Annotated in this window: 63 protein-coding genes, 4 tRNA genes and 1 pseudogene (2 of these 68 running past the window's edge); 55 read left to right on the top strand and 13 right to left on the bottom strand. The window is 62.2% G+C overall.

Annotated features, from left to right (window positions below):
• From IPM80_11700 to IPM80_11470, 47 genes are all read left to right on the top strand, one after another.
• Positions 1 to 519 carry the 3' portion of an L-threonylcarbamoyladenylate synthase gene (locus IPM80_11700; protein ID MBK8959071.1) on the top strand. Its footprint begins 33 nt before the window's first position, so 519 of the gene's 552 nt are visible here — the last part of the coding sequence; its start codon lies beyond the left edge, outside the window; the stop codon is at positions 517 to 519.
• 59 nt (positions 520 to 578) lie between these two features.
• Positions 579 to 663 (top strand) — tRNA-Tyr (locus tag IPM80_11695).
• Positions 664 to 703: 40 nt separating this feature from the next.
• Positions 704 to 777, top strand: a tRNA-Gly gene (locus IPM80_11690).
• Positions 778 to 860: 83 nt separating this feature from the next.
• Positions 861 to 936, top strand: a tRNA-Thr gene (locus tag IPM80_11685).
• A 69-nt stretch (positions 937 to 1005) separates the two neighbouring features.
• Positions 1006 to 2196 (top strand): elongation factor Tu, encoded by a 1191-nt coding sequence (gene tuf, locus IPM80_11680; GenBank protein ID MBK8959070.1) that lies wholly within the window; start codon positions 1006 to 1008, stop codon positions 2194 to 2196.
• Between the two features lie 58 nt (positions 2197 to 2254).
• A tRNA-Trp gene (locus IPM80_11675) sits at positions 2255 to 2330 on the top strand.
• A gap of 133 nt (positions 2331 to 2463) precedes the next feature.
• Positions 2464 to 2841, top strand: a complete 378-nt coding sequence (gene secE / locus IPM80_11670; GenBank protein ID MBK8959069.1) for a preprotein translocase subunit SecE — start codon at positions 2464 to 2466, stop codon at positions 2839 to 2841.
• 5 nt (positions 2842 to 2846) lie between these two features.
• Entirely contained in the window at positions 2847 to 3380 is a 534-nt protein-coding gene (nusG, locus tag IPM80_11665; GenBank protein ID MBK8959068.1) for a transcription termination/antitermination protein NusG, read from the top strand.
• A 101-nt stretch (positions 3381 to 3481) separates the two neighbouring features.
• Positions 3482 to 3910, top strand: a complete 429-nt coding sequence (gene rplK, locus IPM80_11660; GenBank protein ID MBK8959067.1) for a 50S ribosomal protein L11 — start codon at positions 3482 to 3484, stop codon at positions 3908 to 3910.
• 3 nt (positions 3911 to 3913) lie between these two features.
• Entirely contained in the window at positions 3914 to 4615 is a 702-nt protein-coding gene (gene rplA / locus IPM80_11655; GenBank protein MBK8959066.1) for a 50S ribosomal protein L1, read from the top strand.
• A 249-nt stretch (positions 4616 to 4864) separates the two neighbouring features.
• The gene (rplJ, locus tag IPM80_11650) at positions 4865 to 5392 is read left to right on the top strand and encodes a 50S ribosomal protein L10 (protein MBK8959065.1); all 528 of its coding nucleotides are present in this window, start codon (positions 4865 to 4867) and stop codon (positions 5390 to 5392) included.
• Positions 5393 to 5428: 36 nt separating this feature from the next.
• Positions 5429 to 5806 carry a 50S ribosomal protein L7/L12 gene (gene rplL, locus IPM80_11645; protein ID MBK8959064.1) on the top strand — a complete coding sequence of 126 codons (378 nt, stop codon included), beginning with the start codon at positions 5429 to 5431 and terminating at the stop codon, positions 5804 to 5806.
• A 166-nt stretch (positions 5807 to 5972) separates the two neighbouring features.
• Positions 5973 to 10049: a DNA-directed RNA polymerase subunit beta gene (rpoB, locus tag IPM80_11640; protein MBK8959063.1), complete on the top strand. Its 4077-nt coding sequence runs from the start codon at positions 5973 to 5975 to the stop codon at positions 10047 to 10049.
• A gap of 49 nt (positions 10050 to 10098) precedes the next feature.
• The gene (rpoC, locus tag IPM80_11635) at positions 10099 to 14331 is read left to right on the top strand and encodes a DNA-directed RNA polymerase subunit beta' (protein ID MBK8959062.1); all 4233 of its coding nucleotides are present in this window, start codon (positions 10099 to 10101) and stop codon (positions 14329 to 14331) included.
• Between the two features lie 220 nt (positions 14332 to 14551).
• Positions 14552 to 14926, top strand: coding sequence for a 30S ribosomal protein S12 (rpsL, locus tag IPM80_11630; protein MBK8959061.1), 375 nt, complete (start codon positions 14552 to 14554; stop codon positions 14924 to 14926).
• A gap of 35 nt (positions 14927 to 14961) precedes the next feature.
• Positions 14962 to 15432, top strand: a complete 471-nt coding sequence (gene rpsG, locus IPM80_11625) for a 30S ribosomal protein S7 (GenBank protein ID MBK8959060.1) — start codon at positions 14962 to 14964, stop codon at positions 15430 to 15432.
• A gap of 26 nt (positions 15433 to 15458) precedes the next feature.
• Entirely contained in the window at positions 15459 to 17555 is a 2097-nt protein-coding gene (fusA, locus tag IPM80_11620) for an elongation factor G (GenBank protein ID MBK8959059.1), read from the top strand.
• A 55-nt stretch (positions 17556 to 17610) separates the two neighbouring features.
• Positions 17611 to 18801 carry an elongation factor Tu gene (gene tuf / locus IPM80_11615; GenBank protein ID MBK8959058.1) on the top strand — a complete coding sequence of 397 codons (1191 nt, stop codon included), beginning with the start codon at positions 17611 to 17613 and terminating at the stop codon, positions 18799 to 18801.
• A 64-nt stretch (positions 18802 to 18865) separates the two neighbouring features.
• Positions 18866 to 19177 carry a 30S ribosomal protein S10 gene (gene rpsJ, locus IPM80_11610; GenBank protein ID MBK8959057.1) on the top strand — a complete coding sequence of 104 codons (312 nt, stop codon included), beginning with the start codon at positions 18866 to 18868 and terminating at the stop codon, positions 19175 to 19177.
• A gap of 17 nt (positions 19178 to 19194) precedes the next feature.
• Positions 19195 to 19833, top strand: a complete 639-nt coding sequence (gene rplC / locus IPM80_11605) for a 50S ribosomal protein L3 (protein ID MBK8959056.1) — start codon at positions 19195 to 19197, stop codon at positions 19831 to 19833.
• Positions 19834 to 19848: 15 nt separating this feature from the next.
• Positions 19849 to 20469: a 50S ribosomal protein L4 gene (gene rplD, locus IPM80_11600; protein MBK8959055.1), complete on the top strand. Its 621-nt coding sequence runs from the start codon at positions 19849 to 19851 to the stop codon at positions 20467 to 20469.
• Positions 20466 to 20762 carry a 50S ribosomal protein L23 gene (gene rplW / locus IPM80_11595; protein MBK8959054.1) on the top strand — a complete coding sequence of 99 codons (297 nt, stop codon included), beginning with the start codon at positions 20466 to 20468 and terminating at the stop codon, positions 20760 to 20762. Before rplD ends, rplW begins: the two co-directional genes overlap by 4 nt.
• A 17-nt stretch (positions 20763 to 20779) precedes the next feature.
• Entirely contained in the window at positions 20780 to 21607 is an 828-nt protein-coding gene (gene rplB, locus IPM80_11590) for a 50S ribosomal protein L2 (GenBank protein ID MBK8959053.1), read from the top strand.
• 14 nt (positions 21608 to 21621) lie between these two features.
• The gene (rpsS, locus tag IPM80_11585) at positions 21622 to 21894 is read left to right on the top strand and encodes a 30S ribosomal protein S19 (protein MBK8959052.1); all 273 of its coding nucleotides are present in this window, start codon (positions 21622 to 21624) and stop codon (positions 21892 to 21894) included.
• Between the two features lie 13 nt (positions 21895 to 21907).
• The gene (rplV, locus tag IPM80_11580; GenBank protein ID MBK8959051.1) at positions 21908 to 22246 is read left to right on the top strand and encodes a 50S ribosomal protein L22; all 339 of its coding nucleotides are present in this window, start codon (positions 21908 to 21910) and stop codon (positions 22244 to 22246) included.
• A gap of 4 nt (positions 22247 to 22250) precedes the next feature.
• A complete protein-coding gene (gene rpsC / locus IPM80_11575; protein ID MBK8959050.1) occupies positions 22251 to 22925 on the top strand; it encodes a 30S ribosomal protein S3 in 675 nt (224 codons plus the stop codon).
• A 30-nt stretch (positions 22926 to 22955) separates the two neighbouring features.
• Entirely contained in the window at positions 22956 to 23369 is a 414-nt protein-coding gene (gene rplP, locus IPM80_11570; GenBank protein ID MBK8959049.1) for a 50S ribosomal protein L16, read from the top strand.
• A complete protein-coding gene (gene rpmC, locus IPM80_11565; protein MBK8959048.1) occupies positions 23369 to 23578 on the top strand; it encodes a 50S ribosomal protein L29 in 210 nt (69 codons plus the stop codon). Before rplP ends, rpmC begins: the two co-directional genes overlap by 1 nt.
• A complete protein-coding gene (rpsQ, locus tag IPM80_11560; GenBank protein ID MBK8959047.1) occupies positions 23575 to 23841 on the top strand; it encodes a 30S ribosomal protein S17 in 267 nt (88 codons plus the stop codon). The genes rpmC and rpsQ overlap by 4 nt, the downstream gene beginning before the upstream one ends.
• Before the next feature lie 36 nt (positions 23842 to 23877).
• Positions 23878 to 24246: a 50S ribosomal protein L14 gene (gene rplN / locus IPM80_11555; protein ID MBK8959046.1), complete on the top strand. Its 369-nt coding sequence runs from the start codon at positions 23878 to 23880 to the stop codon at positions 24244 to 24246.
• Between the two features lie 23 nt (positions 24247 to 24269).
• Positions 24270 to 24587 carry a 50S ribosomal protein L24 gene (gene rplX / locus IPM80_11550; GenBank protein MBK8959045.1) on the top strand — a complete coding sequence of 106 codons (318 nt, stop codon included), beginning with the start codon at positions 24270 to 24272 and terminating at the stop codon, positions 24585 to 24587.
• A gap of 15 nt (positions 24588 to 24602) precedes the next feature.
• Positions 24603 to 25142 carry a 50S ribosomal protein L5 gene (rplE, locus tag IPM80_11545; GenBank protein MBK8959044.1) on the top strand — a complete coding sequence of 180 codons (540 nt, stop codon included), beginning with the start codon at positions 24603 to 24605 and terminating at the stop codon, positions 25140 to 25142.
• A gap of 9 nt (positions 25143 to 25151) precedes the next feature.
• Positions 25152 to 25457 carry a 30S ribosomal protein S14 gene (gene rpsN / locus IPM80_11540; protein MBK8959043.1) on the top strand — a complete coding sequence of 102 codons (306 nt, stop codon included), beginning with the start codon at positions 25152 to 25154 and terminating at the stop codon, positions 25455 to 25457.
• A 21-nt stretch (positions 25458 to 25478) separates the two neighbouring features.
• A complete protein-coding gene (gene rpsH / locus IPM80_11535; GenBank protein ID MBK8959042.1) occupies positions 25479 to 25874 on the top strand; it encodes a 30S ribosomal protein S8 in 396 nt (131 codons plus the stop codon).
• A 12-nt stretch (positions 25875 to 25886) separates the two neighbouring features.
• Entirely contained in the window at positions 25887 to 26420 is a 534-nt protein-coding gene (rplF, locus tag IPM80_11530) for a 50S ribosomal protein L6 (GenBank protein MBK8959041.1), read from the top strand.
• Between the two features lie 3 nt (positions 26421 to 26423).
• Positions 26424 to 26783, top strand: coding sequence for a 50S ribosomal protein L18 (gene rplR / locus IPM80_11525; GenBank protein ID MBK8959040.1), 360 nt, complete (start codon positions 26424 to 26426; stop codon positions 26781 to 26783).
• 11 nt (positions 26784 to 26794) lie between these two features.
• Positions 26795 to 27310, top strand: a complete 516-nt coding sequence (rpsE, locus tag IPM80_11520) for a 30S ribosomal protein S5 (protein MBK8959039.1) — start codon at positions 26795 to 26797, stop codon at positions 27308 to 27310.
• 5 nt (positions 27311 to 27315) lie between these two features.
• A complete protein-coding gene (gene rpmD, locus IPM80_11515) occupies positions 27316 to 27498 on the top strand; it encodes a 50S ribosomal protein L30 (protein MBK8959038.1) in 183 nt (60 codons plus the stop codon).
• Positions 27499 to 27501: 3 nt separating this feature from the next.
• Positions 27502 to 27936: a 50S ribosomal protein L15 gene (gene rplO, locus IPM80_11510; protein ID MBK8959037.1), complete on the top strand. Its 435-nt coding sequence runs from the start codon at positions 27502 to 27504 to the stop codon at positions 27934 to 27936.
• A gap of 2 nt (positions 27937 to 27938) precedes the next feature.
• On the top strand, positions 27939 to 29282 hold the full coding sequence (secY, locus tag IPM80_11505) for a preprotein translocase subunit SecY (GenBank protein MBK8959036.1): 1344 nt from the start codon (positions 27939 to 27941) through the stop codon (positions 29280 to 29282).
• A gap of 24 nt (positions 29283 to 29306) precedes the next feature.
• Complete coding sequence (rpmJ, locus tag IPM80_11500; protein ID MBK8959035.1) at positions 29307 to 29420, top strand: 50S ribosomal protein L36; 114 nt, start codon at positions 29307 to 29309, stop codon at positions 29418 to 29420.
• 31 nt (positions 29421 to 29451) lie between these two features.
• Positions 29452 to 29808, top strand: coding sequence for a 30S ribosomal protein S13 (gene rpsM / locus IPM80_11495; GenBank protein ID MBK8959034.1), 357 nt, complete (start codon positions 29452 to 29454; stop codon positions 29806 to 29808).
• A 15-nt stretch (positions 29809 to 29823) separates the two neighbouring features.
• On the top strand, positions 29824 to 30216 hold the full coding sequence (gene rpsK, locus IPM80_11490; GenBank protein MBK8959033.1) for a 30S ribosomal protein S11: 393 nt from the start codon (positions 29824 to 29826) through the stop codon (positions 30214 to 30216).
• A 5-nt stretch (positions 30217 to 30221) separates the two neighbouring features.
• Entirely contained in the window at positions 30222 to 30845 is a 624-nt protein-coding gene (gene rpsD / locus IPM80_11485) for a 30S ribosomal protein S4 (GenBank protein ID MBK8959032.1), read from the top strand.
• A gap of 21 nt (positions 30846 to 30866) precedes the next feature.
• Positions 30867 to 31871, top strand: coding sequence for a DNA-directed RNA polymerase subunit alpha (rpoA, locus tag IPM80_11480; protein MBK8959031.1), 1005 nt, complete (start codon positions 30867 to 30869; stop codon positions 31869 to 31871).
• A gap of 28 nt (positions 31872 to 31899) precedes the next feature.
• The gene (rplQ, locus tag IPM80_11475) at positions 31900 to 32292 is read left to right on the top strand and encodes a 50S ribosomal protein L17 (protein ID MBK8959030.1); all 393 of its coding nucleotides are present in this window, start codon (positions 31900 to 31902) and stop codon (positions 32290 to 32292) included.
• A 297-nt stretch (positions 32293 to 32589) separates the two neighbouring features.
• The gene (locus IPM80_11470) at positions 32590 to 35046 is read left to right on the top strand and encodes a response regulator (GenBank protein MBK8959029.1); all 2457 of its coding nucleotides are present in this window, start codon (positions 32590 to 32592) and stop codon (positions 35044 to 35046) included.
• A gap of 244 nt (positions 35047 to 35290) precedes the next feature.
• Here the strand turns inward: IPM80_11470 and IPM80_11465 are convergent, their stop codons facing one another.
• Together IPM80_11465 and IPM80_11460 are read right to left on the bottom strand one after the other, a co-directional pair.
• Positions 35291 to 36229 carry a hydroxymethylglutaryl-CoA lyase gene (locus tag IPM80_11465; protein ID MBK8959028.1) on the bottom strand — a complete coding sequence of 313 codons (939 nt, stop codon included), beginning with the start codon at positions 36227 to 36229 and terminating at the stop codon, positions 35291 to 35293.
• A 20-nt stretch (positions 36230 to 36249) separates the two neighbouring features.
• Positions 36250 to 37044, bottom strand: a complete 795-nt coding sequence (locus tag IPM80_11460; GenBank protein ID MBK8959027.1) for an enoyl-CoA hydratase/isomerase family protein — start codon at positions 37042 to 37044, stop codon at positions 36250 to 36252.
• A 189-nt stretch (positions 37045 to 37233) separates the two neighbouring features.
• Between IPM80_11460 and IPM80_11455 the strand changes: the two genes are divergently transcribed.
• Both IPM80_11455 and IPM80_11450 read left to right on the top strand, forming a co-directional pair.
• Positions 37234 to 38325 carry a Zn-dependent alcohol dehydrogenase gene (locus IPM80_11455; protein ID MBK8959026.1) on the top strand — a complete coding sequence of 364 codons (1092 nt, stop codon included), beginning with the start codon at positions 37234 to 37236 and terminating at the stop codon, positions 38323 to 38325.
• 33 nt (positions 38326 to 38358) lie between these two features.
• Positions 38359 to 39150, top strand: coding sequence for an enoyl-CoA hydratase/isomerase family protein (locus IPM80_11450; GenBank protein MBK8959025.1), 792 nt, complete (start codon positions 38359 to 38361; stop codon positions 39148 to 39150).
• Between the two features lie 98 nt (positions 39151 to 39248).
• Here the strand turns inward: IPM80_11450 and IPM80_11445 are convergent, their stop codons facing one another.
• Positions 39249 to 40490, bottom strand: coding sequence for an LLM class flavin-dependent oxidoreductase (locus tag IPM80_11445; protein MBK8959024.1), 1242 nt, complete (start codon positions 40488 to 40490; stop codon positions 39249 to 39251).
• 152 nt (positions 40491 to 40642) lie between these two features.
• Here IPM80_11445 and IPM80_11440 point away from each other — a divergent pair, with 152 nt between their 5' ends.
• The 3 genes from IPM80_11440 (at position 40643) to IPM80_11430 (ending at position 44169) form a co-directional block, all read left to right on the top strand.
• The gene (locus IPM80_11440) at positions 40643 to 41731 is read left to right on the top strand and encodes an AraC family transcriptional regulator (GenBank protein MBK8959023.1); all 1089 of its coding nucleotides are present in this window, start codon (positions 40643 to 40645) and stop codon (positions 41729 to 41731) included.
• A gap of 74 nt (positions 41732 to 41805) precedes the next feature.
• Positions 41806 to 42825 (top strand): amidohydrolase family protein, encoded by a 1020-nt coding sequence (locus tag IPM80_11435; protein MBK8959022.1) that lies wholly within the window; start codon positions 41806 to 41808, stop codon positions 42823 to 42825.
• Between the two features lie 90 nt (positions 42826 to 42915).
• Positions 42916 to 44169: a thiolase family protein gene (locus IPM80_11430; GenBank protein ID MBK8959021.1), complete on the top strand. Its 1254-nt coding sequence runs from the start codon at positions 42916 to 42918 to the stop codon at positions 44167 to 44169.
• 9 nt (positions 44170 to 44178) lie between these two features.
• On the opposite strand, the gene IPM80_11425 is transcribed toward IPM80_11430, so the two are convergent.
• The 3 genes from IPM80_11425 to IPM80_11415 form a co-directional block, all read right to left on the bottom strand.
• Positions 44179 to 44457 (bottom strand): cytochrome C oxidase subunit IV family protein, encoded by a 279-nt coding sequence (locus tag IPM80_11425; GenBank protein ID MBK8959020.1) that lies wholly within the window; start codon positions 44455 to 44457, stop codon positions 44179 to 44181.
• Between the two features lie 10 nt (positions 44458 to 44467).
• Complete coding sequence (locus IPM80_11420) at positions 44468 to 45070, bottom strand: cytochrome c oxidase subunit 3 (protein MBK8959019.1); 603 nt, start codon at positions 45068 to 45070, stop codon at positions 44468 to 44470.
• 100 nt (positions 45071 to 45170) lie between these two features.
• Entirely contained in the window at positions 45171 to 45911 is a 741-nt protein-coding gene (locus IPM80_11415) for a hypothetical protein (GenBank protein ID MBK8959018.1), read from the bottom strand.
• Positions 45912 to 46128: 217 nt separating this feature from the next.
• Here IPM80_11415 and IPM80_11410 point away from each other — a divergent pair, with 217 nt between their 5' ends.
• A complete protein-coding gene (locus IPM80_11410; protein MBK8959017.1) occupies positions 46129 to 47757 on the top strand; it encodes an NAD(P)/FAD-dependent oxidoreductase in 1629 nt (542 codons plus the stop codon).
• Positions 47758 to 47851: 94 nt separating this feature from the next.
• The gene (locus tag IPM80_11405) at positions 47852 to 48445 is read left to right on the top strand and encodes a TetR/AcrR family transcriptional regulator (protein MBK8959016.1); all 594 of its coding nucleotides are present in this window, start codon (positions 47852 to 47854) and stop codon (positions 48443 to 48445) included.
• Here IPM80_11405 and IPM80_11400 read toward each other — a convergent pair.
• Together IPM80_11400 and IPM80_11395 are read right to left on the bottom strand one after the other, a co-directional pair.
• Positions 48435 to 49211: an ABC transporter permease gene (locus IPM80_11400; protein ID MBK8959015.1), complete on the bottom strand. Its 777-nt coding sequence runs from the start codon at positions 49209 to 49211 to the stop codon at positions 48435 to 48437. The genes IPM80_11405 and IPM80_11400 overlap by 11 nt on opposite strands.
• A complete protein-coding gene (locus IPM80_11395; protein ID MBK8959014.1) occupies positions 49208 to 50146 on the bottom strand; it encodes an ABC transporter ATP-binding protein in 939 nt (312 codons plus the stop codon). The genes IPM80_11400 and IPM80_11395 overlap by 4 nt, the downstream gene beginning before the upstream one ends.
• 94 nt (positions 50147 to 50240) lie before the next feature.
• Here IPM80_11395 and IPM80_11390 point away from each other — a divergent pair, with 94 nt between their 5' ends.
• Positions 50241 to 51041 (top strand): enoyl-CoA hydratase/isomerase family protein, encoded by an 801-nt coding sequence (locus IPM80_11390; GenBank protein MBK8959013.1) that lies wholly within the window; start codon positions 50241 to 50243, stop codon positions 51039 to 51041.
• Positions 51042 to 51097: 56 nt separating this feature from the next.
• Here IPM80_11390 and IPM80_11385 read toward each other — a convergent pair whose 3' ends face one another.
• The 5 genes and pseudogenes from IPM80_11385 to IPM80_11365 all read right to left on the bottom strand — a co-directional run.
• Entirely contained in the window at positions 51098 to 51913 is an 816-nt protein-coding gene (locus IPM80_11385) for a tRNA U-34 5-methylaminomethyl-2-thiouridine biosynthesis protein (protein ID MBK8959012.1), read from the bottom strand.
• Between the two features lie 26 nt (positions 51914 to 51939).
• Complete coding sequence (locus tag IPM80_11380) at positions 51940 to 52845, bottom strand: tRNA U-34 5-methylaminomethyl-2-thiouridine biosynthesis protein (protein ID MBK8959011.1); 906 nt, start codon at positions 52843 to 52845, stop codon at positions 51940 to 51942.
• 12 nt (positions 52846 to 52857) lie between these two features.
• Positions 52858 to 53277 (bottom strand): RidA family protein, encoded by a 420-nt coding sequence (locus IPM80_11375; GenBank protein ID MBK8959010.1) that lies wholly within the window; start codon positions 53275 to 53277, stop codon positions 52858 to 52860.
• 101 nt (positions 53278 to 53378) lie between these two features.
• Positions 53379 to 54489 (bottom strand): annotated as a pseudogene (locus IPM80_11370) (5-methyltetrahydropteroyltriglutamate--homocysteine S-methyltransferase).
• Positions 54486 to 54603 carry the 3' portion of a flavin-dependent oxidoreductase gene (locus tag IPM80_11365; GenBank protein MBK8959009.1) on the bottom strand. 1139 nt of this gene lie beyond the right edge of the window, so 118 of the gene's 1257 nt are visible here — the last part of the coding sequence; its start codon lies beyond the right edge, outside the window; it ends in the stop codon at positions 54486 to 54488. The pseudogene IPM80_11370 and the gene IPM80_11365 overlap by 4 nt, the downstream one beginning before the upstream one ends.

Raw genomic sequence — 54603 nt, 5'->3', positions numbered from 1 at the left:
GTGGTCCTGCGCCGGGGCGGCGTGGTCGCCAATGCCACCGAGGCGGTCATCGGCCTCGCCGCGCGCGCGGCCGACCGCGATGCAGGCCAGCGCATCCGGCAGCTCAAGCGTCGACCCCGGGCCAAACCCTTCATCGTGGTCGCCGCCGACCTCGCCCAGCTCGACAAGCTGGTCTCGCTCGAGACCCCCCAGCTCGATTGCATCCTGGCGAGCTGGCCCGGCCCGCACACCTGGGTACTGCCCGCGCGTCCGACGGCGCCGCGCTGGCTGGTGAGCAAGACGCACGATATTGCGGTGCGAGTGACCGCCCATCCCCAGATGGCGGCCCTGTGCCGGGTGGTCGGGCCTCTCGTTTCGACCAGTGCCAATCCAGCTGGCCGTCGCCCGGCGCGGACCCTGCTCGCCGCGCGTGGCTACTTTAGTGGCGACGTCGACCTCTACCTGCAAGGCGCGCTGGGCGCCTCGGCCCGGCCTACAACCATCCGCGATGGACGCAGCGGTGAGCTGATCAGGCTGTGAAGGCGATCTTTTTGTTGACACGCCAGCAAAAAATTTCGAAAATTTCCGGCTACCGTTTTGGAGGGGTACCCAAGCGGTCAACGGGAGCAGACTGTAAATCTGCCGGCTCTGCCTACGTAGGTTCGAATCCTACCCCCTCCACCATGCAGCTGAGCTTGGGACAGTCTTCGGACGTCCGAATCCGGCGGGTGTAGTTCAATGGTAGAACCTCAGCCTTCCAAGCTGATGGTGTGGGTTCGATTCCCATCACCCGCTCCAAAGCTGAGTTGAGGACGGGCAGGCGCATCGCGGGGTGGCGTGGCCATTCGGTGGTGGAGGCCGGTCCGCAGCATAGTTTCAGGGCCCATATAGCTCAGTCGGTAGAGCACTTCCTTGGTAAGGAAGAGGTCACCGGTTCAAATCCGGTTATGGGCTCCATCCAATTCAATGGCTGGCCAGCAAGGTGCCGCCAGTCGGACGCACGTGATTTTTTGAGGTAAGAGAGCCATGGCCAAAGAAAAATTTTCGAGAACGAAACCGCATGTGAATGTGGGGACCATCGGTCATGTGGATCACGGTAAGACGACCCTGACGGCAGCGCTGACGATCGTGTCGGCGGCAAAGTTCGGCGGTGACGTGAAGGCGTACGACCAGATTGACAACGCCCCGGAAGAGCGCGAGCGCGGTATCACGATCGCGACGGCGCACGTGGAATACGAGAGCGCGACGCGTCACTACGCGCACGTTGACTGCCCTGGTCACGCGGACTACGTGAAGAACATGATCACGGGCGCGGCGCAGATGGACGGCGCGATCCTGGTGTGCAGCGCGGCGGACGGCCCGATGCCGCAGACGCGCGAGCACATCCTGCTGGCGCGCCAGGTGGGCGTGCCGAAGATCGTGGTGTATTTGAACAAGGCGGACATGGTCGACGACGCCGAGTTGTTGGAGCTGGTGGAACTCGAAATTCGCGAGCTGCTCGATTCCTACCAGTTCCCGGGCGACGACACGCCGGTGATCATCGGCAGCGCGTTGAAGGCGGTGGAAGGTGACACCAGCGAAATAGGCACGCCGTCGATCGAGCGCCTGGTGCAGGCGCTGGACGATTACGTGCCGATCCCGGAGCGACCGGTGGACCGCCCGTTCCTGCTGCCGATCGAAGACGTGTTCTCGATCTCGGGCCGCGGCACGGTGGTGACGGGTCGAATCGAGCGCGGCATCGTGAAGGTGGGTGAAGAAGTGGAGATCGTGGGCATCAAGGCCACGACCAAGACCACCTGCACGGGCGTGGAAATGTTCCGCAAGCTGCTTGACGAAGGCCAGGCGGGCGACAACGTGGGCGTGCTGCTGCGCGGCACCAAGCGTGAAGACGTCGAGCGCGGCCAGGTGCTGTGCAAGCCGGGCTCTGTGAACCCGCATACGCATTTTGAAGCGGAAGTGTACGTGCTGTCGAAGGAAGAGGGTGGCCGTCACACGCCGTTCTTCAGCAACTACCGTCCGCAGTTTTATTTCCGCACGACGGACGTGACGGGCGCGGTGTCGCTGCCTGAAGGCGTCGAGATGGTGATGCCCGGCGACAACGTCAAGGTGACGGTGAAGCTGATCAACCCGATCGCGATGGAAGACGGTCTGCGCTTTGCAATCCGCGAAGGTGGCCGCACTGTCGGCGCCGGCGTGGTCAGCAAGATTCTCGAGTAGGAAAATGACGGCGGGTGAGGTCGAAACGACCCGCCCGCCCATGTGTTGAAAAGCGTCTAGGCCAGTAGCTCAATTGGCAGAGCGGCGGTCTCCAAAACCGCAGGTTGGGGGTTCGATTCCCTCCTGGCCTGCCATTCTAGACGATGCATTGCGTGCGAACAGGGCGGGACAAATGAGAACAGCAGGTGCGAGCGGCGCGGCAGCATCGGGCGCAGGCGTCCGTTGCGAAGAGCGCAAAGTGATCGGCAATCTGCCCGCCTTCCGCGTATGAACACCAAAGTCGTCGCCGAAACCAATTCGATGGACACCGTCAAGCTGGTCGTCGCGCTGGCGATGCTGCTGGCGGGCGTGGTGGCCTTCCAGTACTACGCGGACGCGCCGCGGCTCATGCGCATCGGCGGCATGATCCTGGACGTGGTGCTGGCCGTGGCGCTGGCAGCGCAGACCGACAAGGGGCGCATGGTCATCGGCTTCGTACGCGACGCGCAGATCGAAGTGCGCAAGGTCGTGTGGCCGACGCGCCAGGAAACCGTGCAGACCACCGTCGTCGTGATGATCGTGGTCGTGGTGTTCGCGTTCCTGTTGTGGGTGCTCGACATCTTCCTGGGGTGGGCGATGCAATCTGTCATTGGACATGGGGCGTAATCATCGTGGCAATGAACTGGTACGTGGTACATGCCTACTCCGGGTTTGAGAACCAGGTAAAGCGTTCGCTGGAAGAGCGCATCAAGCGCGGCAGCATGGAAGACAAGTTCGGCCAGATCCTGGTCCCGACTGAAGAAGTCGTGGAAATGAAGGACGGCCAGAAACGCAAGAGCGACCGCAAATTCTTCCCCGGCTACGTGCTGGTGGAAATGGAGATGGACAACGACTCCTGGCACTTGGTGAAGGACTGCCCGAAGGTCATGGGATTCATCGGCGGCAGCAGCGACAAGCCCGCGCCGATTTCGCCGCGCGAGGCGCAGGCCATTCTCGATCGCATCCAGGAAGGCGTGGAAAAGCCGCGGCCAAAGGTGCTGTTCGAAGTCGGCGAAGTGGTGCGCGTCATCGACGGCCCGTTCACCGATTTCAACGGCGTGGTCGAGGAAGTCAACTACGAGAAGAGCCGCTTGCGCGTGGCGGTATCGATTTTCGGCCGCTCGACGCCGGTGGAACTCGAGTTCGGGCAGGTCAGCAAGGATTGATGTCCGTGGCGGCGTGGCCGCCGCAGCGACGTAACAGCGCGGGCCTGAGCTCGCCAACAGCACGGGGAGCCGCGAGGCGCTTGCACCCGAGGAGACCTTAAGTGGCAAAGAAGATAGACGCTTACATCAAGCTGCAGGTGAAGGCCGGCCAGGCCAACCCCAGCCCGCCGGTCGGCCCGGCGCTCGGCCAGCGCGGCTTGAACATCATGGAATTCTGCAAGGCGTTCAACGCCCGCACCGCCAACCTCGAGCCCGGTCTGCCGACGCCCGTGGTGATCACCGCCTATAGCGACAAGAGCTTCACCTTCGTGACCAAGACCACGCCGGCACCGGTGTTGTTGATGAAGGCTGCCGGCGTCGCCAAGGGCAGTGGCACTCCGAACTCCGCGAAGGTTGGCAAAGTGACCCGCGCGCAGCTCGAAGAAATCGCCAAGACCAAGGCTGCCGACATGACGGCCGCCAGCGTCGAGGCCGCGGTCCGCTGCATCGCCGGTACGGCGCGCAGCATGGGCCTGGACGTGGAGGGTTAAGCAATGGCGACTCAAGGTAAGCGTTTACGCGCCCTGCGCGAAAAAATTGGCAACCCGCGCCAGCCGCGCGCCATCGACGAAGTGCTGGCGCTGGTCAAGACCATTGCCTCGGCCAAGTTCGACGAAACCGTCGACGTCGCTGTGAATCTCGGCGTCGATCCGCGCAAATCCGATCAGGTCGTGCGTGGTTCCACCGTGCTGCCCCACGGCACCGGCAAGTCGGTGCGCGTTGCGCTGTTCGCTGACGGCGCCGACGCCGAAGCGGGCCGCGCCGCCGGCGCCGACGTGATCGGCCTCGACGATCTCGCCACCGAGGTCAAAGCCGGCAATATCAATTTCGACATCGCCATTGCGACGCCCGCTTCCATGCGTGTCGTCGGTCAGCTCGGCCAGATCCTTGGTCCGCGCGGTCTGATGCCGAACCCCAAGGTCGGTACTGTCACCACCGACGTCACCACCGCAGTGCGTAATGCCAAGGCTGGCCAGGTGCAGTTCCGCACCGACAAGGCCGGCATCATCCATTGCCCGATTGGCAAAGCCTCGTTCGCTCCCGAAGCGCTCAAGGCAAACCTCGAAGCGATCCTCGCCGATCTGCGCAAGGCCAAGCCCAGCTCGGCCAAGGGCATCTACATGCAGGCAATTTCGATCTCGACCACCATGGGCCCCGGCCTGGCGGTGGACAAGTCGAGCCTGGATGTCGTTTGAGCGCGCTCGTCGTCAAGGATTTCACGAACTTTGGGTTGTCGGCGTCAGCCGGCAGCCGTCAAAGACCGCGGGTCCGCACCGTGAGGTGTGGTTAATCGGCTTCGGCCCGCGCAGACGGTGTTCCCCAAGGGCAGATTGATGCCCGGTTAGGACGCCGTAAACCTTGCCATCGCCGCTTCATCGTGGTGCTGGCAGCAAATGGTGCGATTACTGCCCCGAGGGGCGGAATCTAACCGGGAGAAATGACCAATGAGTTTGACCCTACAGCAAAAACAAGCGGTTGTTTCGGAAGTGAAAGAAGTGGCGGCCACGGCGCAAGCCGCGGTTGCCGCCGAGTATATCGGCTTGACCGTCTCCCAGATGACCCAGCTGCGCACCAAGGCGCGCAGCACCGGTGTCTACCTGCGCGTGGTCAAGAACACGCTCGCACGTCGCGCGGTCGACGGCACGAGCTTCGAATGTCTGAAGGATTCCCTCACGGGTCCGCTGCTGCTGGTGTTTTCCATGGAAGACCCCGGTGCAGGCGCGCGACTGGTGCGTGATTTCGCCAAGGACAACGCGAAGCTGGTGACCAAGGCCGTGGCTTTCGCCGGTGAGTTGAGACCCGCTTCGGATCTCGAACTGCTGGCCAGCCTGCCGACGCTCGACGAGGCGCGTTCCAAGCTTCTTTCGGTCTTCCTGGCCCCGCAGACGAAACTGGTTCGGACCCTCGCGGAGCCGGCCGGTCAGTTTGTGCGTGTGCTTGCGGCTCGCAAAGAGTCGCTTCAGTCCGCTTGAATGGTTTGCACAATCTGTTTTTAGGAGAGCATTAAAATGGCAGTTTCAAAAGAAGAACTGGTCGAAACCCTTAGCGGTATGACCATCCTCGAGGTGACCGAACTGGTCTCCATGCTCGAGGAGAAGTGGGGCGTGTCCGCCGCCGCCGCGGTTGCGACCGTGGCCGTCGCGGCTGATGCCGGTGGCGCCAAGGAAGAGGTCAAGGACGAATTCGACGTCGTCATGACCAGCTTCGGCGAAAACAAGGTCAACGTCATCAAGACCGTCCGCGCAATCACGGGCCTCGGCCTGAAGGAAGCCAAGGACATGGTCGAAGGCGTGCCGTCCGTCGTCAAGGAAGGCGCAAACAAGGCCGAAGCCGACAGCATCAAGAAGCAGCTCGAAGAAGCTGGCGCGGCGGTGGAACTCAAGTAGTTCCTCGCCTTGCAGTCAGTCCGCAAGTTGAAGATTGGGAACCGGTCACGCGCTCGTCGCGAGCGCGTGACCGTGTTCCATTTCCCGCGTCACGGCACCGACGTCGTCGCGCACGGTCCCATTGTCGTGCAGACACGCAATCTGGTTTAACAGGACGGTAATCACCATGGCCTATACCTATACCGAGAAGAAGCGCATCCGCAAGGATTTCAGCAAGACTCCGCCGATTCTTGATGTGCCCTATCTGCTCGAAACCCAGATTGAGTCCTACAAGCGCTTCCTGCAGGAAGAGTGCACCGTCGAGGCGCGCAGCGAGCAGGGCCTGCACGCGGCTTTCAAGTCGGTGTTCCCGATCGAATCCTATTCCGGCAATGCCGTACTCGAGTATGTGAGCTATCGCCTCGGCGATCCTGTGTTCGACGTCAAGGAATGCCAGGTGCGTGGCCTGACCTACGCCGCATCCCTGCGCGTGACCGTGCGTCTCGTGATCTATGACAAGGAATCCGGCGCCGACAAGGTCATCAAGGATGTTCGCGAGCAGGAAGTCTACATGGGCGAATTGCCGCTCATGACCACCAATGGCACGTTCGTCATCAATGGCACCGAGCGCGTCATCGTTTCGCAGTTGCATCGTTCGCCGGGCGTGTTTTTCGATCACGACCGCGGCAAGACCCATTCCTCGGGCAAGCTGTTGTTCTCGGCCCGCGTCATTCCCTATCGCGGTTCGTGGCTCGATTTCGAATTCGATCCCAAGGATCACGTCTACGTGCGTATCGATCGCCGGCGCAAGCTGCCGGCCACCGTGTTGTTGCGCGCCTTGGGCTTTTCCACCCAGCAGATGCTGGAAACTTTTTTCGAGCGTGACACTTTCATCCTCGACGGCGAGCAGGTGCGCGTGCACCTGGTGCCGGAGCGCTTGCGCGGTGAGACCTTGGAATTCGACCTCATTGATTCCGACGGCAACGTCCTGGTCGAAGCGGACCGCCGCATCACCGCGCGCCATACTCGTGAGATCCAACAGCGCGGTATCACCGAGATCACGGTGCCGCGCAGCTTCCTGGTCGGCAAGACACTTGCGCGCGACGTGGTCGACAAGAGCACGGGCGAAGTCGTGGCCAATGCCAACGACGAGATCTCCGAAGACCTGCTGGCCAAGCTGACCAAGCTCGACGTCAGCGAACTCGAGACCATCTTCGCCAACGATCTCGATCACGGGGCCTATATTTCCGAAACGTTACGCGTCGACCCGACCAACACGCCGCTCGAGGCGCAGGTCGAAATCTACCGCATGATGCGTCCCGGCGAGCCGCCGACCAAGGAAGCGGCCGAAAACCTGTTCAAGAACCTGTTCTTCACCGAAGACCGCTATGACTTGTCGGCGGTCGGTCGCATGAAGTTCAACCGTCGCGTCGGCCGTCAGGAAGTTACCGGCAGCGGCGTCTTGAACGAGAAGGACATCACCGATGTGCTGCGTGTCCTCATCGACATCCGCAATGGCAACGGCAGCGTCGACGACATCGACCATCTCGGCAACCGTCGCGTGCGCAGCGTCGGCGAAATGGCCGAAAACCAGTTCCGCGTCGGCCTGGTGCGCGTCGAACGCGCGGTCAAGGAGCGCCTGTCGCTGGCCGAATCGGAAGGCTACATGCCGCAGGAACTCATCAACGCCAAGCCGGTGTCGGCGGTGATCAAGGAGTTCTTCGGCTCCAGCCAGCTCTCGCAGTTCATGGATCAGAACAACCCGCTGTCGGAAGTCACGCATAAGCGCCGCGTTTCCGCGCTTGGGCCGGGCGGTCTGACCCGCGAACGCGCCGGCTTCGAAGTGCGCGACGTGCATCCGACCCATTACGGCCGCGTGTGCCCGATTGAAACGCCGGAAGGTCCGAACATCGGTCTCATCAATTCGTTGGCGGTCTACGCCCGCACCAACCAGTACGGCTTCCTGGAAACGCCCTATCGCAAGGTCGAGAGCGGCGTGGCCACCGACAGGATCGAATACCTGTCGGCGATCGAAGAAGGCCAGTACGTGATCGCGCAGGCCAATGCCACGCTCGATGCCGCAGGTCGCCTCATCGATGGCCTGGTGTCGTCGCGTCACCTGAATGAATTCACGCTCGCTTCGCCGGAGCGCGTGCAATACATGGACGTCTCGCCGCGTCAGATCGTATCGGTCGCCGCGGCCTTGATCCCGTTCCTCGAACATGACGACGCCAACCGCGCCCTGATGGGTTCGAACATGCAGCGTCAGGCTGTGCCGACCCTGCGTGCCGACAAGCCGCTGGTGGGCACCGGCATCGAGCGTGCGGTAGCCAAGGATTCCGGTGTGACGGTCGTTGCCCTGCGCGGCGGCGAAGTCTACGCCGTGGACGCTGCGCGCATCGTGGTGCGCGTCAATGACGACGAGACCAGCGCCGGTGAGTCGGGCGTCGACATCTACAACCTGACCAAGTACACCCGTTCCAACCAGAACACCTGCATCAACCAGCGCCCGCTGGTGAAGCTCGGCGACAAGATTGCCAAGGGCGACGTGCTGGCCGACGGCCCCTCGACCGATCTTGGCGAACTGGCGCTCGGCCAGAACATGCTGGTCGCGTTCATGCCCTGGAACGGCTACAACTTCGAGGACTCGATCCTGATCTCGGAGCGCGTGGTGCAGGAAGACCGCTTCACTTCGATTCACATCGAAGAACTGACCTGCGTGGCGCGCGACACCAAGCTCGGGCCGGAAGAGATTTCGTCCGACATCCCGAATGTCAGCGAGAGTGCGCTCTCCAAGCTCGACGAATCGGGCATTGTCTACATCGGCGCCGAAGTGCACCCGGGTGACATCCTGGTCGGCAAGGTCACGCCCAAGGGCGAGACTCAGCTCACCCCGGAAGAAAAGCTCTTGCGCGCGATCTTCGGTGAGAAGGCCTCGGACGTGAAGGACACCTCGCTGCGCGTGCCGTCAGGCATGAGCGGTACCGTCATCGACGTGCAGGTCTTCACCCGTGACGGCATCCCGAAGGACGCCCGCGCGCGTGAAATCGAAAGCGCCGAAATTGCGCGCGTGAAGAAGGATCTGGACGACCAGTTCAAGATCCTCGAAGACGATATCTACGAGCGCGTCGAGCGCCTGGTGACCGGCAAGATTGCCGACAAGGGCCCGGGCCAGATGAAGGGCGGCGCCAAGATCACCAAGCAGATGTTGTCGGAAGTCGATCGCGGCAAGTGGTTCGATCTGCGCATCAAGGACGACACCACCAACGAGCAGCTCGAGCAGCTCGCCGGTCAGATCGAAAACTACCGCGAAGACTTCGATAAGCAGTTCAGCGAGAAGAAGGCCAAGCTGACCTCGGGCGACGATCTTGCGCCCGGCGTGCTCAAGATGGCCAAGGTCTACCTCGCCGTGAAGCGCCGCATGCAGCCCGGCGACAAGATGGCCGGCCGCCACGGCAACAAGGGCGTGGTCTCGATGATCGTGCCGATCGAAGACATGCCCTACATGGAAGACGGCACCCCGGTCGACGTGGTGCTCAATCCGCTCGGCGTGCCTTCGCGCATGAACGTCGGCCAGGTGCTCGAAACCCATCTTGGCTGGGCGGCGCGGGGTCTTGGCTTGCGTATCGGCGAGATGGTCGATCGCATGGCCGGCATGCCGGAGATTCGCGAGTTCCTGGGCAAGGTCTACAACACCAGCGGCCAGAAGGAAGCGCTCGACACGCTGACGGACGACGATGTGGTCGGTCTGTGTTCCAACCTGCGCCACGGCGTGCCGATGGCGACGCCGGTGTTCGACGGCGCCAAGGAGGAAGAGATCAAGAACATGCTGGAACTGGCCGGGCTGCCGCGCTCGGGCCAGACCACGCTCTACGACGGTCGCACCGGCGATGCCTTCGAGCGCCAGGTGACTGTCGGTTACATGTACATCCTGAAGTTGAACCACTTGGTCGACGACAAGATGCACGCGCGCTCGACTGGCCCGTACAGCCTCGTTACTCAGCAGCCGCTGGGTGGCAAGGCGCAGTTCGGTGGCCAGCGTTTCGGTGAAATGGAAGTGTGGGCGCTCGAGGCCTATGGTGCTGCCTACACCTTGCAGGAAATGCTCACGGTCAAATCCGACGACGTCAACGGTCGCACCAAGATGTACAAGAACATCGTGGACGGCGATCACAAGATGGAAGCGGGTATGCCCGAATCGTTCAATGTTCTGTTGAAAGAGATGCGCTCGTTGGGCATCGACATCGAACTGGAACACGAATAAGGCTTCAACCGGATATTCGGCGCGTTTCGCTGTTTAAGGAGTATTGCTCGTGAAAGACCTACTTGATCTGTTGAAGACCCAGGGGCAGGTTGAAGATTTCGACGCCATCAGCATTGGCCTGGCGTCGCCGGAAAAAATTCGTTCGTGGTCCTACGGCGAAGTGAAGAAGCCGGAGACCATCAACTACCGAACCTTCAAGCCCGAGCGCGACGGCCTGTTCTGCGCCAAGATCTTTGGACCGATCAAGGATTACGAGTGCCTGTGCGGCAAGTACAAGCGCCTGAAGCATCGCGGCGTGGTGTGCGAGAAGTGCGGCGTGGAAGTGACGCTGGCCAAGGTGCGACGCGAGCGCATGGGCCACATCGAACTGGCGAGCCCGGTCGCGCACATCTGGTATTTGAAGTCGCTGCCGTCCCGCATGGGCCTGTTGCTCGACATGACCCTGCGCGAAATCGAGCGCATCCTGTACTTCGAAGCCTACGTGGTGGTCGAGCCCGGCATGACCGATCTCGAGCGCGGCCAGTTGCTGTCCGAAGAGTCCTATCTCGACGCCATCGAACAATACGGCGACGACTTCGACGCGCGCATGGGCGCCGAAGCGGTCTATGAACTGCTGAAGACGGTCGACCTTGCCCACGAGGTCAAGACCATCCGCGAGGAGCTGCCGAAGACCAACTCCGAAACCAAGATCAAGAAGCTCACCAAGCGCCTGAAGCTGATGGAGGCCTTCCTCCATTCCGGCAACCGTCCCGAGTGGATGGTGATGAAGGTGCTGCCGGTGCTGCCGCCGGAACTGCGTCCCTTGGTGCCGCTGGACGGTGGCCGTTTCGCGACTTCCGATCTGAACGATCTGTACCGTCGCGTCATCAACCGGAACAACCGCCTGAAGCGCCTGCTCGATCTGAACGCGCCCGACATCATCGTGCGCAACGAAAAGCGCATGCTGCAGGAAGCGGTGGACGCGCTGCTCGACAACGGCCGTCGTGGTCGCGCCATCACCGGTACCAACAAGCTGCCCTTGAAGTCGCTGGCCGACATGATCAAAGGCAAGCAGGGCCGTTTCCGTCAGAACCTGCTCGGCAAGCGCGTCGACTACTCCGGTCGTTCCGTGATCGTGGTCGGTCCGACCTTGAAGCTGCACCAGTGCGGCCTGCCGAAGAAGATGGCACTGGAACTGTTCAAGCCCTTTATCTTCAGCAAGCTCGAGCGCCGCGGCATGGCGACCACCATCAAGGCCGCCAAGAAGCTCGTCGAGCGCGAAGGGCCGGAGGTGTGGGACATTCTCGAAGAGGTGATCCGCGAACATCCGGTGATGCTGAACCGCGCTCCGACCCTGCACCGCCTCGGCATCCAGGCGTTCGAGCCGGTGCTGATCGAAGGCAAGGCCATCCAGCTCCATCCGCTGGTGTGTACCGCGTTCAACGCCGACTTCGACGGCGATCAGATGGCGGTGCACGTGCCGCTGTCCATCGAGGCGCAGCTCGAAGCGCGCAGCCTCATGATGTCGACCAACAACATCCTGTCGCCCGCCAACGGTGACCCGATCATCGTGCCGACCCAGGACGTGGTGTTGGGCCTGTACTACATCACCCGCGATGCGGTGGACGCCAAGGGCACCGGCATGAGCTTCGCCGACATCTCGGAAGTGCATCGCGCTTTCGAGACCGGCGCGGTTTCGCTGCACGCGCGCTGCAAGGTGCGCATGGAACTGGCGGAATTCGACGAGCAGCACGTGGTGCAGGAACGCACCGAACTCGTCACCACCACCGTCGGTCGCGCGTTGCTGTCGGGCCTGTTGCCGCGCGGTCTGCCGTTCTCGCTGATCAACCAGGTGCTCAACAAGCGTTCGATCTCGCGCCTGTTCGATACCTGCTATCGCGTGGCGGGCCTCAAAGAGACCGTGATCTTCGCCGACCGCCTGATGTACGCCGGCTTCCAGCACGCGACCCGCGCCGGTGTCTCCATCGGCGTCGACGACATGGTGGTGCCGGAAGACAAGGCGCGCATCATCGAGGCTGCTGAAAAGCAGGTGAAGGAAATCGAGGAGCAATACGCTTCCGGTCTCGTCACCACCGGCGAGCGCTACAACAAGGTCGTCGACATCTGGTCCCACACCAATGACCAGGTGGCGAAAGCCATGATGGACAAACTCGGTTCGCAGTTCGTCACCGGCAAGAGCGGTGAGGCGGTGCGCCAGGCGTCGTTCAACTCGATCTTCATGATGGCCGATTCCGGCGCGCGCGGTTCCGCCGCCCAGATTCGCCAGCTCGCCGGCATGCGCGGCCTCATGGCCAAGCCCGACGGCTCCATCATCGAGACGCCCATCACGGCCAACTTCCGTGAAGGCCTGAACGTGCTGCAGTACTTCATCTCGACCCACGGCGCACGCAAGGGCTTGGCCGATACCGCGCTCAAGACCGCCAACTCCGGGTACCTGACCCGTCGCCTGGTCGACGTCGCGCAGGACCTCGTGGTCACCGAAATCGACTGCGGCACCACCGAAGGCCTGGTGATGAACCCCATCATCGAAGGCGGCGACGTCATCCAGGCGCTCGGCGACCGCATCCTCGGCCGCGTGGTTGCGCAGGACGTCTGCCGTCCCGGCGAGACCGAGGTCATCGCCAAGGCCGGCACCATGATCGACGAGAAGTGGGTCGAGTATCTCGACGAGCACGGCGTCGACGAAGTACTGGTGCGTTCGCCCATCACCTGCGAAACCCGCTATGGCATCTGCGCTTCCTGCTACGGTCGCGATCTCGCCCGTGGCCATCGCGTCAATGTCGGCGAAGCGGTCGGCGTCATCGCCGCGCAGTCGATCGGCGAGCCGGGCACCCAGCTCACCATGCGTACTTTCCACATCGGTGGCGCGGCATCCCGAGCGGCGGCCGTCAACAGCATCGAAGTGAAGGCTTCCGGCACCATCAAGCTGGTCAACATGAAGACCCTCGCCCACGAGGACGGCACGTTCGTGTCGGTGTCCCGTTCCGGCGAACTGGTGGTCAACGACGACATCGGTCGTGACCGCGAGCGCTACAAGGTGCCCTACGGTGCGGTGCTCTCCGTGGCCGACGGCGCCGAGGTCAAGGCCGGCCAGACGGTTGCCACCTGGGACCCGCATACCCATCCGATCATCACGGAAGTAGCCGGCACGGTCGTGTTCCAGGACATCGACGAAGGCGTGACGGTCGCCCGCCAGGTCGACGAAATCACCGGCCTGTCCAGCATCGTGGTCATGGATCTCAAGCAGCGCGGCAGCGCCGGCAAGGATCTGCGTCCGGTGCTGAAGCTGCTCGACGCCAAGGGCAAGGAACTGCGCATCCCTGGTACCGACATCCCGGCGCACTACTTCCTGCCGCCCAACGCCATCGTGGTCGTTTCCGACGGCCAGGAAGTGAAGGTCGGCGACGTGCTCTCGCGTATCCCGCAGGAGTCGTCCAAGACCCGCGACATCACTGGCGGTCTGCCGCGCGTGGCGGACCTGTTCGAAGCGCGCAAACCCAAGGAACCGGCGATTCTGGCCGAGGCCACGGGTACCGTGTCTTTCGGCAAGGACACCAAGGGCAAGCAGCGTCTGATCATCACCGGCAGCGACGGCGAGCAGTTCGAGAGCCTCATTCCCAAGTGGCGCCATGTCACGGTGTTCGAAGGCGAGCACGTGGAACGCGGTGAAACCGTGTGCGACGGCGCGCCGGATTCCCATGACATCCTGCGCCTGAAGGGCGTCCACGAGCTGACCCGCTACGTGGTCAACGAAGTGCAGGAGGTCTACCGTCTGCAGGGCGTGAAGATCAACGACAAGCACATCGAAACCATCGTCCGCCAGATGCTGCGCAAGATCGAGATCACCGACGCCGGTGACACCCGCTTCCTGAAGGGTGAGCAGATCGAGCGCGAGCGCCTGATGGACGAAAACGATGCCGTGACCGCCAAGGGCGAGCGTCCGGCCAGCGGCCAGCAGCTGCTGCTCGGCATCACCAAGGCGTCGCTCGCCACCGAGTCGTTCATTTCGGCGGCCTCCTTCCAGGAGACCACCCGCGTGCTCACGGAGGCCTCGGTCACCGGCAAGCACGATGAACTGCGCGGTCTGAAGGAGAACGTCATCGTCGGGCGTTTGATCCCGGCCGGTACCGGTTTCTCTTATCACGCGAACCGCAAGCGCCGCGGCTTTTCCGCAACACCGAGCCTCGCCGATCTGGCGGCCGGACTCGATGCGGAACTGATGGCGGAGCTGCGCGAAGTGGAAAGCTCATCGGATGCTGAGCCGACCACAAAAAGTGCATGACTAAGCGTTGACACGACGAAAGCGGGATCCCTATAATCCCGCTTCTACGACAGGCAGGTGAAAACCTCCCTGTCGTTTTTTTCCTCCGTCGTTTTCCTAACCAAACTTGGACCCGCCCTCGGTGGGCCAGACCCCGGCGTTCTCAACGCACCAGGGTGGACTGACGACGCTGAAAGTTTTGCTGTTTAACAATCGGAACTACCGAAGAGCGCTGAAGGCCATGGCGACAATAAATCAATTAGTGCGCAAACCGCGTCGGCGTAAGGCCGAGAAGAGCAACGTCCCGGCCCTCGAGGCCTGCCCGCAGAAGCGGGGCGTATGCACGCGCGTTTACACCACCACGCCCAAGAAGCCGAACTCGGCGCTGCGCAAAGTGGCTCGCGTCCGCCTGACCAATGGTCAGGAAGTCACCACCTATATCGGTGGCGAAGGGCACAACCTTCAGGAGCACTCGGTCATTCTGATTCGCGGCGGTCGTGTCAAAGACCTGCCCGGTGTCCGCTACCACACGGTGCGCGGCACGCTCGATACCTCCGGCGTCACCGCACGCCGCCAGGGACGCTCCAAGTACGGCGCCAAGCGTCCCAAAGCCTAAATCCCTAAAAGAACCGCTAATTCAGGGCGAATACGATGTCTCGACGTCACGTTGCTTCCAAACGCGAAATCCTGCCGGATCCGAAATACGGGGATCGCACGGTGGCCAAGTTCATCAACATGGTCATGTCGCGCGGCAAGAAGGCCGTCGCCGAAAAGATCGTCTACGGCGCGCTGTCGGAAGTGGAGCACCGCGGCAAGGGCCAGGCTCTCGACGTCTTCAAGCAGGCGCTCGAGAACGTCGAGCCCAAGGTGGAAGTGAAGTCCCGCCGCGTCGGCGGCGCCACCTACCAGGTGCCGGTCGAAGTGCGTCCCAACCGTCGCGTGGCCCTGGCCATGCGCTGGCTGGTCGATGCCGCGCGCAAGCGCAGCGAAAAATCCATGGGTCAGCGCCTCGCCAACGAGATGGTCGAGGCCTACGACAACCGCGGCACCGCCGTGAAGAAGCGCGAAGACACGCACAAGATGGCGGAAGCCAACCGCGCGTTCTCGCACTACCGCTGGTAAGCCTCGGAATCGTCGAGTAAACCGCCGTGGCCCGCAATACGCCCATCGAACGCTACCGAAATATCGGGATCATGGCGCATATCGACGCGGGCAAGACCACGACCACCGAGCGCATCCTTTACTACACCGGGGTGTCGCACAAGATCGGTGAAGTCCACGACGGCGCGGCCGTCATGGACTGGATGGAGCAGGAACAGGAGCGGGGTATCACCATCACCTCCGCGGCCACCACCTGCTTCTGGGAAGGCATGGACAAGCAGTTCCCGCAGCATCGCATCAACATCATCGACACCCCCGGGCATGTCGATTTCACCATTGAAGTTGAGCGTTCGTTGCGCGTGCTGGACGGCGCGGTGGGCGTGTTCTGCGCGGTGGGCGGTGTCGAGCCGCAGTCCGAGACGGTGTGGCGCCAGGCCAATAAGTATGGCGTGCCGCGCCTCGCGTTCGTGAACAAGATGGACCGCGCCGGCGCCGACTTCCTGCGCGTGGTCGGCCAGATCCGCAGCCGCCTGGGCGGCAACCCGGTGCCGGTGCAGTTTCCGATCGGCTCGGAAGACAGTTTCGAAGGCGTCATCGACCTGCTGAAGATGAAGGCCATCTACTGGGACGAAGCGACGCTCGGCATGCGCTTCGAAGAACGCGAAATCGGCGCGGCGGAGCTCGAGACCTGCAAGACCCTGCGCGAAGCGCTGGTCGAGGCGGCGGCCGAAGCTTCCGAGGAACTGACCGAAAAGTACCTCGATGGCCAAGCCCTCAGCATCGAAGAGATCAAGGCCGGGCTGCGCAAGCGCACCCTGAACAACGAAATCGTGCCGGTGCTGTGTGGTTCGGCCTTCAAGAACAAGGGCGTGCAGGCCCTGCTCGACGCGGTGGTGGAATACCTGCCCGCGCCGGTGGACGTGCCGGCCATCAAGGGCCTGGCGGAAGACGGCACCAGCGAAGATACGCGCCCGGCTTCCGACGATGCGCCGTTCGCGGCCCTGGCATTCAAGATTGCGACCGACCCTTTCGTCGGTACCCTGTCCTTCTTCCGCGTCTACTCGGGCGTCGTGAAGTCGGGTGACACGGTGTACAACCCGATCAAGGGCAAGAAAGAGCGCTTTGGCCGCATCCTGCAGATGCACGCCAACAGCCGCGAAGAGATCAAGGCCGTATGCGCGGGCGATATCGCCGCCGCGGTCGGCCTCAAGGATGTCACCACCGGTGACACCCTGTGTGACACCGACAAGGTAATCACGCTCGAGCGCATGGAGTTCCCGGATCCGGTGATCGCTGTCGCCGTCGAGCCGAAGACCAAGGCCGACCAGGAAAAGATGGGCGTGGCGCTCTCGAAGCTCGCCGCCGAAGACCCGTCGTTCCGGGTCGCGACCGACGAAGAGTCCGGTCAGATCATCATTTCCGGCATGGGCGAGCTGCACCTCGAAATCATCGTTGATCGCATGCGTCGCGAGTTCAAGGTCGATGCCAACGTCGGCAAGCCGCAGGTCGCCTACCGCGAGACCATCAAGGCGGTGGTCGAGAATGCGGAAGGCAAGTTCGTGCGCCAGAGCGGCGGCCGTGGCCAGTACGGTCACGTGGTGCTGAAGCTGGAACCGGCGCCGCAGGGATCGGGCTTCGAATTCGTCAATGGCATCGTCGGCGGTGTGGTGCCGAAGGAATTCATTCCGGCGGTACAGAAGGGTATCCAGGAAGCGCTCGCCAACGGCGTGCTGGCTGGTTACCCGGTGGTGGACGTCAAGGTCACGTTGCATGACGGCTCCTACCACGACGTTGATTCCAACGAAATGGCGTTCAAGATCGCCGGCTCGATTGGTTTCAAGGAAGGCATGCGCGAGGCCAAACCCGTGCTGCTCGAGCCCTTGATGAGCGTCGAGATCGTGACCCCGGACGAGTACATGGGCACGGTCAACGGTGACCTCAGCCGCCGTCGTGGCGTGCTGCATGGCACCGATGAATCGCCGGCCGGTGCGGTGATTCGCGCGGAAGTGCCGCTGGCCGAGATGTTCGGCTACGCCACCGATCTGCGCTCGGCGACGCAGGGGCGCGCCACGTATTCCATGGAGTTCGCGCGTTATGCCGAAGCTCCCAGCAACATTGCTGAAGCAGTCATCAAGAGAAGTTAGTCGGCGTCTTACCGCCAACATCTTAAACGGCAAAGTACCAGAGGGTTGAAGAGCCATGGCCAAGGAAAAATTTTCGAGAACGAAACCGCATGTGAATGTGGGGACCATCGGTCATGTGGATCACGGTAAGACGACCCTGACGGCAGCGCTGACTATCGTGTCGGCGGCGAAGTTCGGCGGCGACGTGAAGGCGTACGACCAGATTGACAACGCCCCGGAAGAGCGCGAGCGCGGTATCACGATCGCGACGGCGCACGTGGAATACGAGAGCGCGACGCGTCACTACGCGCACGTTGACTGCCCCGGGCACGCGGACTACGTGAAGAACATGATCACGGGCGCGGCGCAGATGGACGGCGCTATCCTGGTGTGCAGCGCGGCGGACGGCCCGATGCCGCAGACGCGCGAGCACATCCTGCTGGCGCGTCAGGTGGGCGTGCCGAAGATCGTGGTGTATTTGAACAAGGCGGACATGGTCGACGACGCGGAGTTGTTGGAGCTGGTGGAGCTCGAAATTCGCGAGCTGCTGGATTCCTACCAGTTCCCGGGCGACGACACGCCGGTGATCATCGGCAGCGCGTTGAAGGCGGTGGAAGGCGACACCAGCGAAATAGGCACGCCGTCGATCGAGCGCCTGGTGCAGGCGCTGGACGATTACGTGCCGATCCCGGAGCGTCCGGTAGACCGCCCGTTCCTGCTGCCGATCGAAGACGTGTTCTCGATCTCGGGCCGTGGCACGGTGGTGACGGGCCGTATCGAGCGCGGCATCGTGAAGGTGGGTGAAGAAGTCGAGATCGTGGGCATCAAGGCCACGACCAAGACCACCTGCACGGGCGTGGAGATGTTCCGCAAGCTGCTGGACGAAGGCCAGGCGGGCGACAACGTGGGCGTGCTGCTGCGCGGCACGAAGCGTGAAGACGTTGAGCGCGGCCAGGTGCTGTGCAAGCCGGGCTCTGTGAACCCGCATACGCATTTTGAAGCGGAAGTGTACGTGCTGTCGAAGGAAGAGGGTGGCCGTCACACGCCGTTCTTCAGCAACTACCGTCCGCAGTTTTATTTCCGCACGACGGACGTGACGGGCGCGGTGTCGCTGCCTGAAGGCGTCGAGATGGTGATGCCCGGCGACAACGTCAAGGTGACGGTGAAGCTGATCAACCCGATCGCGATGGAAGACGGTCTGCGCTTTGCAATCCGCGAAGGTGGCCGCACCGTCGGCGCCGGCGTGGTCAGCAAGATTCTCGAGTAAGCGCGAGACTCGTCTGCCACTCAATTTTGCACATTTTTGAATTAGAAGGTCATCGGAACACGCGATGAATCAGCAAGTAATCAGAATCCGGCTCAAGGCGTTCGACCATCGACTGATCGACCAGTCGACCAAGGAGATCGTCGAAACGGCCAAGCGGACGGGCGCCCAAGTGAAGGGCCCGATACCTCTGCCCACGAAGAAAGAACGCTTTACCGTTCTGATCTCACCGCACGTCAACAAGGACGCGCGTGATCAATACGAGATCCGCACTCACAAGCGTTTGCTCGACATCGTCAACCCGACCGACAAGACGGTTGACGCACTGATGAAGCTGGATCTCGCCGCAGGCGTTGATGTCCAGATCAAGTTGAACTAGGCGTTTGGAGAGCAGGCATGAGCCTTGGATTGATTGGACGCAAGTGCGGCATGACGCGGGTCTTCACTGAAGACGGCGCGTCGACCCCGGTGACCGTCGTCGAAGTCGAGCCGAATCGCGTCACGCGCGTGAAGACTCCCGACACCGATGGCTACAGCGCGGTCCAGGTGACCTGTGGTGAGAAGGCGCAGAACCGCGTCAATCGCGCGCTGGCCGGTGAGTTCAAGAAGGCTGGCGTCGGCGCCGGTCGTGGTCTGTGGGAGTTCCGCACCGGCGGCGCCAACGAGCCTGAACTGAATGTCGGTTCCGAGCTCAAGGTCGACTTTTTCGAAGCGGGCCAGTACGTGGACGTGACCGGTACCAGCATCGGCAAGGGCTTCGCCGGTACCATCAAGCGCCACAACTTCAGTTCGCAGGACGCTTCCCACGGCAACTCGGTGTCGCATCGCGTACCGGGTTCCATTGGCCAGTGCCAGACCCCGGGGCGCGTGGTCAAGGGCAAGAAGATGGCGGGTCACATGGGTGACAAGCAGCGCACCGTGCAGAGCCTGCAGGTGGTGCGCGTCGATGTCGACCGCAACCTGCTGCTGATCAAGGGTGCGGTGCCCGGTTCCAAGGGCGGCGAAGTGATCATCCGCCCGGCGGTCAAGGCCTAAGCTGAAATAGCAATCATGGAATTACAAGTTCAATCGATTTCATCCAACGCAGCGGCGTCCAGCGTTGCGTTGTCGGACGAAGTGTTCGGCAACGAATTCAACGAGGCCCTCGTCCACCAGGTGGTGGTGGCCTACATGAACGCGGCTCGCAGCGGCACCAAGGCGCAGAAGTCGCGTGCCGACGTCGCCGGCGGTGGTCGCAAGCCGTGGCGCCAGAAGGGCACCGGTCGCGCGCGTGCCGGCACCACTCGCAGCCCGCTGTGGCGTGGCGGCGGTGTGACGTTCGCCGCGCGTCCGCGTGACTACTCGCAGAAGGTCAACCGCAAGATGTATCGCAGCGCGTTGCGCTCGATCCTGTCGGAACTGGTGCGCCAGGACCGTCTGGTGGTGGTGGACGATTTCCAGCTGGCCGAACCGAAGACCAAGTTGGCGATGGCCGCGCTCAACAAGCTCGGGGTCAACGACGTGCTGATCGTGTGCGACGAGATCACCGAGAACCTGTTCCTGGCGGCGCGCAACATTCCGCACATCGGCATGGCCGACGTCAGTGCCGTCGACCCGGTGCTGCTGATTTCCTACGACAAGGTCGTGGTCACGCAGAAGGCGCTGGCCGGCCTCGAGGCGATGTTCAAATGAATCAGGAACGTTTGTTACAGGTGCTCGTGGAGCCCAAGCTGTCGGAGAAGGGCGCGCGTGTCGCCGACCTGCACCGCCAGTACATGTTCAAGGTCTTGAACGATGCGACCAAGCCTGAAATCAAGGCCGCCGTCGAGCAGCTGTTCAAGGTCGAGGTCGAGCATGTGACGACCTCCACCGTGCATGCGCGCACCCGCAACTTCAAAGGGCGGGCCGGTCTGCGCAGCAACTGGAAGAAGGCCTTCGTGAAGCTCAAAGAAGGCTTCGAAATCAATTTCGTCGGCGGCGAATAAGGGGCGGAGCAACAGCCATGGCGTTATTCAAAGCTAAACCGACCTCTCCCGGTCGCCGCAGCGTGGTGCGGGTCGCCACGCCGGACCTGCACAAGGGCGCGCCCTATGCGCCGCTGCTGGAATCGCAGTCGCGCAATTCCGGCCGCAACAACCAGGGCCGCATCACCGTGCGCCACCGTGGCGGCGGTCACAAGCAGCATTACCGCATGATCGATTTCCGTCGTGACAAGGACGGCATCAACGCGGTGGTCGAGCGTCTGGAATACGATCCGAACCGCTCGGCGCACATTGCGCTGGTGCTGTACGAGGACGGCGAGCGCCGTTACATCATCGCGCCGAAGGGCGTGAAGGCCGGCAGCAAGCTGCGTTCGGGTGCCGATGCGCCGATCGTGGCCGGCAACTGCCTGCCGTTGCGTAACATGCCGGTGGGTGCGCTCATCCACTGCGTCGAGCTCAAGCCCGGCAAGGGCGCCCAGCTCGGCCGCAGCGCCGGCGCCGCCATCCAGTACGTGGCGCGCGAGGGTGCCTACGCGACCCTGCGTCTGCGTTCGGGTGAAATGCGCAAAGTGCCGATCGAATGCCGCGCCACCATCGGTGAAGTCGGCAATCAGGAACATTCACTGCGTTCGCTCGGCAAGGCCGGTGCGAAGCGCTGGCGCGGTGTGCGCCCGACCGTTCGCGGCGTGGCCATGAACCCGGTCGATCATCCGCACGGTGGTGGCGAAGGCCGCACCTCGGGTGGCCGTCACCCGGTCAGCCCGTGGGGCACGCCGACCAAAGGTCACAAGACACGCCACAACAAGCGCACCGATGGTCTCATCGTGCGTCGGCGTAACAAGAAGTAGTCGCGGAGAGCTCTATGGCCCGTTCCATACGCAAAGGCCCGTTCATCGACCACCACCTGCTGAAGAAGGTGGAAGAGGCACGCGCGCGCAACGACAAGCGTCCGATCAAGACCTGGTCGCGCCGTTCCATGGTCGCACCCGACATGGTTGGCCTGACCATCGCCGTCCACAACGGTCGCCAGCACATGCCGGTGTACGTCAACGAAAACATGGTCGGACACAAGCTCGGCGAGTTCGCGCCGACGCGTTCGTTCCGCGGCCACGTGGCCGACAAGAAGGCGCGCTAAGGATCAAAGAGACATGGCGACTGTAGCTAAATTGAGAAACGCGCGTATGGCTGCGCAGAAGGTGCGCCTGGTGGCGGACCAGATCCGTGGCCAGCGTGTCGAAAAGGCCATCAACATCCTGACCTTCAGCAACAAGAAGGCCGCGCATCTGGTCAAGAAGGTGCTGGAGTCCGCGATCGCGAACGCCGAGCACAATGACGGCGCCGATGTCGACGAGCTGAAGGTCAGCACCATCATGGTCGACGAGGGTGCGACCATGAAGCGCTGGCGCGCCCGAGCGCGCGGGCGTGCCGCCAAAATCATGAAGCGCACGTGCCATGTGACCGTGTGGGTCGAGCAAGTGGGGCAGTAGGAAAATGGGACAGAAAGTACATCCGTACGGCATTCGCTTGGGCATCGTTAAGGATTGGACCTCGACCTGGTTCGCCGACACCAAGAACTACGCGAATTACCTGAACAACGATCTCGCGGTGCGTGCGTTCCTGCGCAAGAAACTTGCGCATGCGTCAGTCAGCCGCATTCAGATCGAGCGTCCGGCCAACAACGCCCGCATCATCATCCATACCGCGCGTCCGGGTATCGTGATCGGTAAGAAGGGCGAGGACATCGAGTCGCTGCGCAAGCAGGTGACGGCCCTCATGAAGGTGCCGGCGCACATCAGCGTCGAGGAAATTCGCAAGCCGGAACTGGATGCCTACCTGGTCGCCGAGTCGGTCGCCCAGCAGCTCGAGCGCCGCATCATGTTCCGCCGCGCCATGAAGCGCGCGGTGTCGAACTCCATGCGTCTCGGCGCCCAGGGCATCAAGATCAACGTGGCAGGCCGCCTGAACGGCGCCGAAATCGCGCGCACCGAGTGGTATCGCGAAGGCCGCGTGCCGCTGCACACCCTGCGTGCGGACATCGATTACGGCTTCGCCGAAGCGAACACCACCTACGGCGTGATCGGCGTGAAGGTGTGGATCTTCAAGGGCGAAATCGTGCGCCAGGGTCCGATTGGCGAAGCCGCCGACGGCGAGACCTCGGCGGCCTGAGGCCGGCGTCCACCGGCAGGAGCATAGACAGTGCTGCAACCAAAAAATACAAAATTCCGCAAGCAGATGAAGGGCCGCAACCGCGGCCTGGCGCAACGCGGCAACCGTGTGAGCTTCGGTGAATTCGCGCTCAAGGCGACCACCGGCGGTCGCGTGACCGCGCGCCAGATCGAGGCGGCGCGTCGCGCCATCACGCGCTTCGTGAAGCGCGGTGCGAAAGTGTGGATCCGCGTCTTCCCCGACAAGCCGATTTCGAAGAAGCCTCTCGAAGTCCGCCAGGGCAAGGGTAAGGGTAACGTCGAGTACTGGGTCGCGCAGATCAAGCCCGGCACCGTGCTCTATGAAATGGAAGGCGTGCCGGAAGACCAGGCGCGCGAGGCGATGCGCCTGGCTGCCGCCAAGCTGCCCGTCCGTACCACATTTGCCATTCGTACGGTGCTGTGATGAAAGCGAACGAATTACGTGAAAAGGATGGCGCCGAACTGACGGCGCTGCTGCTGGAGCTGCGCCGCAAGCAGTTCAACATGCGCATGCAAGCCGGCTCCGGCCAGCCGCCGCGGCCGACCGACATCCGCGAGACGCGTCGCGACATCGCGCGCATCAAGACCATCATCAAGCAGAAGAGCGATGTCGCCTCAGGAAGTGTGAAATGAGCGAACAGACCAAGACCGCGAGAACGCTGACCGGCGTGGTTGCCAGCAACAAGATGGACAAGACCATCTCGGTGCTGATCGAGCGTCGTGTCGAGCATCCGCTCTATCGCAAGTTCGTGCGTAAATCGACCAAGCTGCTCGCCCACGACGAGAACAACGAGTGCAACGAGGGCGATACCGTCGCCATCGAAGAGTGCCGTCCGCTGTCGAAGAACAAGAGCTGGCGTCTGGCCCGGGTCATCGAACGCGCAACGCGCGTTTGAACCTCGCCACTGCCGGAATACGGATTGGAGTAAGTCATGATTCAGATGCAAAGCATGCTCGACGCCGCGGACAACAGCGGCGCGCGCCGACTGATGTGCATCAAGGTGCTGGGTGGTTCGCGCCGCCGCTACGCCAACATCGGCGACGTGATCAAGGTCAGCATCAAGGAAGCGGTGCCGCGCGGTAAGGTCAAGAAGGGCGATGTGTTCAACGCCGTGGTGGTTCGTACCCGCAAGGGTGTGCGTCGCGCCGACGGTTCGACCATCCGCTTCGACGGCAACGCGGCGGTGCTTCTCGACAAGCAGCTGCAACCGGTGGGCACCCGTATCTTCGGGCCCGTCACCCGCGAGCTGCGTGGCGAGAAGTTCATGCGCATCGTGTCATTGGCGCCGGAAGTGCTGTAAGCGGCACAAGGTCGGAGTAAGCAATGAACAAGATCAAGAAAGGTGACACCGTGGCGGTCCTGACCGGGCGCGACCGCGGCAAGCGCGGCACGGTACTGCGCGTTTACGCGGACGACCGTGTCATCGTCGAAGGCATCAACATCGTCAAGCGTCACACGCGCCCCAACCCGCAGGCCGGCATTGCCGGTGGCATCGTCGAGAAGGAAGCACCGCTGCAGATCTCGAACGTGGCGCTGTTCAACCCGATGACGCAGAAGCCGGACCGGGTCGGCATCCGCGTGCTGGAGGACGGCCGCAAGGTGCGGTTTTTCAAGTCCAACGGCGAAGTCGTGGACGTGTAATCGGGAAGTTTTGCAATGACCAGACTGGAACAACATTACCGCGACGTCGTGATCAAGAAGCTGCGCGACCAGTTCAGCTACAAGTCCGCGATGGAAGTGCCGCGCATCACCAAGGTGACCCTCAACATGGGCCTGGGTGAGGCGGTCGGCGACAAGAAGATCATCGATCACGCCGTCGGCGACATGAAGGCTATCTCCGGCCAACAGCCGGTGGTGTGCCTGGCGCGCAAGTCCATCGCCGGCTTCAAAATCCGCGAGGAATGGCCGATCGGCTGCAAGGTCACGCTGCGCCGCGCGCGCATGTATGAGTTCCTCGATCGCCTGATCAACATTGCGATCCCGCGTATCCGCGACTTCCGCGGCCTGAACGGCCGTGCGTTCGATGGCCGCGGCAACTACAGCATGGGTATCAAGGAGCAGATCATCTTCCCGGAAATCGATTACGACAAAATCGACGTTCTGCGCGGCATGGACATCTGCATCACCACTACCGCCCGTACCGACGAAGAAGGTCGGGCATTGTTGGAAGCGTTCCGCTTCCCGTTGAGGACTTGAGGCAGGCACATGGCTAAGAAATCCATGGTCAATCGTGAAGTGAAGCGCACGGAACTTGCGAAGAAGTTCGCCAAGAAGCGCGCCGAACTGAAGACGATCATCAAAGACGAAGACCGCAGCTACGAAGAACGCGAGCAAGCGCGTCTGCGCCTGCAGAAGCTGCCGCGCGACTCGAGCCCGGTGCGTGGTCGCAATCGCTGCCGTCTGACGGGGCGTCCTCACGGTTATTACCGCAAGTTCGGCCTGAGCCGTAACGAACTGCGCCGTCTGGCCATGCAGGGTCATGTGCCGGGTCTGGTCAAGGCCAGCTGGTAAGCGGGCGAAGAAGGTACAGATATGAGCATGCAAGATCCCATCGGCGATATGTTGACTCGCATCCGCAACGCGCAGGCCCGCTCCAAGCGCGATGTGGCGATGCCCGCGTCCAAGCGTAAGTCCGCGATTGCCGAAGTATTGAAGAACGAAGGTTACATCACCGACTACCGGGTCGAGGGTGAGGGCGCGGCCAAGCAGCTGCACATCGAGCTCAAGTACTTCCGCGGCAAGCCGGTCATCGAGCGCGTGTGGCGTGTTAGCCGGCCCGGCTTGCGCATTTACAAAACCAAGGACCAGTTGCCGTCCATCATCGGAGGCCTCGGCGTCGCCATCGTGTCGACTTCCAAGGGGCTGATGAGCGACCGCGAAGCGCGGGCGCAGGGCATCGGCGGCGAAATCATCTGTTCCGTTTATTAAGGTCGTAGCGAGATGTCTAGAGTCGGGAAAATGCCGATTCCGTTGCCGTCCGGGGTCGAAGTGAAGATCGCGGGGCAGTCGGTCAGCGTCAAGGGTGCGAAGGGTGCGATGGAGCACGTGGTTCACGACCTGGTGTCGGTGGCACTGGAAGACGGCGTGCTGAACGTCGCCGCCAATGACGCCAGCCAGGCGTCCAACGCGCTGTCTGGCACCACGCGCGCGCTGTTGAACAACATGGTGACGGGCGTCTCGGCCGGTTTCACGCGCAAGCTTGAAATCGTCGGCGTCGGCTATCGCGCGCAGGTGCAGGGTCAGAAGCTCAACCTGTCGCTCGGCTACTCGCACCCTGTGGAATACGCGATTCCGGAAGGAATCACCATCGAGTGCCCCAGCCAGACGGAAATCCTGGTCAAGGGCGTAGACAAGCAGCAGGTTGGCCAGGTCGCGGCGAATATCCGCGCCTACCGTCGGCCCGAACCCTACAAGGGCAAGGGTGTTCGCTACGGCGGCGAAGTCATCGTCAAGAAAGAAGCGAAGAAGAGTTAAGCCATGGCCAGTGAGAAGAAAGAATCGCGCCTGCGTCGCGCGCGCAAGGCCCGCGCCAAGATTCGCGAATTGCGCGCGGTGCGCCTGTGCATCAATCGCACGCCGCGCCATATCTACGCGCAGATCATCGCGCCCGAGGGCAATGCGGTACTGGTCACGGCGTCCACCGTGGAAAAAGACTTCCGCGCCAGTGGTGTGCACGGCGGTAACATCGCCGCCGCGGCGTCCATCGGCAAACTGATCGCCGAGCGCGCTGTTGCCGCAGGCATCGCCGAAGTGGCGTTCGATCGCTCGGGGTTCAAATATCACGGTCGCGTCAAGGCGCTCGCCGATGCCGCGCGTGAAGGCGGCCTGAAGTTCTAGGAGTTGGAATAATGAGTGTCAGTCACAATCAAAACAGCTCCGACAACAACGAAGGCTACCTAGAGAAGCTGATCGCCGTTAATCGCGTGGCCAAAGTGGTCAAGGGCGGACGCATTTTCGGTTTCTCCGCGCTGGTGGTGGTCGGTGATGGCGCCGGTCGTGTCGGCTTCGGCCGCGGCAAGGCGCGCGAAGTACCGGTCGCAATCCAGAAGGCGATGGAGAACGCACGCAAGAACATGACGCGCGTGGCGCTGAACGGTTCGACCCTGCAGTACCCGCTGATGGGTGAACACGGCGCGGCCAAGGTCTACATGCAGCCGGCATCGGAAGGTACGGGCATCATCGCCGGCGGCGCGATGCGCGCCGTGTTCGAAGTGCTGGGTGTGCACAACGTGCTTGCCAAGTGCATTGGCACCAGCAACCCGATCAACGTCGTGCGCGCCACGGTCAACGGTCTGAAGGGCATGGCTTCGCCGGACCAGATGGCGGCCAAGCGCGGCAAGACGGTCGAGCAGATTCGAGGGTAAAGAACGTGGCTAAGCAGTTGAACGTGACTCTGTGCAAGAGCCTCAATGGACGGCTCCCGGACCACAAGGCCTGCGCCAGCGGTCTCGGTCTGCGCCGCATGTGGCAGACGGTGTCGGTCGCCGACACGCCTGAGAACCGCGGCATGATCAACAAGATCTACTACATGGTCCAGGTCCAGGAGCAGTAAATCATGCGTCTTAATACGTTAAAGCCGGCAGCTGGCGCCAAGAAGGCGCGCAAGCGTCTCGGTCGTGGTGGCGGCTCGGGCCTGGGCAAGACCGCCGGCCGTGGTCACAAGGGTCAGAAGTCCCGCGCCGGCGGCTACCACAAGGTCGGTTTCGAAGGCGGCCAGATGCCGCTGCAGCGCCGCTTGCCGAAGTTCGGCTTCCGCTCCCTGACGCAAGGCTTGGCCGATGAAGTGCGTCTGCACGAGTTGAATGGTCTGGACGCGACCCCGATTGATTTGACCGCATTGAAGGCCGCGGGCTTGGTGCGCCACCACATCGAGACCGTCAAGGTCATCCTGGCGGGCACTATTGAAAAGGCCGTGATCGTGAAGGGGCTCGCAGTCACCAAGGGTGCGCGCGCCGCGATCGAAGCCGCTGGCGGTAAAGTGGAAGAATAAGCGTGGCAACGGCGACGGCAAAACTTCCAGGTGGGGTAGCAGGGCTCGGCAAGCTCACCGAGCTGCGCAGCCGTTTCCTGTTCCTGCTGGGAGCCTTGCTGGTATTCCGGATCTGCTCGCACATTCCCGTACCTGGCATCAACCCGGTCGCCCTGAACGCGCTGTTCGATCAGCAGAGCGGTTCGATCCTGGACATGTTCAACATGTTCTCGGGCGGCGCGCTGAAGCGGTTCTCGGTCGTCGCGCTCGGCATCATGCCTTACATCTCGGCCTCGATCATTTTGCAGCTGATGACCGTTGTCAGCCCGCGTCTCGAGCAGCTGAAGAAGGAAGGCGAGTCGGGACGCCGCAAGATCACGCAGTACACGCGGTATTTCACGGTGGTGCTGGCGGTGTTTCAGGCCACTGGCGTGTCCATCATGCTCGAGCAGCAGACCGTGGCCGGCATGCACCTGGTGATTTCACCCGGGATTGCTTTCAAAGTAACTTGCGTCGCGACACTGGTAACCGGCACCTTGTTCCTGATGTGGCTCGGCGAGCAGGTTACAGAACGTGGTATCGGTAACGGCATCTCGATGATCATTTTCTCGGGTATCGTCGCCGGACTGCCGCAGGCCATCGCCGGTACCCTGGAACTGTCGCGTACCGGTGAGCTGTCCCTGCTGGTGGTGCTCGGCCTGTTCGTACTGGCCACCGCGGTGACCGGCCTGGTGGTGTTCGTCGAGCGCGCCCAGCGCCGCATCACAGTCAATTACGCCAAGCAGCAGCGTGGCCGCCAGACCTACGGCGGCCAGTCGACCAATTTGCCGCTCAAGCTCAACATGTCGGGCGTGATCCCGCCAATTTTTGCTTCGAGCATCATCCTGTTTCCGGCTACAATCGCCGGCTGGTTTGCGAACGCTGAGGGCATGGACTGGCTGCGAGACATCAGCAGCACCTTGTCGCCCGGCCAGCCGCTTTACGTGATGCTGTATGCGGCCGCGATCGTGTTCTTTTCCTTCTTCTACACCGCGTTGGTGTTCAATCCGAAGGAAATGGCCGACAACTTGAAGAAATCGGGAGCGTTCATTCCTGGTATCCGCCCGGGTGAGCAGACGGCTCGTTATATCGACGGTGTGATGACACGCCTGACGGTGGCCGGCGCGATCTACATCACGCTGGTGTGTCTGCTGCCGGAATTCTTGATTCTGGAGCTGAACGTGCCGTTTTATTTCGGCGGCACCTCCTTATTGATCATTGTGGTGGTGGTAATGGATTTCATGGCACAGGTGCAGGCGCATCTGATGTCGCACCAATATGAGGGGCTGATGAAGAAGGCGAACCTCAAGGGCTACGGGCGCCGGTGAAGTGCCGGACGAGAGGAATCGAAAATGAAAGTGCAGGCTTCAGTCAAACGCATTTGCCGGGATTGCAGGGTTATCAAGCGCAAAGGCGTAGTGCGCGTGATCTGCAAGGATCCCCGACACAAACAACGCCAGGGTTGAACATCGGAATGAAAGTTGAGAGGAACAGGCTATGGCTCGCGTAGCTGGAGTAAACATTCCTGATCGCAAGCATGCGGTCATCGCGTTGACGTCGATCTACGGTATCGGACGTACGCGCGCAAAGGCCATTTGCGCAGAGACCGGTGTACCGCCCGATTCGCTGATCAAGGACCTGACTGAAGGCCAGCTGGAAGCCCTGCGCGCCGCGGTGGGCAAGTTTCCGGTCGAAGGCGACCTGCGTCGCGAAGTCAGCATGAACATCAAGCGACTGATGGATCTGGGCTGCTACCGCGGTGTCCGGCATCGCCGTGGCTTGCCGGTGCGCGGACAGCGCACGCGGACCAATGCACGCACCCGCAAGGGCCCGCGTCGCATGGTCAAGAAGTAAGATTGGGATTCAGATATGGCACAGGCTAGCCAGCGGAACGTGAAGAAGAAGGTGCGGCGTACCGTCATTGACGGCGTCGCGCACATTCACGCGTCCTTCAACAATACCATCATCACGATCACCGACAGGCAGGGCAACACGCTCGCCTGGGCCACTGCCGGTGGCAGCGGTTTCCGCGGTTCGCGCAAGAGCACGCCGTTCGCGGCGCAGGTCGCCGCCGAGAAGCTTTCGACGGTGCGTGACGAATACGGCATGCAGAACCTCGATGTGTTCGTGAAGGGGCCGGGACCGGGTCGCGAATCCGCCGTCCGCTCGCTCAATTCAGCGGGCTTCAAGATCACCAACATTACCGACGTTACGCCGATCCCGCACAACGGGTGCCGGCCGCCGAAGAAGCGAAGGGTGTAATAGAGATGGCGCGTTACATTGGACCGAAGTGCAAGTTGAGCCGGCGTCAGGGCATGGACCTGGGCCTGAAGAGCCGTGCACGACCGATAGAAACCAAGTGCAACCTCGAGAAGCAGCCTGGTCAGCATGGTGACAACCGTGGTCGTCGCCAGTCTGACTACGCGATCCAGCTACGCGAGAAGCAGAAGCTGCGCTTCATCTACGGCATCCTCGAACGTCAGTTCCGCAATTACTACGCCAAGGCGGCGCGCCGTAAAGGCGCCACGGGCGAGAACCTGCTGCAGCTGCTGGAATGTCGTCTCGACAACGTCGTTTACCGCATGGGCTTCGGCGTGACGCGCGCCGAATGTCGTCAGCTGGTCGGCCACAAGGCCATTCTGGTCAACGGCCAAAGCGTGAACATTCCGTCATACCAGGTCGCGCCCAACGACATCATCTCGGTGCGCGAGCGCTCCAAGAAGCAGGTGCGTATCGCCGACTCGCTGGCGATTGCCGAGCAGCTTGGCTTCCCGGAATGGGTCGAAGTCGATTCGAAGAAGATGGAGGGCCGCTTCAAGGCCGTTCCAGAGCGCGCGGATCTGCCGGCTGATATCAATGAGTCGCTCGTTGTCGAGTTGTATTCGAAGTAATCTGTTTAAGGAGATTGCAATATGGCGTCAGCATTGAATGAGTTGTTGAAGCCGAAGATCGTCGAGGTACAGCAGGTCGGCCCGCGCGCTGCTCGTATTACGATTGAACCCCTCAACAGGGGCTTTGGCCATACTCTCGGTAATGCTCTGCGTCGCGTCCTGTTGTCGTCGATGACGGGCAGCGCAATCGTTGAAGTTGAAATCGAGAACGTACTCCATGAGTACACCACCATTGAAGGTGTGCAAGAGGACGTCACCGACATCCTGCTCAACCTCAAAGGTCTGGCAATCAACATGCACGCTCGCGACGAGGCCAGCATCACGCTCAATCGCCGTGGTCCGGGCCGCGTGACCGCGCGTGACATCGTGCTCGATCACGACATCGAAATTGTCGACCCGGATTACCACATCGCGACTTTGAGCGACAACGGCGAGCTGAACATGACGCTGCGCGTTGCGCGCGGCCGTGGTTACCAGCCGTCCACCGCGCGGGAAACCAGCGAAGACGCCGATCAGGCAATCGGTCGCCTCAAGCTGGATGCGTCGTTCAGTCCGGTGCGCCGCTGCGCCTACGAGGTGCTCAGCGCTCGCGTGGAACAGCAGACCAATCTCGACAAGCTGATCCTCACCATCGAGACCAACGGCACCATCGACCCGGAAACCGCCGTCAAGGAAGCCGCCACGATCCTGCGCAGCCAACTCGCGGTGTTTGTCGACATCACGACCGACGAGAACGACCACGTCAAACCGGGCCCGCAGGCCGAGGTTGACCCGATCCTGCTGCGCTCGATCGATGATCTCGAGTTGACGGTGCGTTCGGCGAACTGCCTCAAGGCAGAAAGCATCTATTACATCGGCGATCTCATCCAGCGCACGGAAGTGGAGCTGCTCAAGACCCCGAACCTTGGCAAGAAATCGCTGACCGAGATCAAGGACGTACTCGCTGCGCGCGGGCTGTCCCTCGGCATGCGACTGGAAAACTGGCCGCCCGCCGGCCTTTACGAAGGCGAACGCGCGGCTCTCTGAGCGCGCCAGGCAAACAAGGCACATTACCATGAGACATTCCAACAGCGGGCGCAGCCTCAGCCGCACCAGCGCCCATCGCAAAGCAATGATTCAGAACATGGCCGTATCGTTGTTGCGGCACGAAATCATTCGCACCACATTGCCGAAAGCCAAGGAACTGCGCCGAGCCGCCGAGCCGCTGATTACGCTCGCGCGTACCGATTCCGTCGCCAAGCGTCGCCTGGCGTTCGACCGTCTGCGCGACCGCGAAGCGGTAACCAAGCTGTTCAACGAACTGGGACCCCGGTACCAGGAACGCCCCGGTGGATATCTGCGGATCCTGAAGTGCGGATTTCGGGCTGGCGACAAGGCGCCGATGGCGATCGTCGAGTTGGTTGACCGGCCAGTGGACGCGGAAGCTCCGGCAGACAGTGCGGAGTAAGCCAAAAAAACTGAATTGAATACGCGAGCCGGGTACACCCCGGCTTTTGCGTTTTTGGCCTCCGGACTATTTTTTAGCAGTCAGCATGGGGAGATAGGGCAGAATGCGTTTACAAACAGGCGCCCGCTGAGAGCTTGCCGTCAGGTTGGGCGATGTTGTCGCATGGTGTTCTGCAGCGAGGATTAGCTTGACAGACACGAGAACTGAGCCGTGGGTGAAGGCAATTGGCAGGACGTCGTGAGTCGAAGCGCTGAGCCATGAAGCAAAAAAACAATTGTGTAATTCATTGAGGGAACAATGGCATCACAATCCAACTACGAAGTGCGTCCAAGCGATTTGGACCAGGCGTTTGTCCGCGTTATCTTCGTATCGGCGGTAGTCGTTTGGTCGTACATCAATGCTCCGGCGTCTACGCCTTTGGAGGCTTTGAACTATAAATATTTCAATCTCGCCTTCGCCTATTGGACTTTCTCGCTGTTGGCTTACGCGTGGACATATTTTTTTCTGCTTCGGGTTTCCCCGGATTCCAAGGCTCTCCTGTTTACTAGGGCCGTCAGCATATTCGCAGATATCGGCGCAATTTCTGCCTATACAGCTATTTCGGACAGTTTCGGCGTCATACTTTTTCCGATTTATTTGAACTCAATCATCGGCTATGGCTACCGGTTCGGCGTAAAGTATCTATATTTCACGCTCGGAGTCGCGGCCTCGTTTTTTTCAATAGCACTGCTTCACAACGAATATCTGCGGGCCAGCCGTGAACTCGTAATTGCCTATTACCTGGGAATGGCTCTTGTGCCGCTGTACTCAGCTGCTCTCCTGAAGAAGCATCGGGAGGTTCTTGAGCGCATCCGGGATTTGAACGACGCACGGTCCCGGTTCATCGCCAACATGAGCCACGAACTGCGCACACCGCTTCACGCGATAATTAGCGTTTCCGACGTGCTAAAGGAAACCCTTGACGATGCGCGCGGACATGTGGAAAGTCGCCACCAGAAAATGCAGATGGTCAGCGATTCGGCGCAGCACCTTCTCGGTCTGGTGAACAAGATCCTGGATGTGGCCTCGGCAGACGCCGGAAAAGTGCCCACGCGGCAACGAGAATGGATAAATGTAGTAAGCGTCGTGCAAACCGCGCTGCGCATTTGCCAACCCAAAGCACAACAACAAGGCGTCGAGTTTTATTGGTTCTTCGATTCACGGATTCCCACTTGGATCAGAAGTTCTGGCGAATACCTGCAGGAAATACTGATCAATACCGTTGGCAACGCCGTCAAGTACACCAAGGAGGGCCACGTCTCTGTTCGCGTCACGTACAGCGAGCATCAGAGGACACCCGCGATGGCGATGGATATCGTCGACACGGGCATCGGCATTTCGCCCAAACTGCTTCCCAATATTTTTGAGCCCTTCACCCTCGGGGACGATAGCGCCGCGCGACGGTACGCAGGTACCGGGTTGGGGCTTACGCTCACCAAGCAATATGTTGAATTGTTGGGAGGGGAAATCTCATTTCAATCGGTCGAGAACATTGGCACGCACTGCCACCTACTGATCCCCATCGAAGAGAGCCGAGAAAAAATTGCCGGCTGGCCTGCCGATACTATGCGCCAATGTGTGTACCTGGGAGCCGGACCGCTGTCTGCCACCGATCAAGTGGCATTCAGCGAGTCCGGGTGGGATTGTGTCCAGGTCAGTACCAACGCGCTTTCTGATTTCGATGGTTGGGGAGGCCGGGTTGTCTTCATCGATAGCGACCTCGCTAACTATCGCGAAATCATTCACTCCAAGTTGGGGCTCGATACGCGCCCTCGCCTGAAGATCTATTACGGAGAACCGGAGCCCAGCGCGGTCGAGCATCCGCTATTCAATAGTTCGGTCGCGCGAGGATCGGTGCGAGAACTGGGCCGGATTCATTCCTTGGAGAGTGCGTCACTACCGTATCTCGAGGAAGAGCCCGTTCGAGTGACAAGGGCCGCTCAGCCGATTCACGTTTTGCTTGCTGACGACAATCCAACCAACCTGACTACCGCTCGAATGGCTCTGGAAAGTGCTGGGCACTATGTAACTTGCGTTTCCAGCGGAGAAGAAGCACTTGCGGCGCTCGAGCGTACCGAATTCGGACTGGGCTTCATTGACATGCACATGCCCGGCATGTCGGGTATCGAAGTCGTGCAGATCTACCAATTCGTCTCCAACGGAGTAGGGACGCCGGTCGTTATCTTGACCGCGGACGCGACGACCGAGGCACGCGATGCCGCCGAAGCATGTGGAGCTGTCGCGTATCTGACTAAGCCCCTGCGAGCCAGGGAATTTCGAGAAGCCGTTGCATCTTATGCGCGAGGTGGAAAGGCGTCACCAGTCGATGCGGAATCGGTCTCGGACGAAGAATCGTCAGACGTAATAGTGGATTACTCAGAGATAGATGAATTGCTGGAGATTGGCGTTGACACTTCAGAACTGTTGGACATGGTTCTGGAGTTCGAAGCGGATAGTGATAAATTGATTTCAAAATCTATTCAATTCTGTAACGAAGGCGACATCATCGGGTTCAAGGACTCGATGCATGCGCTTAAAGGAGCATCCGCAACCTTGGGCGCACGTCGGCTGAGTGCCTTGGCTCATGAATATGAGCGCGCATCCTCAGATTCGGACGCGTTCAATGTACAAACGAGCGATTCAATGAGAGATGTGCTCGCGGAGAGTCTGCGGCTTTTGCGCGACCGTATCGAACTGTACGTGGCTAGTCGGTGATTGCCCTGCTTTTGTGACTTCCTTGGGAAATAGCAGGTTGGTGCATATAGTATGTCAGCGTGACCGGTAATAGCCCGCGAGCGGGTGAAAGCCGAACGGCCTGGCGAATTCTCCCCCCCCGGAGGTCGATGCCGGGGATGTGGAGCGATTCAACTCGGCGCGAGACCTTGGCTGCCGCGGGGAGTCTCGGGCACCACTCTTGCAAACCTACTGACTTCGGGCGCGTTCGAGCCCCAACTCAGGGTCATGACATACCTTCCCGCAAAAAGCCCTTCGGTACCCCGGCTCTGACGAAGGCTCCCCGCGTTTGCTCACCGGCGAGGTACTGCTCCATATGCCGACGCGCCTCCATCAAGCCATTCAGGTCGACGCCGGTGGCCAAGCCCATGGCTTCGAGCATGAACGCCAAATCGTCCATCACAATGTTTCCGCTGGCTCCCGGCGCGTAGGGGCATCCTCCCAAGCCGGCCAAGGACGCGTCGAATTGCCGAATGCCCACGTCAATCGCTGCAACGACATTCGCAAGGCCGAGGCCACGGGTGTCGTGAAAATGGGCGGCAACCGGGATCTTGCCGGCGATGTTCAGCACTTCCTTGAATATCTGTCGGCATTGGGCTGGGTTCGCGTAGCCAACCGTATCGGCAACGGCAAGTTCGTCCGCGCCAAGCTCAACCATTTTACTGGCGGCGTCGAGCACCTCACTGACGGGAACACGGCCAGCGATGGTGCAGCCGAATGCAGTGGCCAAGCCGCCCGCCACACGAACGTCGCGATATTCTGGGCGGGAGTTTCTCAGCTGAATAATACGCCCAAAATCCTCCATAGCTTCTTGCACTGACCGCCGCACATTTGCGCGGCTGTGCGCCTCCGATACGGAAAGGACGTAGTTCAATTGGTCGGCGCCGGCCGCCATGGCGTTCTCCGCCCCGCGCAGGTTGGGCACCAACACCGACACGCGCAGTCCCGGGATGCGCTTGGCGCCCGCGACGACTTCGGCGCTGTCGGCCATTTGCGGCAGGAGCTTAGGCGGGACGAATGAGCCGACCTCGATTTCGGGCATGCCGGCGGCCGCTTCCAGACGTATCCACTCGAGCTTTGCGGCGGTGGGAAAGATTGTGGCGATGCTTTGCAGTCCATCGCGGGTACCGACTTCGCGTAACCAGACATCACGTTGCTTGCTCATTTGTTTGCCTCCGTCGGCGCTCAGCGCCCTTCGAAGCGCGGCTTGCGCTTTTCGTTGAATGCCCGCACGCCTTCCAATCGGTCGGCGGTGGGGACCATGCGATTGTATGCTTCGAGTTCGAACATGTAGGCGCTGTTCCGGTCGATCTGGGTCGCCAGTGCGATGGATTTCTTGGCTTGGCGTATCGAGATCGGACCGTTGCCGGCGATGCGCCTGGCCGTGGCCAGCGTCTCCTCGAGTAGAGCCTCCGGCTCGCACACTTTGTTGACGAGCCCCCACGCCTGGCCTTCGGCCGCGGTGAACGGCGTGCCGGTGTAGATGATCTCTCTCGCGCGGCGCTCGCCTACCGCGTGCGGCAGGTTGATGGTGCCGGCGGCGCCCGGCATGATGCCCAAGGTGACTTCTGTCAGGGCAAAGCGGGCAGTGCTCGCGGCGTAGATGAAGTCGCAGCCCAAGGCAAACTCGCAGCCGCCGCCGTAGGCGGCGCCGTTCACGGCGCAGATCACGGGGACAGGGCAATCGCGCAATCCGCGCACCATCTGTTCATAGATGGCGTGCTGGTGTTGCCACTGTTGGTCCGTCATGCCGTCCCTGTCCTTAAGATCGCCGCCGGCAGAAAAGGCTTTGGTGCCGCGTCCGGTCACGATCACGACGCGCACGCCCTCCTGGTCAACATACATGTCCTGAAAAAACGCCCTGAGCTCGATGCCCATTTGTGTGTTCATGGCATTGGCTCTTTCGGGGCGGTCCAGGTGCAGCACCAGGATGTGCTCCTCGACCCTTTCGGGGGTGATGGTGGTGAAATCGCTGCGCATAGAATCTCCTCGGCAGTTGCCGTGATGTTGCCGACGCTCGAGGATGGATTGTAAGGATTCCGGCGCGCGACGCACGCGCCGCGGTGCGCGAGACATGGTCCGTGGTGCGATAATTCGTGCACGGAGCCTGACCGTGGCGTGCCGCCGCTGCTCCTGATTCCAGACCGTGAAACTTCCGGGGAGATCGAAATGAAAGTCAAAGCCGCAGTAATGCGCGAACTGCACAAGCCGCTCAGTATCGAGGATGTGGATGTCGCCGATCCCGGTCCGGATGAAGTGCTGGTCAAGACCAAGGCCTGTGGCGTGTGCCACAGTGATCTCCACACCGTACACGGCGGCATTGGCGCGCCGCTGCCGACGGTGCTCGGCCATGAACCCGCCGGCATCGTGCTCAAGGTTGGCGAACGTGTAAGGAATGTCGCGGAAGGGGATCACGTCATTGCTTGCACCTCGATGTTCTGTGGCGCCTGTCCGCAATGCGTGCAAGGTCGCCCCCATCTGTGCACCGACCGTGGCGCCTGCCGCCGTCCCGATGGCGCAGCTCCGCGTCTCAGCCGCGGCGGCGAACTCATTCACCCCTATGCCGATCTCGGTGGCTTTGCCGAGGCCATGCTGTTGCATTCGCGCGCCGTGGTGAAAATCCCGAAGGACATTCCACTCGACCGCGCTGCGCTGGTGGGTTGTGCCGTGACCACGGGCGTCGGTGCCGCGTTGAACACGGCGCAGGTCACGCCGGGTTCATCCGTGGCGGTATTCGGCGCGGGCGGCGTCGGCATTTCCGTCATCCAAGGCGCGCGCATCGCGGGCGCCCGCCAGATCATCGCCGTCGACCTGGCGGACAACAAGCTCGCCAACGCGCTCAAGTTCGGCGCCACCGATACCATCAACTCCTCGAATCTCGATCCGGTGAAAACCATCAAGAAGATGAGCGCGGGCGGCGTCGACTTCGCGTTCGAAGTGGTGGGCTTGCCAAAACTGCTGGAGCAGGCTTTCTACAGCCTCGCGCCCCATGGTACGGCGGTGCTGGTGGGCGCCATTGCCGCGGGGCAGACGGTGTCGCTCAATCCCGGTCATTTTTTCCTGGAAAAGCGCATCATCGGCTGCATGATGGGTTCGAATCGATTTACCGTGGATGCGCCGCACTACCTCGAACTCTACCGCCAGGGGCGGCTTGATCTCGATGCCATGGTCACGCGCCACGAGCCCGTCGACCGGATCGACGAAGCGTTCCGTGCCATGGATGCGGGTGAAGTAACCCGCACCGTTTTGACGTTTGACTAAACCGCTGCCGCGCGCAGACCACGAGGAGGACTTGTGTCCACGCTAGATACCAAAGACCTGGGCGTCTCGATTGCCGACCATGTTGCCACGGTCGAAATCCGTCGCCCGCCGCACAATTTTTTCGATATCAGTCTCATTCAGCAGATCGCCGATTCCTACGAGAAGCTCGATACGCTCAGCGACTGTCGCGCAATCTTGTTGTGCGCCGACGGCAAGAATTTCTGCGCGGGCGCCAATTTCGGTGCAAGCGACGCCGGTAACGCCAAGGACAGCACGCAGGGCGCACTGTCGAATGACCTCTACCGCCAAGCGGTGCGCATCTTCCGCTGCAAGAAGCCGGTGGTGGCCGCGGTGCAGGGCGCCGCTATCGGCGGCGGTCTGGGTCTCGCGGTGTCAGCGGATTTCCGTGTCACCTGCCCGGAAGGGCGTTTCAGCGCCAACTTCACCAAGCTCGGCTTCCATCCCGGCTTTGGCCTCACCTATACCTTGCCTGCCTTGCTCGGCCAGCAGCGCGCCTCGCTGCTGTTGCTCACCAGCCGTCGTATCGATGGTCCGCAGGCCCTGGCGTGGGGGCTGGCCGATGACTGTGTGCCGCAGGATCAGCTGCGTGCGACGGCCCTGGCGCTGGCGGCGGAACTTGCGTCCTGCGCGCCTCTCGCGGTGATGTCGACGCGCGCCACGCTGCGCGTCGGGTTCGCCGATCGCATTGCCATGCAGACCGATCACGAACTGGCCGAGCAGAACTGGCTGCGCACCACCGCGGATTGGACGGAGGGCGTAAAGGCCACGGCGGAGCGTCGCGAGCCGAAGTTCATCGGCGCCTGAGCGGTCGGGAAGGGTACACCGGCGCCGGGACAGGCGCCGGTGGCACAGCACTCCCGTTCGTTGCGCGTTGTGGCAACACGCAACGAACGCGGTGATGTCTACATGTAGTGCGGCATGACCTCTTTGCCGAAGCGTTCCAGCTGACGACGCACCTCTTCCAGCGGCAGGTAACCCTGGTCCCCTTGCCAGATGAACCACTCGGGGTTGCCGGCCTCGACCAGCAGATCCATTTCGCGGCGCACGTCGTCGGCGTTGCCGACCAGCGCGAAGTGCTTCTTCTCGAAACGCTCCATGTAGACCTCCGACTTCGGCAAGGTCTTGCCCGGATACTTGATGTCGTCTTCCGGCAGGCGGAAGGCATCGGTGAAGCCGAAATCATGCGCCCAGCCCGGCCAGCCCGTGCCCATCAGGCCTTCCATGCCGATCTGGCGCGCGCGCTCCTTGGTATCGGCCATGTATACGCTGCGGAACACGCCCATGTTCTCGCCGAGCTTGAGATTGCGCCCATGCTTGGCGGCTTCTTCCACGTGGATATTGCAGAAGTTGCGCAGCTCGCCAAGGTCGGACGTCAGCAGCGTCGGGATGAGTCCCTCCTTGGCGCACCAGCGGATGGTGCTTTCGCTCTGCGAGAACGCCTGGAACAGCGGCGGATGCGGCTTCTGGAACGGCTTTGGCACCACTTCGATGGCGACGATGTTGCCGTTCTCGTCCACTTCCCCCGGCGAACCGTACTTGCGCGTCCACTCATGGGCTGGCCACGGCGTACCGGTTTCGTAGGGATAGGGATACTCGTAGTACTTGCCCTTGTAACGGAAAGTGCCGTCGGCCCACGCGAGCTTGAGAATGTCGAAGATTTCCTGAAAGGCTTCGCGATTGACGGCGTCGGTGTTCGGCGCGGCATCCTTGGCGTGCAGGTCGGCGGCGGTCACGTGCAGGTGCTGCGCCATGGGGTTCAACCAGCGCGCCTGGTAGCCACGCGCGAAACCGCAGAACGTGCGGCCCTTGGAGATCTGATCGAGCCAGGCGATTTCCAAGGCCAGGCGCAGCGGGTTCCAACCGGCCAGCACGTAGCCGATGGGGCCGGCCATGATCTTCTTGGTGTTGGCCAGCACGTGCTGCGTGAGTAGCGGCAGGCTACCCATTTCACTGCCTTCGGTGTGCAGGTGGTGCTCGGGGAAGGTCACGGCCTGAAAGCCCAGATCCTCGGCCAACTGCGAAAGCTCGACGATTTCGTCGAGCATCTTCTGGAAGCGATCGTTGCGACGTGCGATGGGGCGCAGTTTTTCGCGCTCCTCCATCGTCGCCGGGATCGCCGGATAGAAAAAGAACATGAACTTCATCGGACTCCCCTTGGTGTTGAGGCAGCGGCAAAGACGGACGTTGGATGCGTTGCGGGCCGCGCGCGTGGCAGAGTGTCCGCCAGCGCGTCTCGACGCAGAATGACGGATTGTGTAAATTTCTTTGCAAATTACGACAGCACTGAACGACGGCCATGGCAGCGGACAGGCAAGGCATGGACCCGCGGCCGGCCCGCCCGCCGGCCTACCTGTTTGGCAGCGCCATGCTGCGGCCCGTGCGCCTGGCGTTCGGACTGGCGCCGGTCATCACCGTCCTCGAAGCGCGTGGCCATGCCGTGCAAGCGCTGCTCGAGGCGGCCGACATCCCGCGTTTCGCGCTCGAAGAACCGAGCTTTCACATTCCGTTTGAAAAGGAACTGCGCTTCACGCGCCTGGCCTTGACCGCTCTCAAGCTGCCGCACGCGGGCCTGCTGGTCGGACAGGGATATCACCTGGTGCAATTTGGCGTATTGGGGCTGGCCGCGTCCTGCGCGCCCAACGCACGCGAACTTTTTCACACCATCCTTGCCCACCCGATCCTCGCCTGGGGCTGTATCGAACTGTCATTCTGGAACGATGGCGATGAGGAGTACGTCAGCTACGAGGAAAATGCCGAGGTCGGCGACTGTGCGGCTTTTTTCGTCGAACGCGACACCACCTCGACCTTGACCCTGTTGCGCCAGACCTTGGGCGCTGGTCTCAAGCCACTGTCGGTGCATTTCACCCACCTGCCGCCGCCCGAGGTCGATGTCTACGAAGCGTTCTTCTCCTGCCCAGTGCATTTCGGCGCGGCCAGTAACCAGATCCGATTCGCACGCGCGGTGTGGGACAGTGCGCCGCCGCAAGCAAATGCAATGTCCTATCGTTTCTTCGAGAACCAGTGCCAGCGCCTGGCGGCGGTGATGGATGAGCCCTTGCGCTATGCCGACGTGCTGCGCACGCGACTGCGCGCCGCGACGCCGGTGCCGTCCTTGCCGGAAGTGGTGCGCGCCCTGCATCTCACCACCCGCACCCTGCAACGACGCCTCGACGAGGAAGGCACGAGCTTTTCCGCGGTGCTGGCCGAAGTACGCCGCGAACGCGCCATGGAACTGATGGCGCGCAGTCATCTCGACAACAGTGCCATCGCCCATGTGCTGGGCTTCGAGGATGCCAGCGCCTTTTCGCGCGCGTTCAAGAGTTGGAGCGGTCAATCGCCTCGCGAATACCGACGTCATTTATGGGATGAATCCGCACAGCCCTGACGTGCTACGCTCGGCCCTCACGCACGGCGTCCACGCCGCCTGCCGTGCCATCGCCACCAGGGGAGAACCGCATCATGTCCGTCGTCGTTCGCAAAGACTGGCTCGCCAATGTTCAAGAAGACACCATCGAGCCCACCCGTCGCATTGTCGACCCGCATCATCATTTCTTCGTCAAGAGCGAAGTCTATCCCTACTATGATTTGAACGAACTGCGTGCCGACACCGGCACGCATGACGTCGAGCAGACCGTCTACCTGCAATGCTGGGAAGGGCATCGCGAGAGCGGGCCGGAGCATTTGAAGCCGGTGGGTGAGACCGAATGGGTCGACGGCATCGCCAAGCAGGCCGCCGCCAATTCCAGGGCCACGCAGATCGGCGCCATCATGGGCACCGGCGAATTGCGCGGCAGCGAAGCCGAAGTGCATGAATTCCTCGATGCGCACATCGCCGCCAGCAAGCTGTTCCGCGGCATTCGCCAGATCGCGGCCTTCGATGACACGGGCTCCGAGCTGCTTTCCATGGAAGGCGTACACAACGCACGCCTGTACGACGATGCCGCCTTTCGGCGCGGCTTCAAGATCCTGTCGGACAAGGGCCTGGTATTCGATGGTTATCACTACTATCACCAGACCGCCTGCTTCACGGATCTCGCGCGCGCCTTTCCCGGCACCACGATGGTCATCGACCACCTTGGCACGCCGCTGGGTGTGGGCGCCTACAAGGGCCGCCAGCAGGAAATCATGGCGCAGTGGAAGAAGGACCTCACCGAACTGGCGAAGTGTCCTAACGTCAACATGAAGCTCGGTGGTCTCGCCATGCCCTGGTGCGGACTCGGCTTCGAAGCAGATGCCAAGCCACCGACTTCCGATCAATTCGTGGCAAAGCAGAACGACTATTACCAGTTTGCGATCCAGGCCTTCGGCCCCGAGCGCTGCATGTTCGAGAGCAACTTCCCGGTCGACAAGTGCGGTGTTTCCTATGGTGTGCTGTGGAACGCCTTCAAGAAAATCGCCGCACCCTACAGCGAAGCGGAGAAGGACGCGATGTTCCGGGGCACCGCCACGCGTGTCTATCGCATCGCCGCCCGGCCCTGAGTCGCGCGCCCCGACATCGCCCCCTGGGACGACATGGGGCGATGTCATTGCCTGCCATCGCCCCGGTTTCACAACGCACGGAGAACGCCCATGACCGCCGCCTACATCATCGGCGCCTACAGCACCGCCTTCGGACGTCGCCCCCAAGACAGCGTCAAGGACCTCGCACGCGAGGCCTATCTCGCGGTACTGGCCGATGCCGGCCTCGACGACGGCGGCATGATTGAAAGCGTCCACTTCGGCAACTGCGGTATGTGGACCGACAACCAGGGCAGCATCCGCGGCCAGGTGTGCCTGACGCCGATGACGCGCGAAGGGCTACTGCCCGAGCGCGTGCCTCTGACCAACGTCGAGGCCGGCTGCGCGACGGCTTCGCTGGCCTTGAACGGCGCGTGGAAGGACATCCTGTCCGGCCAGGCCGCGGTGAGTCTCGCCATGGGCGTGGAGAAGACCTTCTTTCCGCAGGCGCCGGACAAGACCGCGCGGCTCTACTTCGGCGGCATCGATCAATACGACCCGCAAGAATGGCAAGACTATTACCGCGCGGCGGGCGAGGTCGCCGGCAAACCCTTCGAGCCCGGCCCCGACCGCACCATCTTCATGGATACCTATGCCATGCAGGCTTGCTATCACATGAAGAAGTACGGCTTGACCCAGCGCCAGATCGCGGCCGGCGCGGCCAAGAACCACAACCATGGCGCAATGAACCCCGGCGCCCAGTATCGTTTTCGCATGACGGTCGACGAGGTGCTGGCGGACCGGCCCGTGACCTGGCCACTGACCCGTGCGATGTGTGCGCCAATAGGCGATGGTGCGGCGGCGGCGTTGGTGGTGTCGGAGCAGGTGCTGAAGACGCTGCCCGCCGAGGTGCGCGAACGCGCCGTGCGCATCGCGGCCCAGGGCTTGTCCGGCGGCAAGTATCGCAGTCTCGATGAAGACGGTTTGAGCCGCTACGCGGCGGAACGCGCCTATCGCGCCGCCGGCATCACGCCCGCCGACGTCGACGTCGCCGAAGTGCACGACGCTACCTCGTTCTGCGAGATCTACCAGGTCGAGATGATGGGATTTTGCGCGCGCGGCGAAGGCGGCGCGCTGGTGGAAAGCGGCGCGACCACCCTGGGTGGCCGGATCCCGGTGAACACCTCCGGTGGTCTCGTTTCCAAGGGACACCCGGTGGGTGCCACCGGGCTGTCGATGACCGCGGAACTCGTCGCGCAACTCCGCGGCGAAGCCGGCGAACGCCAGGTCGACGGCGCGCGCTGGGCGCTGGCCGAGAATGGCGGCGGCGTGATTGGCTTTGACGAAGCGGCCTGTTCGGTCTTGCTGCTGCACCGCGATCGCTGACGACGGTGTTCAGTGCATGCGCGCCGCGCCCACGTAGTGACCAATCACGATGATCGCCGCCGCCACGAACACCCAGGTCTCGTAGGCAAACCGCCAGTTGCCCGGCGCGTGGGCAACTTCCATGAAATGCCTGACCACCAGGCGTGCCTTGCAGGCAGCGATGGCGACCACCGCCAGCGTCGACAAGGACGTAAGCCAGTGACCCTCGAACAACGCAAAGGAGATCGCGGTCAGGCCGATGAGCAGCAGCCATACGGCGCGTGGCGAGCGGGACAGTTTGGCGAACATCGGTGGCCCGTCAGATGAGGTACAGCAGCGGAAAGATGAAGATCCACAATACGTCGACGTAATGCCAGAACAGGCCGACGTTTTCCAGACCGGCGATGAAAGCCTTGCCGCCCACGTCGCGCGCGGCACGACGTCGATAGGCATTGATGAACAGCATGCCGGCCACCACGTGCAGGAAATGCACGAAGGTGATGAAGAAATAGAAGGAGAAAAATGGATCGGTTGCGGGCGTCAGGCCAAGCAGCAGCTTGGCGCGATACTCGAGCACCTTGCTCACCACGAACAAGGCGGCGCATAACAGCGCCCCGGCGAGATGGCGTTGCACGCCTTGCATCGCCCCCGCGCGCGCGCCATGCACGGCTTCCACCACCAGCCATGAACTCGTCAGCAAGACCAGCGCATTGACGAGACCGAACCAGGCATTGAGACGCTGCTGACCGGCCTCGAACAGCGCGAGTGAGCCGAGACGTTCGCTCATGAAGACGAAGAAGATCAGGGTGAAGATCACCATGTCGATGAACACGAAGATCCACAGGCCTTCCGTGCCGACCTGGCGTCGTGCCTCGCCGTGCGCCTGCGGCGGGAGGGCGGCCTGTGATTCTCGATCATCCATCAACGTTGCCTGCAATTGGGGCGCCTGGCGACCATGACACCTCGCGCGCCGGGCGAAGCGCGTCGGGAGCGACGGCGTGCTCCCGACGCGACAGGCGCTGTCAGTGGCCGAGCGCGGTGGCGCCCGGCATGAATTCGCGACGCCGCGCGCTCAACTCCTTCAGCATGAAATAGCTGTAGGGCGAGAAGAAGCCGAACAGCCAGGTGCCGAACACGATGTAGAAATTCCAGGTGCCGGGCAACATGAACGGCCCCTTGTCGACGAACGGGATGAGCACCAGCGGCAGGAAGATGATGCCAACCGCGATGGCGCACCAGCCGGCCCAGGCCGGGAAGATGGTCTGGCGTTTGTTCAGCACCGTGTACAGACCGAGACCCGTGAGCTGCACGGTGGTGATCATGAAAGTGACGTCGTAGATGAACCAGCCGCAGGTGTGCAGCAACTTGATGAAGGTCGGGTCGAGCGAGGTCGAGAGAATGGCGCAGGTCAGCCACATTGCCGGGCAGAACGCCAGCACCCATGCGGTCAACGCGCCGCCCGTCAGTTCCATCATGCTGAACACGCTGAGATTGCCGTTGTCGTCGCGCATCATGAGCGCCAGCAGGCAGGACCACGGCAGGTAGAGCAGCGCCACCACGCAGCAACCGGCCATGCCGATGGAAATGGAGTCGCGGTACTTCAGGTAGTACTCCGAGACCAGTTGCTCGGGGCTCATGCCCATGACGTTGGGCGGCGGAATGTTGTGCCCGAGCACGCCCCAGAACACGAGGTAACCCAGCACGAAGGCCGGCCCGCAGCAGGCGATCACGAACTCGACGGTGTTTTTTGTCTCTTTATCCACGACAGCTTCTCCCCAGAGTGTTTGGACGTGGTCGGATTCCACTCGATATTGAAAATGCAGTCAATATGAAGGCAAACTCGGCAGCGCCCGGTGTGGCGGGCCTACGCAACGGGCTTCCTCGATCGGGGGTGCTTGCGGCTTGCTACGCCCGCGGACATCATCATTTACGACCTGGCCGCGCCCGGCCAAACGCTGAGACTCAACAAGGGGGAGGTTTATGTCGCAAGTGGCAAGAATCGACGAGGCGGCGGTGCGCGAGCCGGCCGAGGAACTCGACGCGCTGGTGATCGGCGCGGGCGTGTCGGGGCTCTACCAACTCTATTGCCTCAAGCAGCTCGGCCTCGAGGTGAGGATCTTCGAGGCTGGTGACGGCGTTGGCGGCACCTGGTACTGGAATCGCTATCCCGGCGCGCGTTTCGACTCCGAATCCTACAGCTACGCCTACAGCTTCTCGCCCGAACTGCTGCAGGAATGGAACTGGGCGGAGCATTACTCCGGCCAGCCGGAGAACGAGAAGTACCTGAACTTCGTCGCTGATAAATTCGCCCTGCGCCCGCATATCCGTTTCAACGCGCGCATCAAGTCGGCGCACTTCGACGGCAAAACCAATCACTGGCTGGTCGAGACCGAGGATGGCCACCGCGCGCGTACACGTTACCTGGTGTCGGCGGTCGGCATCCTGTCCGCGCATCACCTGCCCAATATTCCCGGCATCGACAGCTTTCAGGGCGAGTCGTTTCACACGGCGCGCTGGCCGAAAGAGAAAGTCGACCTGCGCGGCAAGCGGGTCGGTGTGATCGGCACCGGCTCGACCGCCATTCAACTCATTCCCGAGATTGCGCCGGAGGTGGCGCACCTGACGGTGTTCCAGCGCTCCGCCAACTACGCCTGCCCGTTGCGCAACTCGAAGATCAGCGACGAGGAGCAGGCCGGCATCAAGGCGCGCTACGACGAAATCTTCGAGCGTTGCCGCCGCACGTTCGCGAGCTTCATGCAGGAGTCCGACCCGCGCAAGACCTTCGAAGTGTCGGAGGAAGAGCGTTACCGCTTCTACGAGGAAGTGTGGGCCATGCCCGGCTTCCACAAGTGGTTCGGCCTGTTCCACGACATCATGACCGATGACGCGGCCAACGAATCCTATGCCGAGTTCGTGCGCGGCAAGATCCGCGAGCGTGTGAAAGATCCCAAGGTTGCCGAGCTGCTGACGCCGCGCGACCATCCTTTCGGCGCCAAGCGCATCCCGCTCGAGACCAATTACTACGAGACCTTCAATCGCGACAACGTGCTGCTGGTCGACGTGAAATCCGACCCCATCCAGGCCATCACGCCGCGCGGCATCAAGACCGGCGGCGCGGAATACGAACTTGACGTCATCATCTACGCCACGGGCTTCGATGCCATCACCGGCGAGCTGACGCGCATCGACATTCGTGGCGAGGATGGGCGCTCCATCAAGGAAGTGTGGAGCGCGGATGGTCCCTCGACCTACCTCACCTTCATGTCGGTCGGCTTTCCTAATTTCTTCATCGTCAATGGCGCGGTGTTCTGCAATTTCACCCGTTGCGCCGAAGTGGTGGGCAATTGGGTGCGGGACTGCGTGAAGTATCTCGACGACAATGGCTACCAACGCATCGAGGCAGAACCGGCCGCACAGGAGGCGTGGGTGGAGCACGCCGCGTCCTTGACCGAGGGCATGCTCTTCACCAAGACCGACTCGTGGTTCATGGGCTCCAACGTGCCGGGCAAGAAGCGCCAGTTCCTGTTCTATGCCGGTGGCATGCCGGCCTTCCGCGACAAGATCAACGAAGTGGCGGCCAAGGGCTACGAGGGCTTCCGCCTGAGTTGAACCAGTATCGGGAAGCGCCTGCCGGCGAGCCATGCCCTGTACAATTCCAGGCATGACTTCGTCCAGGCCTCAGCCCCGTGCCCGCGCGGCGCGCATGCATCCCGATGTGCGCCGTGAACTCATCCTCGCCGCCGCGCTGCGCGTCTATGCCCGTCGTGGTTTGGGCGACACGCGTCACAGCGACGTCGCCAAGGAGGCGGCGCTGGCGGTCTCCACCACCTTCCATTATTTCCCGACCAAGACCGCGCTCCTGACGGCGGTCTTGAATGAAGTCGCGCGCTTCCTCTTGAAGGACGTGGTCGCGTCCCATGCCCACGGCAAGGACACGGCGCCGGTCGCCATCGAACGCATCCTCATGACGTTCTGCGACGCGATGGACTCCCATCCCGACCATGTGCGCGTATGGCTGGAATGGAGCGTGTCGGTTCGTGACGAGGCTTGGGATGCCTTCAAGCGCTTTTATCGCGAGTCGGTGGCGAGCATGGCGCGGCTCGTGAGGCGCGGCAAACAGGAAGGCAGCGTCGATGCGGAACTGCGCACGCGCGATGCCGCGCGGGTCATCGTCGGCCTCGCGCACATGATCGTGCAGATGAAATTGTCAGGCAGCCCGCGCCGGGAGATAGAACACACCGTGCATTCGCTGGTACACGGCTACCTCGAAGCGGCGCCGCGCCGTCTCACGCCTTGAGCCGGTAGCCGGTGCGGAAGATCCACCACACCATGGCCAGGCACAGCAGGAAGAAGCCGGCAATGAAGGCCAGGCTGATTTCGATAGCGACATCGGCGCGGCCGTTGAAGCTCCAGCGAAAGCCGCTGATGAGGTAGACCACCGGATTGAACAGTGCGAGCTTCTGCCACAGCGGCGGCAGCATGGCGATGGAATAGAAAGTGCCGCCGAGGAAGGTCAGCGGCGTGATCACCAGCATGGGAATGAACTGCAGCTGTTCCCAGCCGTTGGCCCAGATGCCGATCACGAAACCGAACAGGCAGAAGGACAGCGCGGTCATCACCAGGAAACCCAGCATCCACCACGGATGCAGGATTTGCAGCGGCACGAACATCGAGGCCGTGGCCAGGATCAAGAGGCCCAACACCACCGATTTGGTGGTCGCCGCGCCGACATAGGCCAGCACCACCTCGAATGGTGATACCGGCGCCGACAGCAATTCGTAGATGGTGCCGGTGAATTTCGGCAAGTAGATGGCGAACGATGAATTGGAAATGCTCTCGGTCAGCACCGCCAGCATCATGAGGCCCGGCACGATGAAAGCGCCATAGGGTACCCCGTCGACATTACTCATGCGTGAGCCGATGGCGGAGCCGAACACCACGAAATACAGCGAGGTGGTGATGACCGGCGTGGCGATGCTTTGCAGCAGCGTGCGCAGGGTGCGCGCTATCTCGAACTTGTAGATGGCCCACACGCCGTGGTGGTTGAAGCGCGGCACGCTCATGCCACCTGCTCCCGCTCGCCGCGCACCAGGCCGACGAAAATATCTTCCAGCGAGCTTTCCTCGGTATTGAGATCCTTGAAGCCGATACCGAGTTCGTCCAGCGCGCGCAACAGGGCCGGCACGTCACTGTGTTCGGCGCGCGTGTCGAACAGGTAATGAAGCTCATGACCTTCGGCTTCCAGCGCGAGCCGCCACGGCGCGAGCGCCGCCGGCACGGCGCTGAGCGGCTGCTGCAGGTTGAGCTTCAAGCGCTTCTGGCCGAGCTTCTTCATGAGCGTGTGCTTGTCTTCGACCAGCATCAGTTCGCCATGATTGATGACGCCGACGCGATCCGCCATTTCCTCGGCTTCCTCGATGTAATGTGTGGTGAGGATGATGGTCACGCCCTGGGCGCGCAGCTCGCGTACCAGGGCCCACATGTCGCGCCGCAGCTCCACGTCGACGCCGGCCGTCGGTTCATCGAGAAACAGGATGCGCGGTTCATGGGACAAGGCCTTGGCTATCATCACGCGGCGCTTCATGCCGCCCGACAAGGTGCGGATGCGGGCATTGCGCTTGTCCCACAGCGTGAGTGCGCGCAGCATCTTTTCGATGTAGGCCGCGTCGGGTGCGCGCCCGAACAGCCCGCGGCTGAAGCTGACGGTGTCCCACACCGTTTCGTAGCTGTCGGTGGCGAGCTCCTGTGGCACGAGACCAATCAGGCCGCGCGCGCCGCGGTAGTCGCGCTCGACATCGTAGCCGCCGGCCAGCACCGTGCCGGCGCTCGGCGTGACGATGCCGCAGATGATGCTGATGAGCGTGGTCTTGCCTGCACCGTTCGGGCCGAGCAGCGCGAAGATCTCGCCCTCTTCGATGGTGAGACTGACCGGCTTCAGGGCGCTGACGCCGGACGCATAGGTCTTGGTGACGTTGCGGATATCGAGGACGGTGGCCATGCGCCGCATGATAGAGGGTCACTGTCGATTCGCCTACCAACGCGCCATCACCTATAGTCACGCGCAAACCCTTGCACCGTGACGCCAAGACGCCATGACACAGCCATACACCACGCTCCTCACCACGCTCGACGAAGGCGTGCTGACCATCACGCTCAATCGTGTCGACAAGCTCAACGCCTGGACCTACCAGATGGGCGCGGAGTTGCGCGCCGCCATCACTGCCGCCAACGACAATCCCGAGGTTGATGCGCTGGTGGTGACCGGCGCCGGCCGTGCCTTCTGCGCGGGCGCCGATATCTCGCTGGTGTTCGACGCGCAGTCGACGCAAGCGCCGCCGTTCAAGACCGAGGCGCGCACCGATGACTGGGTGGCATTGCTGCGGCGTTCGAAGCCGATGGTGGCGGCCATCAACGGCGCGGCCATCGGTGTCGGCCTGTCGCAGGTGCTGCCGATGGATCAGATCCTGTGCGCCGACAATGCCACGCTGTCGCTGCGTTTCGTCAAGTTGGGCCTGGTGCCGGAACTCGCGAGCTCCCATTACCTGGCACAGCGCTGCGGCTTTGGCGCAGCGTCTAACCTAATCCTGACGGGCCGCACCATCACCGCGGCGGAAGCGCATTCGCTGCGCTTGATTGACGCCGTGACCTCGCCCGAATCCCTGCTCGAGAACGCCCAGGCCATGGCCCGCGCCATGGGCGAAAACCCGCAGGCCGCAGTCTTGGAAGCCAAGCGCCTCCTGACGCTCAACGCGGCGGAGAACGATCTCGATGTGGTGCTGCGGCGCGAATTCGCGGCGCTCGAGCGTTGCTATCGCTCGGCCGAGCACCGCGAGGCGATTGATGCTTTTCTCGGCAAGCGTGCGCCGGATTTTCGCAGCGCGCGCAAGCCATGACGTTTTGCGCGGCAAACTCTCGATGAAGGTGTCGGCGCATCCGACACTCGGGTGTCTCAGCCCAGTTTGAATTCCACCACCGCACCGCCCGCGCCGTACAAGGGGCCGTAGCCATGCACGACGGCGCCGCTCACGCGCCAGTCCAGCGCGCCCATCACGAACGCGCAGTGCTTGAAACCCATGTCGACGCGCGCGGCGCGCGCGTAGTCGGGACAGGCGGCGCGGAACGCGGCCACCTCGCCGCGTTCCAGCATCGACAACATGCGCCGATTCCAGGCGTCCTCCTCGGCGACCGCGATATGGTCCGTCGCGATGTCGATGGCATGACGGAAAAACGAGCCCGACAATCCGCCAACCCCGATCAGCGCCACGCGGCGGCCAAGGCTCTGCGCCTGCTCGGCGGCGACGCGGCCGAGATTCCCGGTGGTGTGCCAGTCGTGGTAGAGATTGTTGGCGGCCACCGCCAGCGCCGCGCGCCCGGCCGGATTCAAGAAGTGGCTGGCGACGATGGTGCCGGTGTCGAGCGGGAAGCCATCGTAATCGACGCCCTTGGAGCGCACGCCGATAGCGGGCGTGGCGTCGACTATAGCCGCGGTCAGCGCCGTGTCGATGCGAATGTCATAGGGCAGCGCGCCGTATTCGTGCCAGTTGTCGTCGACGTGTGCGCCCTGCATCCGCGCGCGCGTCAGCCACAGTTCGTCGAGCACCGCCAGCCACTGGGTGGAATAGATCACGAGCGTGTCGGGCGCGGCGGCGGCGAGCGCGGCGCCGGCGGCTCTGTATGCATCGGCGAGCGCACCCCAGGGTGGATTGTCCGGCGCCACCTGCGGCAAGGGCGAGCCGGGCACCAACAGGGCGGCGACAATGGTCATGAGGACGGTCCTTGAAAAGCTTGTGGTCAGGCGGCGCGCGCGAGGCCGGCCTTGACGAGGTTCCATTCCATCACGGCGTTGCCGGTACCAATCACCGTGCCGTAGCCGTGCAGTTCGCCGGCCAGCTCCGGGTAGCCCATGGCCGCGAACATCCAGGTGAAGGCGCCGGACTTCACTTCGGCGAACGCTTCATCGATGAACTTCGGCAGCAGTTCGAAGGTTTCCTTGACGCGGCCACGGCGCAGGAGCTCGATGATGCGCATGTCCCACAGGTAGCCCGCCATGTTCTCCGGATGCTCCTTGGACATGTCTTCCGGCGGCTCGGGCTCTTCGTGGAAGTGGTAATGGCACAGCGTGTTGGACGCCAGCAGCACCGCGCGGCGGCCCGTCGCTTCGATGGCGGCGCGCGTGGCACGCCCGAGAATCTCCATCTCCTCCAAGCCTTCCTCGGTCGAGAGATAGTAGGGCGAGTTGTTGGCCGAAATGCCGACCACCGGGATGTCCCACTGCGGGCGCATCATGTGCAAGGTGGTGATGGTGCCGTAGTCGACGCGAAAGCCAGGATTGCGCATCATCTTGGTCGTCAGGCCCAGTCGCGCACCTTCCGCCGCGCAGGCCTCCGCCAGTTCGACATCTACATCGAGCTCGAAGCGGTAACGGAAGAGATTGGGAAAGATCGGGTCGACCGACTTGCCGGCGAGATGCGACACCCCCAGGAAGTGATGGCCTTGCTGAGTGATCCAGTGCGGTGAATGCACCAGCAGCACGTCGGGCTTGAGTTCCTCCAGCGTGAGGCGCGCGCGCTCGTAGGCCCAGCGCAGGGCTTCCCAGCCGCCCTGCGAGCGCGGCTCGTTCTGCGGCGGATTTTCGCCGTAGACGAGGTGGGGCGGATGGGGCGCGAGATAGCCCGCGATGATTTCACCCTTGCGCATGGACAGTGCTCCTCAGCGTTGCGGCTTCCAGGCCACGGCCTTGATTTCAATCAACAGGTGCGGATGCGGCAATTGATGCACGGCGACCGTGGTGCGCGCCGGGCCATCGAAATCGAAATATTCGCCGTAGACCTCGTTGTAGCCGCCGAAGTCGTTCATGTTGACCAGGAAGCTGGTGATGTCGACCACGTCGGCGAGGCCGGCGTCGAACTTCGAGAGTACGGCGTCGATGTTGTCGAGCACGGCACGGGTCTGCACGCGGATGTCGAGCGCCGTGGTGCCCATGGCATCGACACTCGCGCCGGCGATGCTGTTGTCGGCGCGCCGTGAACTGGTACCCGACACGAAAATAAGATCGCCGACGCGTCGGGCGTGGGGGTACTTGCCGCGCGGCTTGGCCTTGTCGGCGAGAACGATGCTGTCGGTGCTCATGGGGAGATGTCCGCTGCTGTCCCGTGGGTGCGAATTCATTCGCACATTAAATCTCGATGCGATCGCCCTGGCGCGTCACCAGTGTGCGAATGAATTCGCACCTACGGGGCGTCCTGCCAGGTGGCGCGCGCCACTTCCACCACCCGCGCGAGCTTGGCCCACTGTTGTTCCTCGCCGAGCAGGTTGCCTTCCTCGGTCGAAGCAAAGCCGCATTGCGGACTCAGACACAACTGCTCGCGTGGCACGAAGCGTGCGGCTTCATCGATGCGTGTCTGCAATTGCTCGACGCTTTCAAGGTCTCCGAACTTGGAAGTCACCAGTCCCAGCACCACGCGCTTGTGGCCGCGCGGCAGGTAGCGCAGCGGTTCAAAACCGCCGGCGCGCTCACTGTCGTATTCGAGAAAATAGCCGTCGTAGGCGGTGCCGGCCAGCAACGTGCCGGCGACGGGTTCGTAGCCGCCCTCGGCTATCCAGCTCGAGCGGAAATTGCCCCGGCACACGTGGGTGGTGACCACCAGGTCGCCAGGCTTGTCGGCCAGCGCATGGTTGATCATCTCGGCATAGATGCGCGGCAAGGGTTCCGGATCGTCGCCCCGTTCGCGCGCCGCCGCGCGCTCCTTGTCCGAGCACAGGTAGGCCCACACCGTGTCGTCGAACTGCAGGTAGCGGCAGCCGGCGGCGTAGAAGGCCGCGACCACCTTGCGATAGGTCTCGGCGGTGTCCTCGAAAAAGCGTTCGAGATCGGGATACACGCGCCGTGAAATGGCGGCGCGCCCGCCGCGAAAGTGCAGCACCGACGGCGCGGGGATGGTCATCTTGGGCGTGACCTTGGCGATACCGGCAAGGAACTTGAAGTCCTCGACCATGGCGTGCCCGTCGAAGCCCACGCGATCATGCACCTCGATGCTTTCGGCCTTGGTCGTGACGCCGTGGAATTGAATGGCTTTGTCGCCGCGCACCAGGCGCACGCCCTTAAGGCCGGCGAGAAAATCGAAATGCCACCAGGCGCGTCGAAACTCGCCGTCCGTGACGACCGCGAGTCCCAGCGCTTGTTGCGCGGCCACGGCCGCGCGGATGCATTCGTCTTCGACGGCACGCAACTGCGTCGACATCCAGGGCGCCGTCTGCCAGTGCGGCACGCGCCGCCTTCAAGGCTGGCGGTCGCAGCAGGCTGCCCACCTGGTCGGCCCGGTACGGCGCGTGCGCCTTCATGCCTGGAGCTGGTGCTTGTCGAACTGCGCGGTCTGCTTGTAGCGCGCGAGACTCGCTTCGATTTCCTCGGCGCTGATGACCGCGCGCGCGTCGCTGAAACCCTGCGGCGCGCGC

Source organism: Pseudomonadota bacterium, from assembly GCA_016719885.1.
Lineage (GTDB): Bacteria > Pseudomonadota > Gammaproteobacteria.
Note: the sequence above shows the minus strand (reverse complement) of the source record. Positions and strands in the feature narration are given on the sequence as shown.

What these genes read in the sequence shown, in the direction of transcription:
- IPM80_11460 (MBK8959027.1), bottom strand. Translation starts at nt 37,044, where the DNA reads ATGCGCAGCGATTTCACCACCATCACCCCCGAAAGGGTCGAGGAGCAC.
- rpsK (MBK8959033.1), top strand. Translation starts at nt 29,824, where the DNA reads ATGGCACAGGCTAGCCAGCGGAACGTGAAGAAGAAGGTGCGGCGTACC.
- rpsS (MBK8959052.1), top strand. Translation starts at nt 21,622, where the DNA reads ATGGCCCGTTCCATACGCAAAGGCCCGTTCATCGACCACCACCTGCTG.
- IPM80_11395 (MBK8959014.1), bottom strand. Translation starts at nt 50,146, where the DNA reads ATGGCCACCGTCCTCGATATCCGCAACGTCACCAAGACCTATGCGTCC.
- rplN (MBK8959046.1), top strand. Translation starts at nt 23,878, where the DNA reads ATGATTCAGATGCAAAGCATGCTCGACGCCGCGGACAACAGCGGCGCG.
- rplW (MBK8959054.1), top strand. Translation starts at nt 20,466, where the DNA reads ATGAATCAGGAACGTTTGTTACAGGTGCTCGTGGAGCCCAAGCTGTCG.
- rplB (MBK8959053.1), top strand. Translation starts at nt 20,780, where the DNA reads ATGGCGTTATTCAAAGCTAAACCGACCTCTCCCGGTCGCCGCAGCGTG.
- IPM80_11430 (MBK8959021.1), top strand. Translation starts at nt 42,916, where the DNA reads ATGACCGCCGCCTACATCATCGGCGCCTACAGCACCGCCTTCGGACGT.
- rplO (MBK8959037.1), top strand. Translation starts at nt 27,502, where the DNA reads ATGCGTCTTAATACGTTAAAGCCGGCAGCTGGCGCCAAGAAGGCGCGC.
- IPM80_11385 (MBK8959012.1), bottom strand. Translation starts at nt 51,913, where the DNA reads ATGACCATTGTCGCCGCCCTGTTGGTGCCCGGCTCGCCCTTGCCGCAG.
- secE (MBK8959069.1), top strand. Translation starts at nt 2,464, where the DNA reads ATGAACACCAAAGTCGTCGCCGAAACCAATTCGATGGACACCGTCAAG.
- rplC (MBK8959056.1), top strand. Translation starts at nt 19,195, where the DNA reads ATGAGCCTTGGATTGATTGGACGCAAGTGCGGCATGACGCGGGTCTTC.
- tuf (MBK8959070.1), top strand. Translation starts at nt 1,006, where the DNA reads ATGGCCAAAGAAAAATTTTCGAGAACGAAACCGCATGTGAATGTGGGG.
- rplV (MBK8959051.1), top strand. Translation starts at nt 21,908, where the DNA reads ATGGCGACTGTAGCTAAATTGAGAAACGCGCGTATGGCTGCGCAGAAG.
- IPM80_11400 (MBK8959015.1), bottom strand. Translation starts at nt 49,211, where the DNA reads ATGAGCGTGCCGCGCTTCAACCACCACGGCGTGTGGGCCATCTACAAG.
- IPM80_11390 (MBK8959013.1), top strand. Translation starts at nt 50,241, where the DNA reads ATGACACAGCCATACACCACGCTCCTCACCACGCTCGACGAAGGCGTG.
- rplF (MBK8959041.1), top strand. Translation starts at nt 25,887, where the DNA reads ATGTCTAGAGTCGGGAAAATGCCGATTCCGTTGCCGTCCGGGGTCGAA.
- IPM80_11425 (MBK8959020.1), bottom strand. Translation starts at nt 44,457, where the DNA reads ATGTTCGCCAAACTGTCCCGCTCGCCACGCGCCGTATGGCTGCTGCTC.
- rplQ (MBK8959030.1), top strand. Translation starts at nt 31,900, where the DNA reads ATGAGACATTCCAACAGCGGGCGCAGCCTCAGCCGCACCAGCGCCCAT.
- rpsN (MBK8959043.1), top strand. Translation starts at nt 25,152, where the DNA reads ATGGCTAAGAAATCCATGGTCAATCGTGAAGTGAAGCGCACGGAACTT.
- rpsM (MBK8959034.1), top strand. Translation starts at nt 29,452, where the DNA reads ATGGCTCGCGTAGCTGGAGTAAACATTCCTGATCGCAAGCATGCGGTC.
- rpmJ (MBK8959035.1), top strand. Translation starts at nt 29,307, where the DNA reads ATGAAAGTGCAGGCTTCAGTCAAACGCATTTGCCGGGATTGCAGGGTT.
- IPM80_11435 (MBK8959022.1), top strand. Translation starts at nt 41,806, where the DNA reads ATGTCCGTCGTCGTTCGCAAAGACTGGCTCGCCAATGTTCAAGAAGAC.
- rplA (MBK8959066.1), top strand. Translation starts at nt 3,914, where the DNA reads ATGGCGACTCAAGGTAAGCGTTTACGCGCCCTGCGCGAAAAAATTGGC.
- IPM80_11380 (MBK8959011.1), bottom strand. Translation starts at nt 52,845, where the DNA reads ATGCGCAAGGGTGAAATCATCGCGGGCTATCTCGCGCCCCATCCGCCC.
- IPM80_11375 (MBK8959010.1), bottom strand. Translation starts at nt 53,277, where the DNA reads ATGAGCACCGACAGCATCGTTCTCGCCGACAAGGCCAAGCCGCGCGGC.
- rpmC (MBK8959048.1), top strand. Translation starts at nt 23,369, where the DNA reads ATGAAAGCGAACGAATTACGTGAAAAGGATGGCGCCGAACTGACGGCG.
- rpsD (MBK8959032.1), top strand. Translation starts at nt 30,222, where the DNA reads ATGGCGCGTTACATTGGACCGAAGTGCAAGTTGAGCCGGCGTCAGGGC.
- rpsG (MBK8959060.1), top strand. Translation starts at nt 14,962, where the DNA reads ATGTCTCGACGTCACGTTGCTTCCAAACGCGAAATCCTGCCGGATCCG.
- rpsL (MBK8959061.1), top strand. Translation starts at nt 14,552, where the DNA reads ATGGCGACAATAAATCAATTAGTGCGCAAACCGCGTCGGCGTAAGGCC.
- IPM80_11420 (MBK8959019.1), bottom strand. Translation starts at nt 45,070, where the DNA reads ATGGATGATCGAGAATCACAGGCCGCCCTCCCGCCGCAGGCGCACGGC.
- IPM80_11465 (MBK8959028.1), bottom strand. Translation starts at nt 36,229, where the DNA reads ATGAGCAAGCAACGTGATGTCTGGTTACGCGAAGTCGGTACCCGCGAT.
- tuf (MBK8959058.1), top strand. Translation starts at nt 17,611, where the DNA reads ATGGCCAAGGAAAAATTTTCGAGAACGAAACCGCATGTGAATGTGGGG.
- rplL (MBK8959064.1), top strand. Translation starts at nt 5,429, where the DNA reads ATGGCAGTTTCAAAAGAAGAACTGGTCGAAACCCTTAGCGGTATGACC.
- rpoB (MBK8959063.1), top strand. Translation starts at nt 5,973, where the DNA reads ATGGCCTATACCTATACCGAGAAGAAGCGCATCCGCAAGGATTTCAGC.
- IPM80_11455 (MBK8959026.1), top strand. Translation starts at nt 37,234, where the DNA reads ATGAAAGTCAAAGCCGCAGTAATGCGCGAACTGCACAAGCCGCTCAGT.
- rplD (MBK8959055.1), top strand. Translation starts at nt 19,849, where the DNA reads ATGGAATTACAAGTTCAATCGATTTCATCCAACGCAGCGGCGTCCAGC.
- rplJ (MBK8959065.1), top strand. Translation starts at nt 4,865, where the DNA reads ATGAGTTTGACCCTACAGCAAAAACAAGCGGTTGTTTCGGAAGTGAAA.
- IPM80_11440 (MBK8959023.1), top strand. Translation starts at nt 40,643, where the DNA reads ATGGCAGCGGACAGGCAAGGCATGGACCCGCGGCCGGCCCGCCCGCCG.
- rpsJ (MBK8959057.1), top strand. Translation starts at nt 18,866, where the DNA reads ATGAATCAGCAAGTAATCAGAATCCGGCTCAAGGCGTTCGACCATCGA.
- rpsH (MBK8959042.1), top strand. Translation starts at nt 25,479, where the DNA reads ATGAGCATGCAAGATCCCATCGGCGATATGTTGACTCGCATCCGCAAC.
- rplX (MBK8959045.1), top strand. Translation starts at nt 24,270, where the DNA reads ATGAACAAGATCAAGAAAGGTGACACCGTGGCGGTCCTGACCGGGCGC.
- IPM80_11405 (MBK8959016.1), top strand. Translation starts at nt 47,852, where the DNA reads ATGCATCCCGATGTGCGCCGTGAACTCATCCTCGCCGCCGCGCTGCGC.
- rplR (MBK8959040.1), top strand. Translation starts at nt 26,424, where the DNA reads ATGGCCAGTGAGAAGAAAGAATCGCGCCTGCGTCGCGCGCGCAAGGCC.
- rpsE (MBK8959039.1), top strand. Translation starts at nt 26,795, where the DNA reads ATGAGTGTCAGTCACAATCAAAACAGCTCCGACAACAACGAAGGCTAC.
- rpsC (MBK8959050.1), top strand. Translation starts at nt 22,251, where the DNA reads ATGGGACAGAAAGTACATCCGTACGGCATTCGCTTGGGCATCGTTAAG.
- rplE (MBK8959044.1), top strand. Translation starts at nt 24,603, where the DNA reads ATGACCAGACTGGAACAACATTACCGCGACGTCGTGATCAAGAAGCTG.
- rpoA (MBK8959031.1), top strand. Translation starts at nt 30,867, where the DNA reads ATGGCGTCAGCATTGAATGAGTTGTTGAAGCCGAAGATCGTCGAGGTA.
- IPM80_11410 (MBK8959017.1), top strand. Translation starts at nt 46,129, where the DNA reads ATGTCGCAAGTGGCAAGAATCGACGAGGCGGCGGTGCGCGAGCCGGCC.
- IPM80_11470 (MBK8959029.1), top strand. Translation starts at nt 32,590, where the DNA reads ATGGCATCACAATCCAACTACGAAGTGCGTCCAAGCGATTTGGACCAG.
- rpsQ (MBK8959047.1), top strand. Translation starts at nt 23,575, where the DNA reads ATGAGCGAACAGACCAAGACCGCGAGAACGCTGACCGGCGTGGTTGCC.
- IPM80_11445 (MBK8959024.1), bottom strand. Translation starts at nt 40,490, where the DNA reads ATGAAGTTCATGTTCTTTTTCTATCCGGCGATCCCGGCGACGATGGAG.